57 protein-coding genes and 2 pseudogenes (2 of these 59 only partly in view) are annotated in these 55,167 nt (G+C 70.3%); 33 read left to right on the top strand and 26 right to left on the bottom strand.

Annotation, left to right across the window (positions count from 1 at the left end):
• Positions 1 to 307: the beginning of a type I pantothenate kinase gene (gene coaA, locus JSY14_RS03910; protein WP_259557451.1), read on the bottom strand. It extends 653 nt beyond the left edge of the window; only the first 307 of its 960 coding nucleotides appear in the window; it begins with the start codon at positions 305 to 307; the stop codon falls past the left edge of the window.
• Between the two features lie 215 nt (positions 308 to 522).
• Between coaA and glmS the strand changes: the two genes are divergently transcribed.
• From glmS to JSY14_RS03875, 7 genes are read left to right on the top strand one after another with little or no spacing between them, the layout of a single operon-like run.
• Positions 523 to 2,391, top strand: a complete 1,869-nt coding sequence (gene glmS, locus JSY14_RS03905; RefSeq protein ID WP_259557450.1) for a glutamine--fructose-6-phosphate transaminase (isomerizing) — start codon at positions 523 to 525, stop codon at positions 2,389 to 2,391.
• A 56-nt stretch (positions 2,392 to 2,447) separates the two neighbouring features.
• Positions 2,448 to 2,954, top strand: coding sequence for a holo-ACP synthase (locus JSY14_RS03900; RefSeq protein ID WP_349773582.1), 507 nt, complete (start codon positions 2,448 to 2,450; stop codon positions 2,952 to 2,954).
• Positions 2,951 to 4,492, top strand: coding sequence for an NAD(P)H-hydrate epimerase (locus JSY14_RS03895; RefSeq protein ID WP_259557449.1), 1,542 nt, complete (start codon positions 2,951 to 2,953; stop codon positions 4,490 to 4,492). The genes JSY14_RS03900 and JSY14_RS03895 overlap by 4 nt, the downstream gene beginning before the upstream one ends.
• Positions 4,489 to 5,682 (top strand): alanine racemase, encoded by a 1,194-nt coding sequence (gene alr / locus JSY14_RS03890; RefSeq protein ID WP_259557448.1) that lies wholly within the window; start codon positions 4,489 to 4,491, stop codon positions 5,680 to 5,682. Before JSY14_RS03895 ends, alr begins: the two co-directional genes overlap by 4 nt.
• Positions 5,679 to 6,272, top strand: a complete 594-nt coding sequence (tsaE, locus tag JSY14_RS03885) for a tRNA (adenosine(37)-N6)-threonylcarbamoyltransferase complex ATPase subunit type 1 TsaE (RefSeq protein WP_259557447.1) — start codon at positions 5,679 to 5,681, stop codon at positions 6,270 to 6,272. The genes alr and tsaE overlap by 4 nt, the downstream gene beginning before the upstream one ends.
• On the top strand, positions 6,272 to 7,012 hold the full coding sequence (gene tsaB, locus JSY14_RS03880; protein ID WP_259557446.1) for a tRNA (adenosine(37)-N6)-threonylcarbamoyltransferase complex dimerization subunit type 1 TsaB: 741 nt from the start codon (positions 6,272 to 6,274) through the stop codon (positions 7,010 to 7,012). The genes tsaE and tsaB overlap by 1 nt, the downstream gene beginning before the upstream one ends.
• 5 nt (positions 7,013 to 7,017) lie before the next feature.
• The gene (locus JSY14_RS03875; protein WP_259559543.1) at positions 7,018 to 7,485 is read left to right on the top strand and encodes a GNAT family N-acetyltransferase; all 468 of its coding nucleotides are present in this window, start codon (positions 7,018 to 7,020) and stop codon (positions 7,483 to 7,485) included.
• On the opposite strand, the gene JSY14_RS03870 is transcribed toward JSY14_RS03875, so the two are convergent.
• Together JSY14_RS03870 and JSY14_RS03865 are read right to left on the bottom strand one after the other, a co-directional pair.
• Complete coding sequence (locus JSY14_RS03870) at positions 7,478 to 9,205, bottom strand: hypothetical protein (protein WP_259557445.1); 1,728 nt, start codon at positions 9,203 to 9,205, stop codon at positions 7,478 to 7,480. The genes JSY14_RS03875 and JSY14_RS03870 overlap by 8 nt on opposite strands.
• On the bottom strand, positions 9,190 to 9,972 hold the full coding sequence (locus tag JSY14_RS03865; protein ID WP_259557444.1) for an ABC transporter ATP-binding protein: 783 nt from the start codon (positions 9,970 to 9,972) through the stop codon (positions 9,190 to 9,192). The genes JSY14_RS03870 and JSY14_RS03865 overlap by 16 nt, the downstream gene beginning before the upstream one ends.
• 204 nt (positions 9,973 to 10,176) lie before the next feature.
• On the opposite strand from JSY14_RS03865, the gene JSY14_RS03860 reads away from it, so the two are divergent.
• Entirely contained in the window at positions 10,177 to 11,379 is a 1,203-nt protein-coding gene (locus tag JSY14_RS03860; RefSeq protein ID WP_259557443.1) for an AI-2E family transporter, read from the top strand.
• 140 nt (positions 11,380 to 11,519) lie between these two features.
• Here the strand turns inward: JSY14_RS03860 and greA are convergent, their stop codons facing one another.
• Complete coding sequence (gene greA, locus JSY14_RS03855) at positions 11,520 to 12,008, bottom strand: transcription elongation factor GreA (RefSeq protein WP_259557442.1); 489 nt, start codon at positions 12,006 to 12,008, stop codon at positions 11,520 to 11,522.
• A gap of 261 nt (positions 12,009 to 12,269) precedes the next feature.
• Positions 12,270 to 12,698, bottom strand: coding sequence for a DUF4307 domain-containing protein (locus tag JSY14_RS03850; RefSeq protein WP_259557440.1), 429 nt, complete (start codon positions 12,696 to 12,698; stop codon positions 12,270 to 12,272).
• A gap of 132 nt (positions 12,699 to 12,830) precedes the next feature.
• Here JSY14_RS03850 and mca point away from each other — a divergent pair, with 132 nt between their 5' ends.
• Together mca and JSY14_RS03840 are read left to right on the top strand one after the other, a co-directional pair.
• Positions 12,831 to 13,673: a mycothiol conjugate amidase Mca gene (gene mca, locus JSY14_RS03845; RefSeq protein WP_259559541.1), complete on the top strand. Its 843-nt coding sequence runs from the start codon at positions 12,831 to 12,833 to the stop codon at positions 13,671 to 13,673.
• Between the two features lie 86 nt (positions 13,674 to 13,759).
• Positions 13,760 to 14,131 carry a hypothetical protein gene (locus tag JSY14_RS03840; protein WP_259557439.1) on the top strand — a complete coding sequence of 124 codons (372 nt, stop codon included), beginning with the start codon at positions 13,760 to 13,762 and terminating at the stop codon, positions 14,129 to 14,131.
• Here the strand turns inward: JSY14_RS03840 and trhA are convergent.
• Entirely contained in the window at positions 14,124 to 14,840 is a 717-nt protein-coding gene (gene trhA / locus JSY14_RS03835) for a PAQR family membrane homeostasis protein TrhA (protein WP_259557438.1), read from the bottom strand. The two genes, JSY14_RS03840 and trhA, sit on opposite strands and share 8 nt — an antisense overlap.
• A gap of 195 nt (positions 14,841 to 15,035) precedes the next feature.
• Between trhA and uppS the strand changes: the two genes are divergently transcribed.
• Entirely contained in the window at positions 15,036 to 15,920 is an 885-nt protein-coding gene (gene uppS, locus JSY14_RS03830) for a polyprenyl diphosphate synthase (RefSeq protein ID WP_432803599.1), read from the top strand.
• Positions 15,921 to 16,007: 87 nt separating this feature from the next.
• On the top strand, positions 16,008 to 17,366 hold the full coding sequence (phoH2, locus tag JSY14_RS03820) for an RNA 5'-3' helicase PhoH2 (protein WP_259557436.1): 1,359 nt from the start codon (positions 16,008 to 16,010) through the stop codon (positions 17,364 to 17,366).
• 154 nt (positions 17,367 to 17,520) lie between these two features.
• On the opposite strand, the gene JSY14_RS03815 is transcribed toward phoH2, so the two are convergent.
• From JSY14_RS03815 to JSY14_RS03800, 4 genes are all read right to left on the bottom strand, one after another.
• Entirely contained in the window at positions 17,521 to 18,264 is a 744-nt protein-coding gene (locus JSY14_RS03815; RefSeq protein WP_259557435.1) for an EcsC family protein, read from the bottom strand.
• Between the two features lie 142 nt (positions 18,265 to 18,406).
• Complete coding sequence (locus JSY14_RS03810; RefSeq protein ID WP_259557434.1) at positions 18,407 to 18,670, bottom strand: hypothetical protein; 264 nt, start codon at positions 18,668 to 18,670, stop codon at positions 18,407 to 18,409.
• 179 nt (positions 18,671 to 18,849) lie between these two features.
• Entirely contained in the window at positions 18,850 to 20,247 is a 1,398-nt protein-coding gene (locus tag JSY14_RS03805) for a class II fumarate hydratase (protein WP_259557433.1), read from the bottom strand.
• Positions 20,248 to 20,316: 69 nt separating this feature from the next.
• Complete coding sequence (locus JSY14_RS03800; protein WP_259557432.1) at positions 20,317 to 21,228, bottom strand: carbohydrate kinase family protein; 912 nt, start codon at positions 21,226 to 21,228, stop codon at positions 20,317 to 20,319.
• A 57-nt stretch (positions 21,229 to 21,285) separates the two neighbouring features.
• On the opposite strand from JSY14_RS03800, the gene JSY14_RS03795 reads away from it, so the two are divergent.
• Positions 21,286 to 21,858: a DUF4245 domain-containing protein gene (locus JSY14_RS03795; protein WP_259557431.1), complete on the top strand. Its 573-nt coding sequence runs from the start codon at positions 21,286 to 21,288 to the stop codon at positions 21,856 to 21,858.
• A 15-nt stretch (positions 21,859 to 21,873) separates the two neighbouring features.
• Here the strand turns inward: JSY14_RS03795 and JSY14_RS03790 are convergent, their stop codons facing one another.
• Both JSY14_RS03790 and xseA read right to left on the bottom strand, forming a co-directional pair.
• A complete protein-coding gene (locus JSY14_RS03790; protein ID WP_259557430.1) occupies positions 21,874 to 22,167 on the bottom strand; it encodes an exodeoxyribonuclease VII small subunit in 294 nt (97 codons plus the stop codon).
• Between the two features lie 61 nt (positions 22,168 to 22,228).
• Entirely contained in the window at positions 22,229 to 23,515 is a 1,287-nt protein-coding gene (xseA, locus tag JSY14_RS03785; RefSeq protein ID WP_259557429.1) for an exodeoxyribonuclease VII large subunit, read from the bottom strand.
• A gap of 173 nt (positions 23,516 to 23,688) precedes the next feature.
• On the opposite strand from xseA, the gene JSY14_RS03780 reads away from it, so the two are divergent.
• A complete protein-coding gene (locus tag JSY14_RS03780; RefSeq protein WP_259557427.1) occupies positions 23,689 to 24,732 on the top strand; it encodes a 4-hydroxy-3-methylbut-2-enyl diphosphate reductase in 1,044 nt (347 codons plus the stop codon).
• Here JSY14_RS03780 and JSY14_RS03775 read toward each other — a convergent pair.
• Together JSY14_RS03775 and JSY14_RS03770 are read right to left on the bottom strand one after the other, a co-directional pair.
• Positions 24,702 to 25,931, bottom strand: coding sequence for a DNA recombination protein RmuC (locus tag JSY14_RS03775; RefSeq protein WP_259557426.1), 1,230 nt, complete (start codon positions 25,929 to 25,931; stop codon positions 24,702 to 24,704). The genes JSY14_RS03780 and JSY14_RS03775 overlap by 31 nt on opposite strands.
• A gap of 67 nt (positions 25,932 to 25,998) precedes the next feature.
• Positions 25,999 to 26,403: a hypothetical protein gene (locus JSY14_RS03770; protein ID WP_259557425.1), complete on the bottom strand. Its 405-nt coding sequence runs from the start codon at positions 26,401 to 26,403 to the stop codon at positions 25,999 to 26,001.
• 142 nt (positions 26,404 to 26,545) lie between these two features.
• On the opposite strand from JSY14_RS03770, the gene JSY14_RS03765 reads away from it, so the two are divergent.
• The 6 genes from JSY14_RS03765 (at position 26,546) to JSY14_RS03740 (ending at position 32,451) form a co-directional block, all read left to right on the top strand.
• Positions 26,546 to 27,601: a hypothetical protein gene (locus tag JSY14_RS03765; RefSeq protein WP_259557424.1), complete on the top strand. Its 1,056-nt coding sequence runs from the start codon at positions 26,546 to 26,548 to the stop codon at positions 27,599 to 27,601.
• Positions 27,602 to 27,642: 41 nt separating this feature from the next.
• On the top strand, positions 27,643 to 28,530 hold the full coding sequence (locus JSY14_RS03760) for a hypothetical protein (protein WP_259557423.1): 888 nt from the start codon (positions 27,643 to 27,645) through the stop codon (positions 28,528 to 28,530).
• 60 nt (positions 28,531 to 28,590) lie between these two features.
• Positions 28,591 to 29,694 (top strand): redox-regulated ATPase YchF, encoded by a 1,104-nt coding sequence (gene ychF, locus JSY14_RS03755; protein WP_259557422.1) that lies wholly within the window; start codon positions 28,591 to 28,593, stop codon positions 29,692 to 29,694.
• Positions 29,691 to 30,389 carry a zinc ribbon domain-containing protein gene (locus tag JSY14_RS03750; protein ID WP_259557421.1) on the top strand — a complete coding sequence of 233 codons (699 nt, stop codon included), beginning with the start codon at positions 29,691 to 29,693 and terminating at the stop codon, positions 30,387 to 30,389. Before ychF ends, JSY14_RS03750 begins: the two co-directional genes overlap by 4 nt.
• Positions 30,390 to 30,505: 116 nt before the next feature.
• A complete protein-coding gene (locus JSY14_RS03745; RefSeq protein ID WP_259557419.1) occupies positions 30,506 to 31,333 on the top strand; it encodes a TIGR02391 family protein in 828 nt (275 codons plus the stop codon).
• On the top strand, positions 31,330 to 32,451 hold the full coding sequence (locus tag JSY14_RS03740) for a hypothetical protein (RefSeq protein WP_259557418.1): 1,122 nt from the start codon (positions 31,330 to 31,332) through the stop codon (positions 32,449 to 32,451). Before JSY14_RS03745 ends, JSY14_RS03740 begins: the two co-directional genes overlap by 4 nt.
• Positions 32,452 to 32,485: 34 nt before the next feature.
• Here JSY14_RS03740 and JSY14_RS03735 read toward each other — a convergent pair whose 3' ends face one another.
• Positions 32,486 to 32,653, bottom strand: a complete 168-nt coding sequence (locus JSY14_RS03735; RefSeq protein ID WP_259557417.1) for a hypothetical protein — start codon at positions 32,651 to 32,653, stop codon at positions 32,486 to 32,488.
• 51 nt (positions 32,654 to 32,704) lie between these two features.
• A pseudogene (locus tag JSY14_RS03730) lies at positions 32,705 to 33,808 on the bottom strand (IS1634 family transposase); the annotation flags it as partial.
• A 120-nt stretch (positions 33,809 to 33,928) separates the two neighbouring features.
• Between JSY14_RS03730 and JSY14_RS03725 the strand changes: the two are divergent.
• Positions 33,929 to 35,341: an IS1380 family transposase gene (locus JSY14_RS03725; protein ID WP_432803598.1), complete on the top strand. Its 1,413-nt coding sequence runs from the start codon at positions 33,929 to 33,931 to the stop codon at positions 35,339 to 35,341.
• 198 nt (positions 35,342 to 35,539) lie between these two features.
• On the opposite strand, the pseudogene JSY14_RS03720 reads toward JSY14_RS03725, so the two are convergent.
• The 3 genes and pseudogenes from JSY14_RS03720 to JSY14_RS03710 all read right to left on the bottom strand — a co-directional run.
• Positions 35,540 to 35,932 (bottom strand): annotated as a pseudogene (locus JSY14_RS03720) (IS1634 family transposase); the annotation flags it as partial.
• Between the two features lie 388 nt (positions 35,933 to 36,320).
• Positions 36,321 to 36,905: a hypothetical protein gene (locus JSY14_RS03715; RefSeq protein WP_259557414.1), complete on the bottom strand. Its 585-nt coding sequence runs from the start codon at positions 36,903 to 36,905 to the stop codon at positions 36,321 to 36,323.
• A 152-nt stretch (positions 36,906 to 37,057) separates the two neighbouring features.
• The gene (locus tag JSY14_RS03710; protein WP_259557413.1) at positions 37,058 to 37,981 is read right to left on the bottom strand and encodes a DUF4747 family protein; all 924 of its coding nucleotides are present in this window, start codon (positions 37,979 to 37,981) and stop codon (positions 37,058 to 37,060) included.
• A gap of 311 nt (positions 37,982 to 38,292) precedes the next feature.
• On the opposite strand from JSY14_RS03710, the gene JSY14_RS03705 reads away from it, so the two are divergent.
• On the top strand, positions 38,293 to 39,672 hold the full coding sequence (locus JSY14_RS03705; protein ID WP_259557412.1) for an IS1380 family transposase: 1,380 nt from the start codon (positions 38,293 to 38,295) through the stop codon (positions 39,670 to 39,672).
• A 217-nt stretch (positions 39,673 to 39,889) separates the two neighbouring features.
• On the opposite strand, the gene JSY14_RS03700 is transcribed toward JSY14_RS03705, so the two are convergent.
• On the bottom strand, positions 39,890 to 40,060 hold the full coding sequence (locus tag JSY14_RS03700; RefSeq protein WP_259557411.1) for a hypothetical protein: 171 nt from the start codon (positions 40,058 to 40,060) through the stop codon (positions 39,890 to 39,892).
• Between the two features lie 210 nt (positions 40,061 to 40,270).
• On the opposite strand from JSY14_RS03700, the gene JSY14_RS03695 reads away from it, so the two are divergent.
• From JSY14_RS03695 to JSY14_RS03675, 5 genes are all read left to right on the top strand, one after another.
• A complete protein-coding gene (locus JSY14_RS03695) occupies positions 40,271 to 40,504 on the top strand; it encodes a FitA-like ribbon-helix-helix domain-containing protein (protein ID WP_259557410.1) in 234 nt (77 codons plus the stop codon).
• Complete coding sequence (locus tag JSY14_RS03690) at positions 40,501 to 40,929, top strand: type II toxin-antitoxin system VapC family toxin (protein WP_259557409.1); 429 nt, start codon at positions 40,501 to 40,503, stop codon at positions 40,927 to 40,929. Before JSY14_RS03695 ends, JSY14_RS03690 begins: the two co-directional genes overlap by 4 nt.
• Positions 40,930 to 41,360: 431 nt before the next feature.
• Entirely contained in the window at positions 41,361 to 41,864 is a 504-nt protein-coding gene (locus JSY14_RS03685; RefSeq protein WP_259557408.1) for a phosphoribosyltransferase, read from the top strand.
• Between the two features lie 133 nt (positions 41,865 to 41,997).
• Complete coding sequence (locus JSY14_RS03680; protein WP_259557407.1) at positions 41,998 to 43,206, top strand: zinc-dependent alcohol dehydrogenase; 1,209 nt, start codon at positions 41,998 to 42,000, stop codon at positions 43,204 to 43,206.
• Positions 43,206 to 44,186, top strand: a complete 981-nt coding sequence (locus JSY14_RS03675; protein ID WP_259557406.1) for an SDR family NAD(P)-dependent oxidoreductase — start codon at positions 43,206 to 43,208, stop codon at positions 44,184 to 44,186. The genes JSY14_RS03680 and JSY14_RS03675 overlap by 1 nt, the downstream gene beginning before the upstream one ends.
• Positions 44,187 to 44,480: 294 nt before the next feature.
• Here the strand turns inward: JSY14_RS03675 and JSY14_RS03670 are convergent, their stop codons facing one another.
• Both JSY14_RS03670 and JSY14_RS03665 read right to left on the bottom strand, forming a co-directional pair.
• Positions 44,481 to 44,660 carry a hypothetical protein gene (locus JSY14_RS03670; protein ID WP_259557405.1) on the bottom strand — a complete coding sequence of 60 codons (180 nt, stop codon included), beginning with the start codon at positions 44,658 to 44,660 and terminating at the stop codon, positions 44,481 to 44,483.
• Positions 44,648 to 45,370, bottom strand: a complete 723-nt coding sequence (locus JSY14_RS03665) for an SDR family NAD(P)-dependent oxidoreductase (RefSeq protein WP_259557404.1) — start codon at positions 45,368 to 45,370, stop codon at positions 44,648 to 44,650. Before JSY14_RS03665 ends, JSY14_RS03670 begins: the two co-directional genes overlap by 13 nt.
• A gap of 378 nt (positions 45,371 to 45,748) precedes the next feature.
• On the opposite strand from JSY14_RS03665, the gene JSY14_RS03660 reads away from it, so the two are divergent.
• A complete protein-coding gene (locus tag JSY14_RS03660; protein WP_259557403.1) occupies positions 45,749 to 46,189 on the top strand; it encodes a hypothetical protein in 441 nt (146 codons plus the stop codon).
• Positions 46,190 to 46,360: 171 nt separating this feature from the next.
• Here JSY14_RS03660 and JSY14_RS03655 read toward each other — a convergent pair whose 3' ends face one another.
• On the bottom strand, positions 46,361 to 46,687 hold the full coding sequence (locus JSY14_RS03655) for a putative quinol monooxygenase (RefSeq protein WP_259557402.1): 327 nt from the start codon (positions 46,685 to 46,687) through the stop codon (positions 46,361 to 46,363).
• A gap of 226 nt (positions 46,688 to 46,913) precedes the next feature.
• Here JSY14_RS03655 and JSY14_RS03650 point away from each other — a divergent pair, with 226 nt between their 5' ends.
• Positions 46,914 to 47,909, top strand: coding sequence for an NADP-dependent oxidoreductase (locus JSY14_RS03650; RefSeq protein ID WP_259557401.1), 996 nt, complete (start codon positions 46,914 to 46,916; stop codon positions 47,907 to 47,909).
• A 119-nt stretch (positions 47,910 to 48,028) separates the two neighbouring features.
• On the opposite strand, the gene JSY14_RS03645 is transcribed toward JSY14_RS03650, so the two are convergent.
• Both JSY14_RS03645 and JSY14_RS03640 read right to left on the bottom strand, forming a co-directional pair.
• Complete coding sequence (locus tag JSY14_RS03645) at positions 48,029 to 49,327, bottom strand: M20 metallopeptidase family protein (RefSeq protein ID WP_259557400.1); 1,299 nt, start codon at positions 49,325 to 49,327, stop codon at positions 48,029 to 48,031.
• A gap of 98 nt (positions 49,328 to 49,425) precedes the next feature.
• Complete coding sequence (locus tag JSY14_RS03640) at positions 49,426 to 51,120, bottom strand: alpha-amylase family protein (RefSeq protein WP_259557398.1); 1,695 nt, start codon at positions 51,118 to 51,120, stop codon at positions 49,426 to 49,428.
• A gap of 181 nt (positions 51,121 to 51,301) precedes the next feature.
• On the opposite strand from JSY14_RS03640, the gene JSY14_RS03635 reads away from it, so the two are divergent.
• Entirely contained in the window at positions 51,302 to 51,943 is a 642-nt protein-coding gene (locus JSY14_RS03635) for a GNAT family N-acetyltransferase (protein WP_259557397.1), read from the top strand.
• Positions 51,940 to 52,569: a YdcF family protein gene (locus JSY14_RS03630; protein ID WP_259557396.1), complete on the top strand. Its 630-nt coding sequence runs from the start codon at positions 51,940 to 51,942 to the stop codon at positions 52,567 to 52,569. The genes JSY14_RS03635 and JSY14_RS03630 overlap by 4 nt, the downstream gene beginning before the upstream one ends.
• Here JSY14_RS03630 and JSY14_RS03625 read toward each other — a convergent pair.
• The gene (locus JSY14_RS03625) at positions 52,554 to 53,630 is read right to left on the bottom strand and encodes a DUF808 domain-containing protein (protein WP_259557395.1); all 1,077 of its coding nucleotides are present in this window, start codon (positions 53,628 to 53,630) and stop codon (positions 52,554 to 52,556) included. The two genes, JSY14_RS03630 and JSY14_RS03625, sit on opposite strands and share 16 nt — an antisense overlap.
• Before the next feature lie 209 nt (positions 53,631 to 53,839).
• On the opposite strand from JSY14_RS03625, the gene JSY14_RS03620 reads away from it, so the two are divergent.
• Positions 53,840 to 54,997 carry an MFS transporter gene (locus JSY14_RS03620; protein WP_259557394.1) on the top strand — a complete coding sequence of 386 codons (1,158 nt, stop codon included), beginning with the start codon at positions 53,840 to 53,842 and terminating at the stop codon, positions 54,995 to 54,997.
• Positions 54,994 to 55,167: the 5' portion of a GNAT family N-acetyltransferase gene (locus tag JSY14_RS03615; RefSeq protein WP_259557393.1), read on the top strand. It continues 147 nt past the right edge of the window; the window shows 174 of its 321 coding nt (coding positions 1-174); the start codon lies at positions 54,994 to 54,996; its stop codon lies beyond the right edge, outside the window. Before JSY14_RS03620 ends, JSY14_RS03615 begins: the two co-directional genes overlap by 4 nt.

The raw sequence follows: 55,167 nt of genomic DNA, 5'->3' as shown, positions 1-55,167 counted from the left end.
TCCCCACCGCCACCGACCCGGCCACGCCGATCACGTACGGGGTGCGGCGCAGGCGCTCGCCGAGGAACTCGCTGCGGGCCCGGCGCAACCGCTGGGCGGCATCGACCTGGAGCCACAGCAGCCGGGAGATCGGCCGGTACACGGCGTCGACCTCCGCGAGGTCCACGCGGTCCCCGAGCCCCTGCAGGCGCTGCACGTCCTCTTCGGACAGCGGCAGCGGGGTCTGCGTCGACAGCCGCGCCCAGTCCTCGCGGGGGATCTCGTCGAACGGGGTGGTGGCCGACGAGTACGCGGTGGGGCCTCTCATGGTCGTCCATTCTCCCAGAGCGCCGGGCGTGGCTCCGCGGGATGCGGAACCGGCCCCGACACGTCAGGAACGCGCGCGCCTGGATGATCGTTTCTGCGTGAACCGCTCAACCGCTTGCCATGACCAGGCGCGACAGCGCGGGAACGTGACGCACCTCGCCCGGCATCTGCGCGAGATCGGTGGCGCACGGGCCCGCGGTCGGTACCGTGAGCGGCATGTGTGGAATCGTCGGCTATGCAGGCCCCGCCCCCAGCTCCCCGTCCTCCCGTCCCGTGGACGTCGCCCTCCAGGGCCTCGCCCGCCTCGAGTACCGCGGCTATGACTCCGCGGGTGTCGCCGTGATCGACGGCGAGCAGGTGCAGGTGACCAAGCGCGCCGGCAAGCTGCAGAACCTCCGGGACGCCCTCGGGGAGGACACCGCCACCTCGAGCCCCGTGGCGATCGGCCACACCCGCTGGGCCACCCATGGCGGGCCCATCGACGGCAACGCCCACCCGCATCTGGGCGGCCGCCGCGACGAGCTGGCCCTGGTGCACAACGGCATCATCGAGAACTTCGCGTCCCTGCGCGCCGAGCTCGAGGAGCAGGGGTACACCTTCCGTTCCGAGACCGACACCGAGGCCGCCGCGCATCTCGTCGCACGCGAGATGGAGCAGACCGGCGACCTCACCGAGGCGATGCGCCGCGCCGTCGGCCACCTCGAGGGCGCCTTCACCCTGCTGGCGGTGCACATCGACGCCCCCGGCACCGTCGTCGCCGCCCGCCGGAACAGCCCGCTGGTGGTGGGCCTGGGCCAGGGGGAGAACTTCCTCGGCTCCGACGTCGCCGCCTTCGTCGACGAGACGAAGGAGGCCCTGGAGATCGACCAGGACCAGATCGTCGCCGTCACCGCCGAGGGCGTGCGCGTGATCGAGGCCGACGGCACCGAGGTCACCGAGCCGAAGCGGTACACCATCGAGTGGGACGCCGCCTCCGCGCAGAAGGGCGGCTACGCCTCCTTCATGGCCAAGGAGATCCACGAGCAGTCCTCCGCCGTGGCCGACACCCTGCTCGGTCGTCTCGAGGGCGGCCGGTTGGTGCTCGACGAGGGCGAGATCGACGAGTCCCTGCTGCGCAGTGTCGACAAGATCGTGGTGGTGGCCTGTGGCACCGCGGCGAACGCCGGCAATGTCGCGAAGTACGCCATCGAGCACTGGTGCCGCATCCCCACCGAGGTGGAGCTGGCCCACGAGTTCCGCTACCGCGACCCGGTGATCTCCGAGAAGACCCTCGTCGTGGCGATTTCCCAGTCCGGCGAGACCATGGACACCCTGATGGCGGTGCGCCACGCCAAGGAGCAGGGGGCGAAGGTCGTCGCGCTGTGCAACACCCGCGGCTCCACCATCCCGCGGGAGTCCGACGCCGCCCTGTACCTGCATGTGGGCCCGGAGATCGCGGTGGCCTCCACCAAGGCGTACCTGGGGCAGATCGCCGCCTGCTACCTGCTGGGCCTCTACCTGGCGCAGGTGCGAGGCAACCTGTTCCCCGACGAGATCGCCGCACTGCTGGAGGACCTCGAGCAGATCCCGCAGCACATCCAGACCGTGCTGGACGGCTCCGAGCAGGTCGAGCAGCTGGCCCGGGAGATGAAGGACGCCACCAGCGTGCTGTTCCTCGGTCGCCACGTCGGCTACCCGACGGCGATGGAGGGCGCACTGAAGCTGAAGGAGATCGCGTACATCCATGCGGAGGGCTTCGCCGCCGGCGAGCTCAAGCACGGGCCGATCGCCCTGGTGGAGGAGGGGCAGCCGGTGTTCGTCATCGTGCCGTCCCCGCGCGGCCGCGACTCGCTGCACGCGAAGGTCGTCTCCAACATCCAGGAGGTCCGCGCCCGCGGTGCGAAGACCCTGGTGATCGCGGAGGACGGCGACGACGCGGTGCTGCCGTACGCCGATGAGGTGATCCGCGTGCCCCAGACCCGCACGCTGTTCGCCCCGCTGCTGACGATCATCCCGCTGCAGATCTTCTCCTGCGAACTGGCGACCGCCAAGGGCCTGGACGTCGACCAGCCGCGCAACCTCGCCAAGTCCGTCACCGTCGAGTGACGTCCCTCGCGTGACCTCGGGTCGGCGGGCCCACCGACTGCGGGATACTGGCCCGCATGAGTGAGCCCGCCGACCCCACCCCCGGCGCCGGCCCGAGCGCCGGGGGCGGCCTCGCCTTCCCGCCGCCCGACGACACCCCGGGCATCGGCGGGCCCGGGTTCGCCGGTCCCGCCATCATCGGGGTCGGGATCGACGTGGTGGAGATCGCCGCGCTGGAGGCCCGTCTGCGTCGGGTCCCCGCCCTGCGCGACCGCCTCCTGACACCGCCCGAGCGGGCACTGTCCCCGGCCTCCCGGGCCGCGCGGGTCGCCGCGAAGGAAGCGGTGGGCAAGGCCCTCGGGCGGCCCGGGGACTTCTCCTGGCAGGACGTCACCGTGCAGCGCACCCCCGCCCGCCGCCCCTACCTGGTGCTGACCGGTGCCACCCGGACCTGCGCCGAGAAGCTCGGCGTCACCCACCTGCACCTGTCGCTCTCGCATGACGGCCCGATCGCCACCGCGATCGTCGTCGCCGAGCGCACCGGCACCTCGCCCCGGCCGGTCGACCGAGGAGGACACCCATGATCCGCGCCCATACCGGCGCCGCCGTGCGCGCGGCCGAACAGCCGCTGCTGCAGGCGGGGGAACCCCTCATGCAGCGCGCCGCCACGGCCCTCGCCGACCACGCCGCCGACGCCCTGCGCGAACGCCGCCTCCCGCTGCCGCAGGCGCGGGTGCTGGTGCTCGCCGGACCCGGATCCAACGGTGGTGATGCCCTGCTGGCGGGCGCGGACCTCGCGCGCCAGGGCGCCCACGTCACCGCCGTCGCCGCCCTCGGCTCCCTGCAGGACGGCCCCGTCCAGGCCCTGCGGGAGGCCGGAGGGCGGGTGGTGGACTCGGAGGCGACCGCCGGAGACCTGCCCACCGCCGACCTGCTGCTCGACGGTGTGCTCGGGACCGGTGCCCGCCCCGACCTCTCCGACGACCTGCGGGACCTGCTGGCTCGCGCCCGCGCCGCCCTCGATCCCCACGCCCTGGTGCTCGCCGTCGACGTCCCCACCGGGGTGGACGCCACCACCGGCGCGGTCGACGAGGGTGCCCTCACGGCGGACGCCACCATCACTTTCGGTGCCGTGAAGTCCGGCCTGCTGCTGCCCCCGGCCACGGAATCCTGCGGTCGCGTGATCCCCGTCGACATCGGCCTCGGCCCGCACCTGCCCGCGCAGCCCGCCGTGCGCCGCCTGGAGGATCCGGACGTGCGGGACCTGTGGCCGCGCGCCCGGCGCAGCGACCACAAGTACTCCCGCGGGGTCCTCACCGTGGCCGCCGGATCCATCCGCTACCCGGGTGCGGCGGTGCTGGTCAGCGAGGCCGCCTCCCGCACGGGTCTGGGGATGATCCGCTACCGCGGCCCCGTGCGGGTGCTCGACCTGGTGCTGCAGCGCCGCCCGGAGGTCGTGGGAGAGGACGGCCGCCACGACGCCCTCGTCGTCGGCCCCGGCCTGCCCGGGGATGATCCGCGCGCCGCCGCCGCCCTCCAGGAGCTGCGTGAGGGCCTGCCCGGTGTCGTCGACGCCGGGGGCCTGGACGCGATCCTGCGCGAGCAGCACTTCGGCCCGGACACCGTCCTCACCCCCCATCACGGAGAGGCCGTGCGACTGGCCCACCGGTTGGGCCTGCCGCAGTCCGTCACCGCGCGTCCCGCAGCTCTCTCCACCGCCCTCGCCCGCGCCACCGGGGCGACGGTGCTGCTGAAGGGAGCCGTCACCGTCATCGCCCCCGGGGATGCCCCCGAGGAGCTGTTCTCCCAGGACGACGCCACTGCGCAGCTCGCCGTCGCCGGCGCCGGGGATGTGCTCGCCGGGATCCTCGGCGCGCTCCTCGCCCACGGCCTGCCCGGCCCGGAGGCCGCAGCCGTGGCGGCGCTGCTGCACGGACGCGCCGCCCGCCGCGCCTCCCGCGACGGGCTGCTGCCGATCACCGCCCTCGACGTGCCCGCACACCTCGGGGAGGTCCTCGCGGCTATCCTCACCCCTGCGCCCGCCGCCGACCGGATACGCCGCTGGGGAGGGCCAGGACCACAGCCCGGATCCGACCACGGATCCGCACAAGGAGGAGCATGAGCGTCGCCATTCCGGCGGAGGACCTGCGCCAGGGCCCGAACCGCGCCGTAATCGACCGGGGCGCGATCACTCACAACGCCCGTGTCCTCGGCGGCCTCCTGCATGAGCAGACCGCCCTGATGGCGGTGGTGAAGGCCGACGGGTACGGCCACGGCATGCTCACCGCCGCCCAGGCCGCCCTCGACGGCGGAGCGACCTGGCTGGGCGCCGCCCATCCCGCCTCCGCTCTGGCGCTGGTGCGCGCCGGCCTCGACGTCCCGATCCTCACCTGGCTGTACGACCCCACCGCCGTCGGAGAGCTGATGGTCGACGTGGTCGGCGCCGGCATCGACGTGTCCGTCGGCTCCCCGGAGGCACTGCGCGTCGTCGCGGACGCCGCCCGCACCGCGGAGCGTCGTGCCCGCATCCACCTGAAGGTCGATACCGGGATGGGACGCGGCGGGGCCCTTCCGGCCGCGGCACGGGCACTCGCCGCCGCCGCCCGCGACGATGACCATGTGAACCTCGTCGGCATCTGGACCCACCTGTCGACCGCCGACGACCCCACCGATCCGTTCCTCGACCGGCAGGTGGAGGCCTTCGATGCCACCGTCGAGGCGGTGACCCATGAGGTCGGCCCCGTGCCCCTGCAGCATCTGGCGAACACCGCCGCCCTGATCGCCCGGCCCGATCTGCACCGCGACATCGTCCGCGCCGGCATCGGCCTGTACGGGTACCCGCCGCTGCCCCTGCCGGACGGTGCTCGCCTGCGGCCCGCGCTCACGCTCACCAGCAGCATCGCCCAGGTCAAGGAGGTGCCCGCCGGGACCCCTGTCGGCTACGGGCACACCGCCACCACCACGGTGCCCACCCGCCTGGGCCTGGTCCCGATCGGGTACGCGGACGGCCTGCATCGCGCGGCCTCCGGGCGCGGCCGCCTGGTGGTGCGCACCCGGACCGGGGATGACCTGGTGCCGCAGATCGGCCGCATCAGCATGGACCAGATTGTGGTGGACCTGGGGCCGGAGTCGACCGCCCGGGTCGGTGACCGCGTGATCGTCTTCGGGGAGGCCGCCGACGCGGTGCTCGGGGACGGGCAGCGGGTGCCGACCGCCGCCGACTGGGCCGAGGCCGCCGGCACCATCCCCTACGAGGTCCTCACCTCGGTCAGTGTCCGGGTGGGCCGCGAGCTGCGCGGGGAGGGCGCGTGAGCGTCGACTCCCCGATCACGGTGCCCACCCGCGGCGCCGAGGACACCCGTGCCGTCGCCCGCGCCCTCGCCGGGCAGCTGCGCGCCGGGGACCTCCTGGTGCTCGACGGCCCCCTCGGCGCCGGCAAGACCACGTTCACGCAGGGCCTCGGGGACGGGCTCGGGGTGCGCGGCCCCGTCGCCTCCCCGACCTTCGTGATCGCCCGGGTGCATCCGCCGGTGACGGGTGAGCTGGCGCTGGTGCACGTCGACGCGTATCGCCTGGCCGGGGGCTTCGACATTGAGGACCTCGACCTGGAGGCCGACATGGACGAGGCCGTGACCGTCGTGGAATGGGGCCGCGACCGGGTGGAGCACCTGACCGACTCCCACCTGCTGGTGGAGCTGCACCGGGCTGAGGAGCACGCCGGGGCCGCCCCCGAAGGCACCGATGCCGAGGATGCTGAGGTGGACCTGTCCCGGGCCGGGGACGAGCAGCGACACCTGCGCGTCACCGCCGTCGGCCCCCGCTGGGACGGCGCCGAGCGGGAGGCCCTGCGCCGCGCGCTGACCGGCGCCGTGGAGCCCGCCCCGTCACAGGAGGAGGACTGATGCTGCTGGGGATCGACACCTCGGGGGCGGTGAGCGTCGCGCTCGCCGAGGGGGAGCTCGGCCGCGGGGTGCGGGTGGTGGCCGCGCGCACCGATGAGCGGGCCCGCCACCACGATGAGGTGCTCATGGGCCTCATCGACCAGGTGCTCGCCGAAGCCGGCGCCCGCCGTGCCGACCTCACCGCCGTCGTCGTCGGACGCGGCCCCGGCCCCTTCACCGGCCTGCGGGTGGGTCTGGTGACCGCCCGCTCCATCGCCGCGGTGCTCGGCCTCCCCCTGTACGGGGTGGTGTCCCTCGATGCCCTCGCCCACGAGGTGCTGGTCGGGGGCACGGACGGCGCGACCGACATGGCTGCCGGGATCGATGCGGCCGAGGGTTCGGTGCGCCCGGGGACGACCGCTGCGGTGGCCCTGGATGCCCGCCGCCGCGAGGTGTACCACGCCCGCTATGCGCTGTGCGGCGGTCGCCTCGAGCGCACCGCGGGACCGTCGGTCGACGCTCCCGCGGAGATCGCCGAGCAGCTGCGCGCCGCCGATCACCTCGTGGGGTCGGGCACCGCCCTGTATCCGGAGCTGCTGCCCGCCACCGATGCGCCGACCGTCGTCGACGCCGGGCATCTGCTGCGGGTGGCGGACCTGTGGGCCACGCAGGGCGAGGACCTCACCTCCACCGAACCGTTGTACCTGCGGGCGCCGGACGCCGCGAAACCGACCGCCCGCAAGAGCGCCCTGGGGCGGTGAGCGTGATGGCGGCGGACGAGGCTCCCGCGTGGCATTTGCGGCCCACCCGGATGGACGACGTCGAGCAGATCGCTTTCCTGGACCTGGAACTGTTCCCCGACGAGGCGTGGACGGTGTTCCAGATCGCCGCGGAGGTGGAGCACCCTCAGCGCCGGTACGTCAGCGCCGTCACCGCTGAGGACGAGGTGATCGGATATGCCGGGGTGATGCTCCTGGGGGACATGGCCGACCTGCAGACCATCGGCACCTCCCGCCCGGGCCGAGGCATCGGACGGGCCCTGCTGGCGTGGTGCGAGGACGCCGCCCGCAACGGCGGCGCCGACCGGCTGCTGCTCGAGGTGCGCGAGGACAACACCCGCGCCCGCGCCTTCTATGACCGCGCCGGGTTCACGACGATCGGCCGCCGCACCGGGTACTACCACACGGCGCGCGGGCCGATCGATGCGATCGTCATGGAGCGGCCGCTCAGATGAACGCGCGCACCCGCTGCCACACCCGCGCGTAGTTCTGCTCCAGGTATCGGCCCGACAGGTGCACCCCGATCACCAGGCCGACGACCCCACCGAGCAGGGACGCCGCCCCGGCAGCGAGCAGCCACCCACCACCGCCGGTCACGGCCCCGACGATCAGCAGCACGATCGCGGGGATCTGCGGCACGAGGACCCCGAGCATCGCGAGCGACAGGGTGAGCATGGCGGCCCCGCTGGCGGAGGAGCGGTCCTTGAAGGGACTGGTGCCGGGGGCGGCCGTCGGGAACGGCATGAGCGTGCCCACCAGCGTGCTCACACCCCAGCCGCCACAGGCCGCCCCGATGATGCCCAGCAGCGTCGGCACCAGCAGCTCCCAGCGTCCGGTGAGGGCCGCAGCACCCACCGCCAACAGCAGAACGAACGGCAGCGTGACCACAGCGATCGCGGCGATCCGCCCCGCCAGATCGGTGCGCGGTGACGCACCGGTGGTGATCTGCACCCATCCCGCCGGGCCGTCGAAACCGAGCTCGTTGCCGAGCGAGACCCCGCACAACAGACCCACGAGGATCAGCCCGAGAAACGAGACCTCCACCCCGGGGCCGGTGGCCCCCGCCATGATCGGCATCAGCATCAGGAAGATCCCCAGCAGCGGGATCACCGCCATGGAGCCGAGATAGCGGGAGTCGCGCCGCCAGTACCGCAGAGCCCGCCCGAAGGACGCCCCGAAGGGCCCGGCCGGTACACCGCGCGGCACCAGGGCACTCACCCGGGTCCGCCCGGAGGACGCCTGCCCTGCAAGGGCCGACACCATCGCCCGGTCGAGCCCCCGAGCCCACAGTATCCACAGCAGCCACAGGCCCGCCACGGCGATGACCACACGCACGGCGGCGATCAGCCACACCCCGGCGGCGACATCCAGGGGCACCGCGACAAATGCCCCCAGCGGGGTCCACGGCAGCACCGCCGCAGCGCCCTCCATCACCGGTATGAGGGCGTCAGGGGTGATCGTCACGGCACCGCCGCCACCGGTCAGAAGCGCTCCGCCGTAGATCAGGGCGAGGAACACCAGCAGCCCGAGCAGCGGGACCAGTTCCCGGCGGCGCCGGGAGGAGGTCCGGGCCGCCGACCAGGTGATCACCACCCGCGGCAGCAGCAGGCACAGCACCAGCAGACCGAGATGGCACGGCAGCAACAGCAACCCGCCGAGGACCAGCGCGACCGGGGAGATGCCTGGCATCATCCCGGGGGAGAACACCCCCATGAACCAGAGCGCTTCGCACACGGTGAGGATCGCAAGGGCGAGCAGCGTCAGCAGGCCCGGGAGGGAGAGCAGCGCCGCGAGCAGCATGCCCGGGCGCAGATCCCGCCCGCGCAGCGACAGCGGTGCGAAACGCAGGACATCCAGGGGCTCCTCCAGACCCGTCAGCAGCAGCGGCCCCACCAGCCAGGCGACGGCGAGGCCGGTGCCGACGGTCAGCACGACGGTGCGCATCAGACCGGGATCGGTGAGGGCGGCCACCGCCGGCAGACCGATCGCCAGCAGTGTCAGCAGGAACAGACCGTATCCGCCGAGGAAGATCGTGCCGATCAGCTTGCCGATGTTCTTGCGGAAGCTGCGCCGCCACAGCAGCAGATGCAGACGCACCAGGGTGCGGGTGAGGGTGCCGGTGGCGGCCGCCGGGGTCGCGGCGATGGCGGCCGGGGCGGTCACTGATTCAGCCATGCCAGGCCTCCCTGCGCCACGTGGCCGCCACCGACCAGCTCCAGGAAGCGATCCGACAGGCTGCGTCCCTGCCGGACGGCCTCGAGCTCACCGTGCGCCAGCACCTGGCCCTCGGCGATGACCGCGACGTGTGTGCACAGCTCCTCCACCAGCGCCATCACATGACTGGAGAGGATCACGGTGCCGCCGCCCGCCACGAAGGCCAGCAGGATCTCCCGGATGGTGGAGGCGGACACCGGGTCGACGGCCTCGAAGGGCTCATCCAGCACCAACAGTCGCGGCGCATGCACCAGAGCGCACGCCAGCAGGATCTTCTTCGTCATGCCGGCGGAGTAGTCCACCACCAGCTTTCCCTCCTCGTCGGCCAGGCCGAGGGTCTCCAGCAGCGACTGGGTGCGCTCCTCCACCACGGCCGGGTCGAGGCGTCGCAGCAGACCGACATAGGTGAGCAGTTCCCGCCCGGTGAGCCGGTCGAAGGTCCGCAGACCATCGGCCAGCACCCCCATCACGGCCTTCGCCGGCGCCGGGTCGGCCCACACGTCGTGCCCGAGCACCTGGGCGGTGCCGCCGTCGGGCACCAGCAGACCCGTGGCCATCGACAGGGTGGTCGTCTTGCCGGCGCCGTTGGGGCCGACGAGTCCGTAGAAGCTGCCGCGCGGCACCTGCAGGCTCACCCCGTGGACGACCTCCCGGCCGTCGAAGGACTTCCGCAGGTCGCGCAGATCCAGGGCGGGGGCCGGATCGGAGTGAGGGAGCTCATGGTCCATGACCTCACGGTAGGGGACCGGCGCCTGGCCCGGGGGCCACCGCATGGCCAGTGCCCCCTCGACGAACGTCGAGACTCCCGAGCGGCGACGGTGCCGGGTCGAGCACCTGGACACACCGCCGATCACTGCACCGGATAGAGTGCCCCGCGGGCGTCCCCGGCACCGGGCCGGATCCGCGGCGCCCTCGCGCAGGAGGGAGAGGCCATGGTGAGGTACCGACGTCGGGAGACGCCGCCCGCGCAGGTGGTGCAACCGCAGGAGGTCGCGGAGATCCCGCTCGGGATCCGTCGTTTCGCGGCCTGGGGGTGGCGCCTGCTGGTGATCGTCGCGGCGCTCGCCGTGTTGCTGTGCCTGGTCTCGAAGATCACCGACATCGTGATCCCGGTGCTCATCGCCGTGCTGCTCACGGCCATGCTCGCGCCGCTGGTGCGGCTGCTCACCCAGCACACGTTCCTGGGCCGCGCCGCCGCGAGCGCCGTGGCCATGCTGTGCCTGGTGCTGGTGGTCTCCGGGATGTTCACCCTCGCGGGTCGTCAGCTGATCGCCCAGTTCGCCGACATCCAGGAGAAAGCCGTCGCAGGTGTCCAGCAGCTCACCGACTGGGCCAACACCACCCTGGGCATCGACGACCCGATGATCGACTCCGCGATCGCCGAGCTCCAGACCAGGCTGGAGGCGAATGCGGATGCGTTGCTGTCCGGTGCCCTCAGTACCGCCGCCACGGTGGGCAACATCCTCACCGGCATGCTGATCGCCCTGTTCACGCTGTTCTTCCTCCTGAGCGGGGGTCTCGGGGTGTGGCGGTGGGTCGTCGGACTGCTGCCGCCGGAGGCACGCGTCCCCACCCATGAGGCCTTCCGTCGGGGCTGGAAGGCGCTGTCGGCGTATGTGCGCACGCAGATCCTGGTGGCTGCGGTCGACGCCGTGGGCATCGCGATCGGCATGGTGGCCCTGGGGCTCGGTTCGTATGCGGTGCCGATCTGGCTTCTGGTGTTCCTGTTCTCCTTCATCCCGCTGGTCGGCGCCATCGTCTCCGGTGCCGTGGCGGTGCTGCTGATGCTGGTGCTGAAGTCGTGGGTGCTGGCGCTGGTGATGCTCGGCATCGTGCTGGCGGTGCAGCAGATCGAGGGCAATGTGCTGCAGCCGATCCTCATGGGCAAGGCCGTGGAGCTGCATCCGTTGGCGGTGTTCCTCGGGGTGACCCTCGGTGCCATGGTGGCCGGCATCCCCGGTGCGCTGTTCGCGATCCCGCTGGCGGCCTTCGTCAACGCCACCCAGCTGTACCTCGTGGGGCGCGACCCGAGCCCGGAACTGGGGCAGGACGAGGCCTCCCACGAGGCCTTCGCCCCGGTGAGGAACGCCCGGTCCACCCGCTCCGGCTCCCGGCGCGTCGAGCACGTGCGCTGACCATCCGGAGCACCCCTCACGGATACGGGACGGCCCCCGAGCGGATGCTCGGGGGCCGTTCGTCGTCGAGGGGTCGGACCCGGGGCTCGTGCCGGGGGCTCGGACCACGGGTGGGACCTGCGGCGCCGGGCCGCGGACGATCAGATCTTGTAGGGCGTGGCCTTGACGATCTCGATCGGCAGGGACTTGCCGTTGGGGGCGGTGTAGTCGATGGTGTCGCTCACCGAGGAGCCGAGGATCGCGGCGCCCAGCGGGGACTCGGGCGAGAACACCTCGAGCTTCTCGTCCCCATCTGCGATCTCGCGGTTGCCCAGCAGGAAGGTGCGCTCCTGACCGGCCATGGAGATGGTCACGACCATGCCGGGCTCGACGACGCCGTCGTCCTTCGGGGTCTCGCCGACCACGGCGTTCTTCAGCAGGCGCTTCAGCTCCGCGATGCGGGCCTCCATCTTGCCCTGCTCCTCGCGTGCGGCGTGGTAGCCGCCGTTCTCCTTGAGGTCACCCTCGTCGCGGGCCGCGGCGATGCGCTCGGCGATCTCCGTGCGGCCGGGGCCCTCGAGCTGCTCCAGCTCCTGGGTGAGTCGGTCGTAGGCGTCCTGGGTGAGCCAGGTGCCCTGAGAGTCGTTCATGCGTGTTGTGCTCCTTGTCGATCGCGCCCGGGTCGTTCCGACCCTGACACGGGGCACGGGGCACATGATCCGCATGCGCCCCGTGAGGTTCGTGGGGTGTCCCGGCGCGGACCCACCGTCCGACGTGCCGGGATCGCGCAAGCATACACCGGGGCCCCTGGGACCTCACGGAGGCCCGCCCGCTCCTGAACGGCGCGCCACCGGCGGGGCGGGGCTGCGGACGGGGCACAGGCCGGGCTCGGGAGAGACTCAGACTCGGGGTCAGACGGCGCGGCAGTCCTTCACCGCGGCAGCGACCGCATCACCCTGCGTCGTGATCTCCACCCGGTGCACGCTCACGGCGGAGGACTGCGCCGGGATCTCCACCTCGGTGAAACCGACCTGCGCGCGGCGGTCGTCGAAGGCCTCGACCGTGCAGCGGGCGGTGCGACCCGTCGGCATGGTGACGCTGAAGGTGAGCTGGATCGAGGTGGGGGAGCGGTGTTCGTAGGCGACCGTCTCGTACCGCACCCCCGGGTCGGCGAACCGCACACCGATCGCGATCACCAGCGCCACCAGCGCCAGCGCGCCCAGACCCATGAGCAGTCGGGACAGGCGGGGCGTGACCAGCGGGCGACCGTACCGATCGGACAGATCCTCGGCCTCAGGGGAGGGCTGGTCGGTCGGACGGTCCACGGACGGGCGGTGCATACCCCCAGTATCCCGCCTCGCGTGCGATCCGCCTCGAGGTGCATCCCGGCGGCGCGCACGTCCACGGCCCACGGCACTAGAGTCGTGCGGGTGAGCCACAGCGTCCGCGACCCCCACGAGCCCCTGCGCCTGATGGCCGTGCATGCCCATCCGGACGACGAGTCGTCCAAGGGCGCCGCGACCACGGCGAAGTACGCCCATGAGGGGGTGGAGGTCACCGTCATCACCTGCACCGGGGGCGAGCGCGGCTCGATCCTCAACCCGCGCCTGCAGGGCGACGAGTCGATCCTGGCGGATCTGCCCGCGGTGCGCCGGGCCGAGATGGCCGAGGCACAGCGCATCCTCGGGGTCGATCACGAATGGCTCGGGTTCGTCGACTCCGGCCTGCCCGAGGGTGACCCGCTGCCGGCGTTGCCCGAGGGATGCTTCGCGCTGCTGCCGATCGAAGAGGCCGCACGGCCGCTGGTCGCCGCGATCCGCCGGCTGCGGCCGCACGTGATGACCACGTACGACGAGAACGGCGGTTACCCGCATCCCGACCACATCCAGACCCACCGCATCAGCGTCTTCGCCTTCGACCGCGCCGCGGACCCGGACTATCTGCCGGAGCTCGGGGAACCGTGGAGCGTGGCGAAGCTGTACTACGACAATGCCTTCTCCCGGCAGAAGTACGCCGCGGTCGTCGCCTACCTCGAGGAGCAGGGGCAGGACACGACCGATCTGCGGCAGTGGTTGGAGCGGTTCGATGAGCGCAAGGACCGCCTGCTGACCACGCGGGTCGATGTGCGTGACTGGCTGGAGGTGCGTGACGCCGCGCTGCGCGCCCACGCCACCCAGGTGGACCCGGAGGGGCTGTTCTTCATGATCGCGAACGACGTGCTCACCGCCGCCTGGCCCACTGATGATTTCGAGCTGAGGTTCTCCCGCATCGGGGTGACCCTGCCGGAGACCGACCTGTTCGCGGGGCTGCGATGAGCCCCCGGACGACCACCCTGCCGATCACCGGAGACACCGGAGGGTTCCCGGCAGAACCCGCGGCCAGCCCCACCGAAGGAGCGAACATGCCGATGCAGACCGTCGCCGCCGTGGTGGTGGCCGGGCCGTCCGAGGGGGAGGGCTTCACGACGACCTCGGTCACACCGGGGGTGGCGGGGGCGATCACCGCTCTGATCCTCGCCGCGGCCGTGCTGCTGCTGGCCATGGACATGACCCGTCGGATCCGCCGACTGCAGGCCCGACAGCGCATCGAGGCGAAGCTCGATGCCGAGGAAGCGGCGGAGCGGGAGGCGGCGGAGCGGGAGGCGGCGGAGCGGGAGTCCGCCGCACGCGGGGACGACGGGGCGGTGGATCCGTCCCGCGGTGCCGACCCGCGCGGCGAGGCGGGGCCCGCCGAGCGCGGCGACGACGACGGGTCGAGCGATCGGCTCAGCTGATCGCCAGCGCCACCGCGGTGAAGTGGCAGGCGAAGCCGGCGATCGTGCCGGTGTGGAAGATCTCGTGGAACCCGAACCACAGGGGGCTCGGGTCGGGGCGGCGCAGGGCATACACCAGAGCGCCGAGGGTGTAGGCGATACCCCCGGCGATGATGAGTCCCACCACCCAGGGGCCGCCCCCGGCCAGCAGCTGCGGCATGTAGAACACGGCCACCCAGCCGAGCGCCACGTACGCGGGCACGTACAGCCATCGCGGAGCGCCGGTCCAGAACAGGCGGAAGGCCACGCCCACCGCGGCGCCACCCCAGCAGATCGCCAGCAGGGTGGAGGCGTCGTCCGGCGGGAGCAGCGCCACGGCGATGGGGGTGTAGGTCCCCGCGATGATCAGGAAGATGTTCGCGTGGTCGAAACGTCGCAGCAGCAGGGCGTGGCGGGGCTGCCAGGTGCCGCGGTGATACGTGGCGCTGATCCCGAAGAGCATCCCCGCGGTCATCACGAACACGGCGCAGGCCAGACGCGTGGCGAGATCGGACCCGAGGGCCACCAGCAGCAGGCCCGCCACCAGGGCGGTGGGGAAGGCGATCAGGTGCAGCATGCCGCGCAGGCGGGGCTTCGGCAGGCGGGCGGCGAGCAGACGGGCCCGCTCCCGCGCGTCGGCCTGGAGGGCGCGGGCGTCGTCCCGGAGGGAGGGCATGTTCGTGCTCGACATGCCGTCACCGTAACCTACGCTTCCGTAGCTTTCTAGGGGGTGCTCTGGGGGCCGTCTGGGAGGGGCCGGGCGGGTCCTGTGCGGATCCGGTGAAGCCCTGTCGGTGGGCCGGGGGAGGGCCGGACCGGCGGCGATAATGGCGGGGATCGAGAACCAGCGAGGACGAGCAGGTACCGAGGGACAGGAGGATCGGGCGTGCAGCAGCTCCGGAACGTCGAGCTCCCGGACGTCCAGGCGACCCGGGTTCCCTCCGACCATTCGGCCGACGCCTCAACCGACTCCCCGGCCGACGCCTCGGCGGTCCTGCCGCACCACCTCGGGATCATCGTCGACGGGAACCGCCGCTGGGCCCGGACCGTCGGGGCGAGCACGGCGGAGGGGCACCGCCGCGGCGCCGAGAGGGTCGGGGAGGTGCTCGGCTGGTGCCGGGAACTGGGGATCCCGCTGGTGACCGTGTGGCTGCTGTCCACCGACAACCTGCGCCGCCCCCCGTCCGAGCTGGAGGCGCTGATGGGCATCATCGCGGGTGTGGCGGAGGATTGCGCCGCGGCCGGCCATCGGGTGCGGGTGATCGGGGACCTGTCGCTCGTGCCTCCTGAGCCGCGGCAGCGGATCCTCGCGGCGGCGCAGGGGTCTGGTGTGGCCGGCGGGTCAGCGGCGGCTCACCGCACGGGCACCGCTGATGACGCCCTCACGGTGAACCTCGCCATCGGCTACGGCGGCCGGGAGGATGTCGCCGGGGCCGTGCGCACCCTGGTGGCGGAGCTCGCAGCCCAGGGAGTGCCCGCCGACGCCATCGCCGAGCGGATCGATGCGGGTGCCATCGGCGGGCACCTCGCCACCGCCGGGCAGCCCGACCCGGATCTCATCATCCGCACCTCGGGGAGCAGCGCATGTCCGGTTTCCTGCTGTGGCAGTCGGTCCACTCCGAACTGTGGTTCAGCGACACCCATTGGCCGGACTTCCGCCGCGAGGACCTCACCGCCGCGCTGGAGGATTTCGCCCGGCGCGAGCGACGCTTCGGCAGCTGACGGGGACGGGGCGGCACCGTCGGCCGAACGGCCTATGACGCTTTCGTGAACGCCCGGGGCTGGAGCGCGGGGCGCGCCGGATGTGCCCTGTGAGCCGCGTTACGGTCGAGCCACACCGAGTGACGGGAGGCTCTCCATGGACGCGACCACCACCCTCGAGACCCTGGAGGACGCGGTGCAGACCCCGCTCCCCGGCGTCGAGACCGGCACCCTCACCTATGTGCTGGACACCTCGGTGCTCCTGGCCGACCCGCAGTCCCTCACCCGTTTCGCCGAGCACGATGTGGTGCTGCCGATCGTCGTGGTCACCGAGCTCGAGGCCAAGCGCCACCACCCCGATCTCGGGTATTTCGCCCGTCAGGCCCTGCGGTTGCTCGACGACCTGCGCGAGCGCCACGGCAACCTCTCCCAGCCGCTGCCGATCGGCACCGCCGGCGGGCACGTGCACGTCGAGCTGAACCACCAGAACGTCTCCTCCCTGCCCGACGGCTTCCGCCTCGGTGACAACGACACGCGGATCCTCGCGGTCGCGAAGAACCTGCAGCTCGAGGGCCGCGACGTGGTGCTGGTGTCGAAGGACCTGCCGATGCGCATCAAGGCCTCGGCCTCCGGCATCCCCGCCGAGGAGTACCGCGCCGAGCTCGCGCGGGACCGCGGGTACACAGGCCTCGTCTCCGCCGAGATCGACGATGACGCCATGACCGCCCTGTACGGCGGGGAGACCATCGAGGTGCCGTCGATCGCGCATCACCCGCAGCACACCGGCGTCACGCTCACCAGTGCTCGCGGCTCGGCGCTGGGGCGGCTCACCGCCGACAAGCGGGTGCGGCTGGTGCCCGGTGACCAGACGGTGTTCGGCATCGCCGGCCGCAGTGCCGAGCAGCGCATCGCCATCGACCTGCTGCTGGACGAGTCGATCGGCATCGTGTCCCTCGGCGGCCGCGCCGGCACCGGCAAGAGTGCTCTCGCGCTGTGCACGGCCCTGGAAGCGGTGCTGGAACGGCGCAGCCAGCGCAAGATCATGGTGTTCCGCCCCCTGTACGCGGTGGGTGGGCAGGAGCTCGGGTACCTGCCCGGTGACCAGCACGAGAAGATGGGGCCGTGGGGTCAGGCGGTGTTCGACACCCTCAGCTCGATGGTCTCGCAGAACGTCATCGACGAGGTGCTCTCCCGCGGGATGCTGGAGGTGCTGCCGCTGACCCACATCCGCGGCCGTTCCCTGCACGACGCCTTCGTGATCGTCGATGAGGCGCAGTCGCTGGAGCGCAATGTGCTGCTGACGATGCTCTCGCGCATCGGCCAGAACTCGCGGGTGGTGCTCACACACGACGTCGCCCAGCGGGACAACCTGCGCATCGGACGGTACGACGGCATCGCGAGCGTGGTGGAGGCGCTGAAGGAGCATGAGCTGTTCGCCCACATCACGCTGAAGCGCTCCGAGCGGTCGAAGGTGGCCGAGCTCGTGACGCACGTGCTGGACGAACCGGTGCTGTGACGGGCCGGGGGCGGGGCGGCCACGGTGGCCCCCGCCCCGGTGCCCGGGGGGAGACATGGACGGAGGCGACACGACGTCCTGATATGGCGGGCATCGTGTCGCCTCCGTCCCGTGGGCGGTGCGGACGTGGTCGCCCGCAAGACCGCGCACCGGGTCAGCCGCGGGCGGGGAAGGCCTCGGTGGCGGCCCCGACGACCTGCTTGAGCTGACGGCGGTCGCTCCACGCCCCGAGCACGGCGCCCAGCAGCGGGATGGCCTTGCCGAACACCCGCACCGAGTGGAGGCTGAAGCGCTTGAGCAGCCGGGTCGCGATCGCCCCGGATGCCGGCGAGAGGTTCATACCCGGCAGGCGGCGGAGGGCGGCGCGGCCCGCGAGCCCCTTCAGGCCGCTGACGCCGGCGGCGCGCATCACGTCGAAGGCCTCGTCTCCGAGCAGCGTCGCCAGGACGGCGTCGCGCATCTGCGGCGAGTCGGCGTCGTGGCCGCGCACGATGGCGATCGCGGCGGCGAGGCGACTGGCCTGCACGGTGTACTCCACGAGGTTTGCCGGGAGCATCACCGGCAGCGTGACGATGCCCCCGAGGCCGGTGACGAAACCACCGAGGGTCACGGTGCGCCGGTGCGCGCGCACCAGGTGGCGGATGGCCTTGTCCTGCTGCTGCGCGGTGGCGGCGCGGCCGGGCGCGGACCCGGTCAGGGCGGACTTGCCGACCCCGGCCTTGCGCAGGGCCTTGCGCGCCACGGCATCGGCGGAGGCGTACCCGGCGGTGCCGTCGATGCCCTTGTCGCGCAGATCCGTGATGAAGCGGTCGAGTCGGCCCTCGCGGCCGTCACCGGAGGTCGAGGTGAGGGCCGTGTTCTGGGCGCCGCGGGCGGCGGCGTCGGACTTCCTGGTCATGGGCGAGCTCCTCTCGCTGGGATGGCGGGCGGCGCGTCGGGCGGCGCCCCGGGCCATGATGCTGGGCGCTCCTGAGCGTGTCACCGGAGTCTCTGGACGCGGTGGTCGCTGTCGGTGGACCGGGTTCGTCGGCGCCTGCGTGTCACGCGTCCGGAGGGTCCACCCACCAGCATTCGAGCGCGGTCGCCTGGACGCTCAGCCGGATCTCGGCCCCACCCAGCAGGCCGCTGCGGTCCCGGGGTCCCGCGTCGCCGCGCACCGGGCGGGCCGGGCCGATCGAGAGCATCCCGTCACGCAGCAACGCGGTCACCTGCCCCGGCTGCACCGCGTGGATCCGCACGTCGAGCGTGACCAGGTGGTCCGGTGTCCACGGGGCGCCGTCGAGCTCGTCGAGGGGCTCCACCATGCCCGCGTCGGCCCAGGTACGGCACCCGACCGGTTCACCGGGAGGGGTGCCCGACCCAGCCGGACCGGGCACCCCACCGGTCATGTCGCCGCTGGGAGCGCCACCGCTCGGGGCTTCGCTGCTCGGGGCTCCGCTGCCGGTGACGCGGTCACTGGGCCCGCCGCGCACGCCGGTGCGGATCAGGCCTTCGGCGCGGTCATCGACAGCACATCGAGCGCCTCATCGAGCTGCTGCTCGGTGAGCTCGCCGCGCTCGACGAACCCGAGGGCGATGGTCGCCTCACGCACGGAGATGCGCTCCGCGACCGCGTGCTTGGCGATCTTCGCGGCGTTCTCGTAGCCGATGAGCTTGTTCAACGGCGTGACGATCGACGGCGACGCCTCCGCGTAGAAGCGGGCCTTCTCCTCGTTGGCGACGAGCCCGTCGACGGTCTTGTCGGCCAGCACCGTGCAGGCGTTCGCCAGCAGCCGCACCGACTCCAGAAGGCTGGTGCCCATCAGCGGGATCTGCACGTTCAGCTCGAAGGACCCCTGGGCGCCACCCCAGGCGATCGCCGCATCGTTGCCGACCACCCGCGCGCACACCATCAGCACGGCCTCGGGGATCACCGGGTTCACCTTGCCCGGCATGATCGACGAACCGGGCTGCAGGTCGGGGATGGCGATCTCACCCAGGCCGGTGTTGGGGCCCGACCCCATCCAGCGCAGGTCATTGCAGATCTTCGTGAGGGACACAGCGATCGTGCGCAGCGCCCCGGACATCTCCACCAGTCCGTCGCGGCTGGACTGGGCCTCGAAGTGGTTGCGGGCCTCGGTGATCGGCAGGCCGGTCTGCTCGGCGAGGTTCGCGATGACCTTCTGCGGGAACCCGGTGGGGGTGTTGATGCCGGTGCCGACGGCGGTGCCGCCCTGCGGGACCTCCGCGGTGCGCGGAAGCGCCGCCTGCACCCGTTCGATGCCGTAGCGGACCGCGGCGGCGTACCCGCCGAACTCCTGGCCGAGCGTCACCGGGGTGGCGTCCATGAGGTGGGTGCGCCCGGATTTCACGACGCTCTTCCACGCCTCCGCCTTCGCCTCCAGAGCGGTGGCGAGGTGGTCGAGCGCCGGCAGCAGGGAGGTGACGACCGCGCCGGTCACCGCCACATGCACGGAGGTGGGGAACACATCGTTGCTGGACTGCGAGGCGTTGACGTGGTCGTTCGGGTGGATCTCCTGCCCGGAGGCCCGGGTGGCGAGGGTCGCGAGGACCTCGTTCATGTTCATGTTCGAGGAGGTGCCCGACCCGGTCTGGTAGGTGTCCACCGGGAACTGGTCGTCGTGGTCCCCGGCGATGACCTCGTCGGCGGCGGCGATGATCGCCTGAGCGATCTGCTCCGAGATGACACCGAGCTCCTGGTTCGCGCGGGCGGCGGCCTTCTTCACCTCGGCGAGGGCGTGGATGTGCGCCGGCTCGAGGCCCTGCCCGGAGATCGGGAAGTTCTCCACGGCGCGCTGGGTCTGCGCGCGGTACAGGGCGGCGGCGGGGACGCGCACCTCGCCCATCGTGTCGTGCTCGATGCGGTACTCGGTCTCGCTCATGGTGACTCCTTCGACGGGGCGGACGTGATGTGCGGGGCGGTCGGGACGGACGGGTGGGGAGGACGGGGGTCAGTCGACCTCACTGGCCCAGGGCGGATCGGCGCCCGGCCGGGACACGGTGACCGCGGCCAGGGCGGCGGCGCGGGTCAGGACCTGGTCGAGGTCGGCGGCGGTGAGGGCGGCGAGGGCGTCGCGGCGGGCGGCTCCGAGCAGCCCCAGGGTCTCGAGGGCGTGCAGGATCCCGGCGGAGAACGTGTCTCCCGCGCCGACGGTGTCGGCGACCTCCACGGGCACGCCCGGCACCTCGACGCGGTGCTCCCCGACGAATCCGACGGCGCCTCCCGCCCCGCGGGTCATGACGGTCAGGGCGGGTCCACGCTGTCGCCATGAGGAGACGACGTCCTCGAGGTCGTCGGTGCCGTAGAACCAGGCGACGTCCTCATCGCTGGCCTTCACCACGTCGGCCCGTTCCACCATCTGCTCCATGCGGGCGCGGGCGGCGGCGGCATCCCCCATCAGTGACGGGCGGGCGTTCGGGTCGTAGCTGATGGTGGCGACCGCGCGGTACTGGTCCAGCACCCGGGCGACGGTGGTGGCCCCCGGCTCCAGCACGGCGGCGATGGAGGAGGTGTGCACGGCGTCGACCTGCTCCGGCAGACCCGCCGGGTCGGGGTCCCAGTCCAGGTCGAACACGTAGGTGGCGGCGCCGGAGGCGTCGAGGGTGGCCTCAGCTGTGGAGGTGGGGCGGTGGTCGATGCTGCCCGGGGTGAGTTCCACGGCGGAGCGCTGCAGATGCGCGGCGATGGCATGTCCCCGCTCGTCGTCGCCGATGCGCGTGAGCAGGTGGGAGGTGTGGCCGAGTCGGCCGAGCGCCACGGCGACGTTCAGGGGGGAGCCACCGGGGTGCTCGCGGCGGGGGCCCTGGGCGGGGACGACGATGTCGGTGAGGGCCTCGCCGACGGTGAGGAATCTCGCGGTCACGCAGGCGATCATCCCAGGTTTCGCGGGGCGGGGCGAACGCCGGGGACAATGGCGGGCATGTCCGGTTCCCCGTCCCGCCCGAAGTCCCGGTACGCCCTCACCCCGGGAGACATGACGCTGCGCAACATCATCTGGGCGCTGGCGCTCACCCTGGGGGTGGTGGCGGTCGTGGCGATGCTGTTCTTCGGGGTGGGCCGGGAGGTGGATCGTGAGGTCCCGCCGGAGCAGCGGGTGGATGTGGCCTCGTCCGCGCAGCGTGCCCAGGATCTCGCCCCGTTCCCGGTGGCGGTGCCGCAGGCCGGCGACGGGTGGACGGAGCGATCCGCCCGGTACACCGACGGCGAGGACCCCCGCTGGGAGGTGCGGTACACCTCCCCGGACCGTCAGGCGGTGACGCTGCTGCAGATGATCCAGGCGGGCCCCGCCGTCGTGGCCGAGGCCCTGCCCGGCCTGCGCCAGACCGGCACGGAGCAGGTCGCCGGCCGCACCTGCGAGGTGATGGCCGGGGACGCGCAGACCACCGGCTACCTGTGCCACGGCGACGGCTACGACGTGCTGGTGACCGGCCGGGGACAGCAGTCCACGCTGCGGGCACTCACCGAGGCGGCGCTCACCTCCACCGATGGCTGACGGCCCGCACCGGCGTCAGGCGTCGTCCTGGCCGCGCCGCGCGACAACCTCATCGAGCCGGCTGCGGGCACCGTCCAACCACTGCTGACAGCGGGTGGCGAGCATCTCGCCGCGCTCCCACAGGGCGATGGACTCCTCGAGCCCGCTCTGCCCGGACTCCAGACGCCGCACCACATCGATCAGCTGGTCGCGAGCGTCCTCGTAACTGAGCTGCGCGATGTCCTGGGGCAGGTCCGTCGGGGCGGAGGCGGCCTCGAGGTCGTCGGTGTCGGTGGCGTCGGCGTCGGGGGTGGTGGATCGCGGGGTCATGGTTCTCCTCGGGCGATGGGGCGAAGGGGTCGTGGGAACGGCGGGGGAGTCGGCGGGCCGGTCAGGCGGCGGGGTCGATGTCCTCCGCGGTGGGTGGTCGATACGGGTCGTGGGCGGTGCGGACGGCGCCGAAACGGCCCCCGGCCACCCGCACGGACAGCTCCGTATCCTCGGGAGCCTGCTCGGGGTCGTGCACGGGAGTGCCGTCGGCGGTCTGCACAACCGCGTAGCCACGCTCCAGCGTCGCCAGCGGGGACAGGGCCCGCACCTGCCGGGCCAGGTGGGTGATCTCGTCATGGCCGCGCTGCAGCCGCGAGCCGATGATCGTCCGCGCCAGCACCAGGTGCGAGGAGATCTCCTGCGTCCTGCCGGTGAGCATGCTCCCGGGGCTGTCCAACACCGGCCGGGAGCGGATCGCATCGAGCCCGGACTGCTCCCGATCCAGTCGCTGCCGCACAGCGGTGCGCAGCCGCGCCCGCGCGAGCGAGACCTGATCGAGTTCGGAGCGGATGTCCGGCACCACGCGCTTGGCGGCATCGGTGGGGGTGGAGGCGCGGACGTCCGCGACCAGGTCGATGAGGGGGACGTCGACCTCATGGCCGATGGCCGAGACGATCGGTGTGCGGCAGGCGGCCACCAGCCGCACCAGCTGCTCGTCGGAGAACGGCAGCAGATCCTCCAGCGACCCGCCGCCGCGGGAGACGATGATGACGTCGACGTCCTCGAGGTCGTCGAGCTCCCGCAGCGCCGCGGAGACCTCCCGGACCGCCTTCTCGCCCTGCACGGCGACCTCGCGGATCGCGAACTCGACGGCGGGCCAGCGGCGCCGGGCGTTGACCACCACGTCCCGCTCGGCCGCGGATTCGCGCCCGCAGATCAGACCGACGGTGCGCGGCAGGAACGGCAGCGGCTGCTTGCGAGACTCGGCGAACAGGCCCTCCGCCGCCAGGGTGCGTTTGAGCTGTTCCAGCCGGGCCAGCAGCTCCCCGAGCCCGACGGGGCGGATGTCGTCGGCCTCCAGCTGCAAAGACCCGCGCTTGGACCAGAAGGTGGGCTTCGCATGCACCACCACTCGGGCCCCCGGCACCGGCTCGACGCTGAGGGACCGCAGCACGTGCTCCCGCACGGGCACGGAGAAGGAGCAGTCGACCTCCACATCCCGCAGGGTCATGAACGCGAGCCCGCTGCCGGGCCGGCGGTTCAGCTGCACGATCTCACCCTCCACCCAGAGGGGGGACATCCGGGAGATGTACTCGCCGATCTTCACCGACAGGTGACGCAGCGGCCACGGATTCTCCGGGGTGGTCTGCGCGGCCGTCGCGGCGAGTGCGGGTGCGGGATCGGTCATGCGCACCACTGTCGCAGAGACCCCCGACGAACGACGCACACCGGCACGCTCGGGGATGATCGGCCCCTGGGGAGGAACGGCGGGTGAGCACCCCGGCGCCCCGGGTGTGGAGGTTCCGTGAGCTGCGCCGCCGACGGGCTGTGCCGCCTCGACCCAGCTCCTACGATGGCCGGGTGAGCACCGACACCACCGTTTCGCCCGCGCGCACCGGACGCGTCCTGCTGGCCGAGCCGCGCGGTTACTGCGCCGGCGTGGACCGCGCCGTCGTCGCCGTGGAGCGCGCCCTGGAGCACTACGACGAGACCGTGTACGTGCGCCACGAGATCGTCCACAACAAGTTCGTGGTCGACCGGCTGCGCGCCAAGGGCGCCGTGTTCGTCTCCGAGGTCGATGAGGTGCCAGAGGGATCGCTCGTCATCTTCTCCGCCCATGGCGTCTCCCCGGCCGTCCGCGAGAAGGCCGCAGCCCGCAACCTCCGCACCATCGACGCCACCTGCCCTCTGGTGACGAAGGTGCACAAGGAGGCGGTGCGTTTCGCCCGCGAGGACTACGACATCCTGCTGGTCGGCCACGCCGGTCACGAGGAGGTCGAGGGCACGGCGGGGGAGGCCCCCGATCACGTGACCATCGTCAACTCCCCGGAGGAGGCCGACACCGTCGAGGTGCGCGACCCGGAGAAGGTGGTGTGGCTGAGCCAGACCACCCTCAGCGTCGACGAGACGATGGAGACGGTGGAACGTCTGCGCCGGCGGCTGCCGCTGCTGCAGTCCCCGCCCAGCGACGACATCTGCTACGCCACCCAGAACCGCCAGGTCGCGGTGAAGAAGATCGCCCCCGAGTGCGACCTGGTGCTGGTGGTCGGCTCGCCGAACTCCTCGAACTCCGTGCGTCTGATGGAGGTGGCGAAGGACGCCGGTGCCCAGGCCGCCCACCGCATCGACACCGTCGCCGAACTGCGCGACGAGTGGTTCGACGGCGTGAGCACCGTCGGGGTGACCTCCGGCGCGTCGGTGCCGGAGGTGCTGGTGCAGGACCTGCTGGCAGAGCTGGAGCGCCGCGGCTACGGCGACGTGGAGACCGTCCGCACCGCCACCGAGGACCTCATGTTCTCCCTGCCGCGGGAGCTGCGCCAGGAGATGCGCTCCCAGGGGGCGGAGGATCGTCGGCAGCGCGGGGGCCGCGGCACTCAGGCCGACTGCTCCGACGGCCTCGCCTGATCATGACCTGAGCGGTCCGACACGGCGCGGCGCCCCGCGGCGAGGTCCGCGACCTCGGCGTCGTCGAGGGTGCGGGAGCGGCGCGTGAGCTGGTCGACCTCCGGCACCGGGGTGCCGACCAGGCCCATGTCCTCGAAACGCCGGGCTGTGACCATCACCCGCGCCTGCAGCGAACCGACCGCGTCGTTGTACGCCCCGACCGCTGCATCCAGGGAGCGGCCGACCTTCCCCAGATGCCCCGCGAAGGTCCCGAGCCGGTGGTGCAGTTCCCGGCCGGCGTCGAGCACCGCCCGGGCGTCCCGGTTCAGTGCCTCCGTGCGCCAGGTGTGGGCGACGGTCCGCAACAGCGCCATCAACGTCGCGGGGGAGGCGATCACCACGTCCTGCCCGAAGGCGTCCTCCAGCAGCGCCGGATCGGCATCGAGCGCCGCGGCGAGCACCCCGTCGCTCGGCACGAACACCACCGTGAACTCCGGGGTGTCGCCGAGGGCCTTCCAGTAGGCCTTCGAGGAGATCACGCCCACGTGGTGGCGCAGCGCCTTGGCATGCGCAGCCCGGCGGGACGCGGCCCGCGCCGGGTCGGTCTCCTCCACGGCATCGAGGTAGGCCTCCATCGGGGCCTTCGCATCGACCACCAGAGTGCGGCCACCCGACAGGTGCACCACCAGGTCGGGGCGCTGCGCGCGCTCGCCGTCGGCCCGGACACCGGCGTGCTGCTCGTCGAAGTCGACATGATCGAGCATCCCGGCGGCCTCCACGATCCGGCGCAGTTGCACCTCACCCCAGCGTCCCCGCGCGGTGGGGGCCCGCAGCGCGGCGGTGAGGGAGGCGGTACCGGATTCCAGGGACCGGGCCCGCTCCGCGAGCTGCCCGAGGTGCTCCCTCAGTGCGCCCTCGGCGTCGATCCGGGCCGCCTCCGACCGGGCGAGGGAGCGTTCCAGATGTGTGAGGGAGGCGGTGATCGGGGCGAGGGTGCGCTGCAGGTGCGCCTGCCGTTCCTCCTCCACCGCATCGCGGCGGGCGGCATCCCGGGCGAAGCGTTCGTCGGCGAGCAGCAGCAGCTGATCGAAGGCGCCGGTGTGCGCGTCGCGGGCCTGCTCCCGCCGGTGCAGGACCTCGCGCATCGCCAGCCAGGTGATCACGGCTCCGATCAGGGCGCCGAGCACCAGCCCCAGCAGCAGCATCTGTGTCGCGTTCATGCCGCCCAGCACATCACGGGGCCCCGACAGACGAGGCGAGGCGCGACGCGGTCGAGTTCCGTGGGCGTCAGGACGGGAGGGTGCCTGTGCGCAGCAGATGGTCGAACTCGGCGGTGAAGCGCTCCGCGTCCGCGCGGCGGTGCGGCAGCATCCTCCAGGTTCCGCGGGTGGTGGTCACCGCCACGCGGCTGAGCAGGCCGGGGGAATAGGACACCCCGGTCACCTCCCCGGCCGGGGACTCCTTCTTGATGCGTGCGCGGCGCAGGGGGCCCGCGACGGCTGCGAGGAGTGTGCGCCGGACCGTCACGATCAGGACGTCGGGGAAGTCACCTGCGACCCCGGGCAGGGCCAGCATGACCTCCTCCTCGGGATCGAGCAGCGCGGGGATGTCGCGGCGCAGCCCCGGGGAGCTGAACAGCTCGTTGCGGTTGAGTGCGGTGGCGTAGCTCCGCTGCGCCCGGGTGGTCTCCATGCCCGCCATGCTAGATAGCCCGGGCTGGCCTTGAGCATGGGGACTTGTCCCCATGTCCCCGACGGGGATCCTCTCCTACGGCGGACGACGAACGGTTCCGCACCCACGGGACCGAGGCCGAGCTCGTGACGGGGAGATGATCGTGAACCAGTTCCTGGGTGCCGACACCGAGCAGCTGCGGGCCCACGCGTGCCTGCTCACCCGCAGCGCCCACACCGTCCTGGAGATGCAGCGGCGCCTCGAGCCCCTCGTGATGGACGAGGCGATGTGGCGCGGACCGGACGCCGAATCGTTCCGCGGCCAGTGGCGGAGTGCAGCGTGGAAGCGTCTGGATCGGGGCGCGGGCGACCTGCGGGGGAGGGCCACGCTGCTCGATCGCCAGGCCGAGGAGCAGGATGAGGTCTCCGGAACCCTGGACGGACCCATCCCCACCGCGCCGGGGCCGGGAGGCGGGTCGGGCGACCACGCTCCCGGCAGCCCGGCCGGGCCCGGGCAGCAGCCCGGGGCTCCGTTCCATCCCGTGCAGTTCCTCATGGAGCAGGCGGCGAAGGCCCAGTCCGGTTACTCCAAGCTCAAGAAGATGATCGACTTCCTGGGCCGCATCCCCAGTGCAGCTGACGAGTATGCGGCCCTGCTGCAGAAGGGCGTGCAGGGGCTGTGGCGCCACACCTACCTGCAGGAGGTGTTCGAAGACGGCAAGGAATGGCAGAAGGGTGCCGAGAAGCTTCTCGGCAAGCTCGGGATTCCGTATGCCGCAGGCAACTGGGAGCCGCTCAAGGTGCTCAACAAGCTCGACGAGGTCGCTCCGTGGCTCTCGACCGCAGGGAAGGGCATCGGCCGGGCGCTCCCCTGGGTCGACATCGTGGACGGGGGACGCCGGTTGTTCACGGAGGACACCTCCTACGGTCGTGTCAGCGGCGGCTTGCAGACGGCAGGGGGTGCCCTGCTCCTTGCCGCCCCGTTTCTCGGCCCAGCGGCTCCCCTCGTCGGGGCGGTCGGGGCTGGACTCAGCCTGGTGTCCATCGGCATGGACGTCACCAAGGCCGTCCAGGACAACTGGGATTCCATCGAGCAGACCGGGCAGGATATCGCCGAGGGTGTGTGGACCGGTGTCGGAAATGTTGCCGAGGGCGTGCGCGGTGTGGGCGATGCCGTCGCCTCGGGCATCGGCGGTTTGGGCGACGCGCTCGGCCTATGACCGCTCGGATCGAACGCCCCACCGGAATCTAGGATGAGCGCATGAGCACCCCGTCTCTGGTCACTGAACGCGACCTCGCCGGCGCCCTGGAGATTCTCGCCCGGGCGTCCGACACGCCCCCCGTGCTCGCGACGCTCACGGACGAGGAGCTGCTGGGGCTTGCCGGTCGCGACGGAGTGGGCCTGGTGGGGTCGCCGTATCTGGACTCGTCGGACCTTCCCCCGGAGGCGATGGCGACGATCGCCGTGCGATCCCTCGTCGCCCGTGGCCTCGCAGTCATCGGCCCCACCCAGAGGGAACCGGAGGGCCGGACCCTCGGTGAGGCCCTGGATGACGTGCCCGGTGGTGGGGGAGACGGCAGTGGCACGGCGGGCCGGGACGGCGCTCCCGACACGTCTGAGCGCGCTGTGCAGCTTGATCGCACCCTGGCGGGTCTGCTCACGCTGCGCGAGACGCCCGTGGCGCTGATGAACCTCACCTGGAAGGTGTCAGAACAGACCACCTCCCTGACCGTCTACGTGTTTCCCGAGGGCGGCCTGCTGGAGGAGCTCGTCACGGCAGACGGTTTCCACCACTTCTCGGTGCCGACGCGGGCGGCCGCCCCGGCGCGCTGGGCCCGGTACGTGGATCAGTCCGGTGCGGCCGGAGACGAGGACCGCGCAGCGTACGTCGGGCCGTTGGAACGGCTCGACGACCCGGGCAGCGGCATCAGTGACCGCCTGGCGGACACGCGCGCGCTGACGGTCCTCTCCACGGCCGGCGACGCCGGTGGGGACAGCTTGCAGGTGACCCTGATGGCGACCTCCGATGCGGTCTTCGCGATGGACACCCCGGAGAGCACGGAGGGGGATACCGAGATCCGGGAACTGAGTGCGCAGTCCCTCATCCGCCTGATCGATGCGGCGATCCCCGAGGTGTCGGCCACCTGATCGGTCCGATGCGGCCGGACCGACCTCAGCCCGGGCCCGCCCGCCCCTAGGATGGCCTGCGTGGCTCTCACCATCGGAATCGTCGGACTGCCCAACGTCGGCAAGTCCACCCTGTTCAATGCCCTGACCCGCGCCGAAGTGCTCGCGGCGAACTACCCGTTCGCCACGATCGACCCGAACGTCGGCGTGGTCCCGCTGCCCGACCCGCGCCTGGGGACGCTCGCCGAGATCTTCGGCTCGGAGCGCCAGGTGCCCGCGACGGTGTCGTTCGTGGACATCGCCGGCATCGTCAAGGGCGCCAGCGAGGGCGAGGGCCTGGGCAACAAGTTCCTCGCGAACATTCGTGAGGCCGATGCGATCTGCCAGGTCACCCGCGCGTTCTCCGACCCGGACGTCACTCGCGTCGAGGGCTCCACCGACCCCGCCGGGGACATGGAGACCATCACCACCGAGCTGATCCTCGCCGACCTGCAGACCATCGAGAACGCCCTGCCGCGTCTGGAGAAGGAGACCAAGCGCAAGACGATCGAGCCGACCGTGCTCGAGAACGTCCACAAGGCACAGGCTCTGCTGGAGCAGGGCCGCACCCTGTTCCAGGGCGCCGCCGACGCCGGCATCGATGTGGCCGAGCTGCGTGAGCTGCAGCTGATGACCGCCAAGCCCTTCATCTACGTGTTCAACACCGACGAGGAGGGCCTGGCCGACACCGCCATGCAGGAACGGCTCCGGGCGCTCGTCGCACCTGCCGAGGCGATCTTCCTCGACGCGAAGTTCGAAGCGGAACTGATCGAGCTCGACCCCGCCGAGGCACAGGAGATGCTCGAATCCACCGGACAGGACGAGCCCGGCCTGGACAAGCTCGCCCGCGTCGGTTTCGACACCCTCGGCCTGCAGACGTACCTCACGGCCGGGCCCAAGGAGGCCCGCGCCTGGACGATCCGCAAGGGCTGGACAGCCCCGCAGGCCGCCGGCGTGATCCACACCGACTTCGAGCGCGGTTTCATCAAGGCCGAGGTCGTCTCCTTCGACCACCTGGTGGAGGCCGGTTCCATGGCCGAGGCCAAGGCCCACGGGTGGGTGCGCATGGAGGGCAAGGAGTACGTCATGCGTGACGGGGACGTGGTGGAGTTCCGTAGCGGACTAACCTCTGGCGGGAAGAAGTGATCTGCCCCAACACGGCTTGCGGGGCGACAGTCCCCCAAAGTGCGCGGTTCTGCCCGGAGTGTGGCAAGCGGCTAGGCGATAGCGATAACGGAGCCAATCAAAACGTCGACACCGGTGGTGGCGATATCTCGGGTGGTGTGTTTCAGGCTGGTGGTGACATTCACCTGGGAGGTGAGCCCCAGGAAGCCCGCGCCACATATGAGCCGAAATGGTCTTGGCGAAGTCCTCTGACGCTTGCTGTTCTCACCTGGATCAGCGTGATCTCTGGACTCCTGAGTCTTGGGTCGGTCTACAAGGTCGTCGAACCTTTAGTCAGCACGATTCTCGGCATGGATGGTGCCGGAAATCTGAAGCCGGTCCAGCCTGTCTGGGCGTTTGTTTTCCTGGGACTCGTAGTCGTCTTTGCCCTAGCCATGTTTCTGCGTCGCGTTGCAAGGAACGAGACTCAGCATTTCCCGTCACTGTCTTGGCTCCCGGCGCTTACCGGCTGGGGTAGAAGGATCGGGCTTGCTCGCATGCAAGGAACCTGCCCGTTCGACGGTGGCCGGCTGCGATTCTACGACAAGCCTGTTCAGTGGGTAGATGATCTGAACACGGGGAAGCGCAAAGTCACGCAACGGCGAATGGCTGCGGAATGTGTCAAGAATGATGAGCATTGGTGGCCTGTAGACAAGACAGACGGAGGCGACCAATGAAACGGGGACGTGGTGGAATTCCGGCGCGGAGGAACGTCTGGAAGTGGCAAGAAGTAGGCGGTCAGTGTATGCCCGGTTGGCGCCTGCTCGTCATTGCACAGCGTCGGTGATCTGACGTGGTCGCACCCCAGTCGTCCTGGAAGTATCCAGTCCTGAAGGCGATCGCCGACGTTCTCGCGGACACGTCCGACGGGTTGACGGGTCGCGAGATTGGCGACCTGCTCCTTCGCTTGCGCATGGACGACCCGATCCCGACGGCGACCAAGCGCGACCGGCTCGCCGAGGCCTTCGTCGCTTGTCAGAACAAGGACCAGAGCTCGAAGCGCATCGTCACATTCATCGTCACGGCGATGGACCCGGTACGGTATCGCAGCCAACCGGAGCTCTTCGCCCTTCGTCAGGATCGTCTCAACGAGCACCTCGCCTTCGTCGGGCTGCGGGTCAATGACGAGGGCAAGGTCGCACGCGGTGCCCAGGCACAAACGCTCGATGAGGCCACACGCATCGCGACATCGATCCGCGACGAGCTGCAGCGCCGGAAGGCGCATCCCGAGGTGCTCCGGTACTGCTCCATGGAGGTACTGAAGAAGGCGCACTTCCATGCCTGTCTGGAGGCGACCAAGAGCATCTTCGATCGGCTTCGAAGCCTGACCGGCATATCGGGCGACGGGGCTGCACTCGTCGACGCAACTCTGGCGCTCGGCAAGTCAGGCGTCCCGCTGCTGGCGATCAACTCTCTGCGGACACAGACCGAGAAGGACGAGCAGACCGGGCTCGCGAATCTCGTGAAGGGTTTGAATGGTCTCTACCGGAACCCGACAGCGCACGACCCGAGACTGAACCGGACGATCAACGACGATGAACTGCTCGAAGTGCTGACGATGGTCTCCATGGTCCATAGGAGACTCGACGGCGTGCCAGCTCCGAACGGAGGTTCATCATGAACGAGGACGATGACCACGACATCGAGCCGGACAACGAGGACGCTTCCTGGGCCGAAGGAGAAAGACCGGAGTCGGAAGAGTCGAGCGAGGGCGACGACAAGGAGCAAGGCGGCGGCTTCCGCATGCCAGCGGGGTTCTCCCGATCGTTGCTGCCGAATCTGGACGACTTCCTGGCGAGCGTCGTCGCGCCCCTGCAGGAGCGGATGCGCTCGTTGATGCCCGACTACAGTGCCATCGCCCGCGAGGCACTCGCGCCGATGAACGAGCGAATCGGGGAGCAGGTGGCGTCGATCGTCGCCAGCATTCCTACATTCTCGACGCCAGCGTTTGACCTGCCTGCCCTGGATGCCCCGGTCCTCAACCCTGCGACCCAGGAGATGCTCAAGACGATCTCCGAGCAGCACGCTAGAACCATGGCGGGCCTGCGGAAGTCGCTGGGGCCGCTCTTCGACCCGGAGGCGCTCCGAGGCCTCAACCGCGCGCTGCTACCGCCCAACCTCAAGGAGCACGCCGACGAGATCAGGGCCAGCCAGGTCCACGAGTTCGTCGAGCAGGAGGGCATCCCACTCTACCTCGTGCCACGGGGTCGGACTGCCTTGCGCCTGCTGCGAGCAAAGGATCGCGTGGGGCGGCGACGGGTGCTCGGGGACTGCTACGAATTGCTCATGGAGGACTGCGCCGCCGTGCTGGAACGGGCCGACCATGAAGCGGTCAGCGATGAGCTGGGCTTCGCCCTCGACGGCCTCGGCGCGATGCGCGCCGGCCACGCCCGTTCGGCCCAGGCCATGTTCACTGTCACGCTGGACACGCTGATCTACCGCTTCTACCCCGACCGGAAGGACCATGGGGTCATCACGAACCACAAGAGGGGCGCTGACGTCCCGGATGAGATCGACGAGATGGGCGTTCGGGAAGCTTTCGTGTGGCTACCGATCTGGAACGCGCACGAGCAGTTCTGGAAGGAGAAGGGCGACAAGGTGCCGCACTACTACTCGCGCCACGCCAGCGTCCACGGCGTCTCCTCGCGTCAGTTCAGCAAGCGCAATTGCATCCAGGTGCTCATGCTGGTCACGAGCCTCATCGGCTACGCCGACCAGGTGGCCCGCGAAGCCGGTTAGTGCTGCTCCGGTGCTGCAGCGATGACGGCGCTGCTCAGCCGTCGTCGCCCTTGAGGTAGTCCCCGTCTCTGAATTCCTGCGACGCAGCAGCCCAGTCCTCGGGGTGCGAGATAGGCAGGAGCCTGTGCTGCTGTTCGTGTGTGCTGTCGTAGGGCGTAGTGGCCTCGTGCTTCATCCGGCTGTGGTCCTTGATGAGCAGCATCTCGACGACCTGCGCCGCCGTCTGGAGGTCCGCGTCCCGAGTTTTATCAATTTAGTGAGCACTGCGTGACGGTGGCCGGTGGATGCGGTCGAGCGCGTCGCGGAGCTCGTCGGGGATAGGGTCGGCGGCGGTGATGTTGTGGTCGCCGGCGCGGATCGTGACGGTCTTGTAGCGCCGGGCGGTGGTGACGAACTTCTTCAGTGACCAGCCGGTGAGGTGCTCGTGGCGGCGGGCGACGGCGAGGGCGGCGAAGACGATGGTCAGGTGGGCCTCGATGGAGTCCTGCAGGCGGTGGTAGATCGGCCGGGCGGCGAGGTCGTGCTTGGACATCCGGAAGGACTTCTCGATCTGTCAGAGGCGGTGGTAGGCGCCGATGACGAACTCCGCCGACGCCTGCTCGGGCAACAGGTTGGTCAGGTAGCCCTTGATCCCGGCCAGGGCCCGGGCCTTGGCCTCTAACTCACGGTTGACGGCCCGTTCCTCGCCGGTGACGGTCAGGAACCGGTTGTGCTTGACCGGGGCCTTGCCGGCGGCGGCCTGTTCGGCCTTGGCGACCTGCTGATCGATCCCCCGCAACGTCCGCCGCGCCCGGGCGGCCCGGTACTGGTAGTGGATTCGCCCCTCACGGTGGTTGCCGGCCGGGCCGGTGAAGGTCTTGGCGGTGAAGATCTGCCCGTCCTCCGGCCCCTGCCCGGGGTGCTCGGCCAGCCACTTCTCGATCACGTACGGGACCTCGGCGATCCGCGCGCCGAGGATGTAGGACAACCCGGCGGCCTCGATCGCGTCCCGGTTGTCGTGGCTGAGCATCCCGGCATCGGCCACCACGGTGACGTCGGTGAGGTTGTAGGTGGCCTTGAACGCCTCGATCACCGGCAGCATCGTCTTCGTCTCGGCCTTGTTGCCCTCACAGGCGTTGACCATCAACGGAAACCCGGCGGCATCGGTCAGCAACCCGATGGTGATCTGCGGATCGATCCGCCGCTCCTTGGAGTACCCCGGCTCCCGGAAACCGTCACCCTCGTCGGCCTCGAAATACAACGTCGAGACGTCGTAGAACACCAACGCCGCTGGCCCCAGCTCTGCCGTCGCGGCCAGGGCGGCCGCCAACGCCTGACGGAAGGCCGGCTTGGCGTAGCGCGGCAGGCGCCGGTTAACCTCGAGTTTTCATAGCGGTGTGGTCTCGATGGGTGAGAGGCATAGAGAAAGGTGCTCCTGGCCTGGGATGATACGGGGTGTTGAGTCTCGTAGCCATCCGCTGGAAGGAGCACCTTTCAGGTGTCCCACCCTACCTTGTTCTTCTACCCCCGTCCGCGCGTGGACATCGCTGAGGTCCCGGCCCTCTCGCATGCGGGCGCGGTGCTGCTGACCGACACGATCCACGCCACCGGCCTCGCCTCTTCGCTGCGTGAAGCTCTGGATCCTTGGACGAAACCGCTGGCCGAGCACCACGCGGCGAAGGTCCTGCTGGACCTCGCACTCACTCTCGCAATCGGCGGGGAGCATGCTTCGGATACTGATCTGCTGCGTTGCGAGCCGGACCTGTTCGGTGATGTCGCCTCGACCCCGACGATCTCCCGCATGCTCACCACCCTCGCCCAGGACGCGCCCACCGTGATCGAGGCGATCTCGAAAGCCCGCCGCATCGCGCGGGAAAGAGCCTGGACCCTCGCCGGAGCGCATTCCCCGGCTGCGGGGGTCAGTGCGAAGAACCCGCTGGTCATCGACCTCGATGCCACCCTGATCAACGTCCACAGTGAGAAGGAGCAGGCCGCACCGACGTTCAAACGCGGGTTCGGCTATCACCCGCTGTGTGCGTTCCTTGACCACGGCAGCGAAGGGACCGGGGAACCGCTGGCGATCCAGCTGCGCCCCGGCAACGCCGGCTCGAACACCGCCGCTGATCACATCACCGTCACCCGGCAGGCTCTCGCGCAGCTGCCTGCGGGCCTGCTGGCCCGGGGCGGGCGGGGGTCGAAGAAGATCCTGATCCGCACCGACGGGGCCGGCGGCACCAAGGACTTCCTGGCCTGGCTCCAGCGGCAGCGTCTGGCCTACTCAGTCGGGTTCACCCTCCCCGCGAACACTCCCGACCTGCTGAAACGCCTCGACGAGGCGGAGGCGTGGACTCCCGCCTACGACACCGAGGACGAGGGGATCCGCGACGGGGCGTGGGTGGCGGAGCTGACCGGGCTGCTGGACCTGTCCGGGTGGCCTGCCGGGATGCGGGTGATCGTGCGGAAGGAACGTCCTCATCCTGGGGCGCAGCTGCGGATCACCGATCACGAGGGGATGCGCATCACCGCGTTCGCCACCAACTCCCCGCGCGGCCAGCTCCCGGTCTTGGAGCTGCGGCACCGTCGCCGTGCACGCTGCGAAGACCGGATCCGTAACGCCAAGGACATGGGCCTTGAGAAGTTCCCGTTGCAGGGCTTCGCGCAGAATCAGCTCTGGTGCCAGATCGTCCAGATCGCCAGCGAGCTCGTCGCCTGGATGCAGACCATCGCGCTGACCGGCCATGATGCACGGAAGTGGGAGCCCAAACGGCTCCGCGCGCGGTTGTTCGAGATCCCCGCGACCCTCGTGCGCCGCGCCCGGCACAAGGTCCTCCACCTCGCCGAACATGCACCCGAAGCCGTGAGGGTCCTGACCGGCGTCAACCGGCTCCGCACCACCGTCGCACAGACCTAACCCGGCGAGACCACCCGCCCCTACGACCAGCAGCTCCTCTTCTCGGGAGTGGAACCCGACCGCCCGCAACGGACACTGCGACGATCTGTCATACCCGAATGCCAGAATCAGCAGCTCAACACTGGCAACGACGCCGACCCACCCCGCTCACCAGCCCCATGAAACATCGAGGTTAACGGTCGGGTAGGACACCGGGGCCAGGCCGGTCTCCTCGATCACCCGCAGCGAGTCCAGCTTGCTCGTCGGCTCCACCAGGCGGGCCAGCACCAGGTGAAAGAAGACCTCATCTCCCTGCGCCGCGGCCTGAAGGCCCAGATCGACGTAGACACGCTCGATCGCACCGATCAGGTGCTCCATCCGGGTGGCGGTAATCGGCAACGGCCCACCCGAGCCAGGCCTGCCGAGCCCGAGATCGAGCTCGTCTTGCCCCGCTGCCAGCCGCTGCCGCGCCGCGGCCTTGAGGGCTTCGACCTCGGCATCGAAGTGCGCTGAGCCGATGTGCTCGATGTCCTTCGACCCGCGCCGCGTAGAGTGAACGATCTGCACCGCCCGCGCCCCAGAGGCGGTCTTCACCGTGCGGATGTAGGCCACCGCCGCACTCTACGACCCCCGGTTAGTGCACAAATCCAGCCCCCGAACCAGACATCACCCCAGGTCACCGACCCGCCGATCCAGAATCTCGCGCCGACTGATAAAAGTCAGGTGTCATACCCGAATGCCAGAATCAGCAGCTGAACACCGGCAACGACGCCGACCGCGACCGCTCACCAGCCCGATGAAAGATCGAGGCTAGCCTCGTCAGCCTCGGCCTCTTCTTTCAAGAACGCGGTCTGCGCGGCGGCCCGGGCATCCGGCGGGAGGTATATGTAGGGGCCAATTGAATCGTCCACGAACGCGGGCCTGAGCTACTAGACACTTGCGGCCGTGTTGTCATTGAGTGAATCGGGTCAACAGGTTTCGCACGGGACGTACCGCAGAGTCAGCCCGAACGCTGTTCTTCAGCAATAATAAGAGTTCCAACTTGCATCAGCGTCTGGAATACCACCAAGAGCTGGAGGAGTGCGTATGCGAATATTGTAAATGAAGACACGAGGGCAACCCAGTGAGTCCAACGAAGAGGATGCGGCGATCCTATCGAAAGATCTGCACCGAAAAAGAGTGCAGAGATAGAGACTAGAACCGCAAGGATCTGACTACAACCTGCCCAGAAGAAAGTGAACACCAGGTCACTCAAAACCGAGAAGCCGTCAGTCGGCCCGGGCATCTTTGCCCAATTTTCAATCCTCTCAGAGCCAGGGAGTGCAATGGATAGTGCGAGACCCGTTAAGCATGCCGACACAGAAATAGAGGAAACCGTGAGGCCGTGGCCCGCAAACTCATTAATCGCCACATCCCTCGACGGCAAGAGCTGCACTCCCACAGCTGCGACAACCCCGAGAGCCAATGCAGCATATGGCTGCCAGTTGTACGCAATAATTCTCCATCGTGGGACAACTTGCCCGCGCAGAACGTGAAGGTGGGCGCGATCACGCTCCACATCGCCATTCAAATGGTCTTCCGCCATACGTACCTCCTTACCGGTTATCCAAGCTACGCCACAGCCCAGACATCCCGCCCCGCCAATGAATGATGTGAAGCTTGTACGTGGAAATAGACACTTGAGCGAAATGTTGACCAATCCAATGCCGCCAAGACCGCCGGCTCGCATGGCCTGCGCTATTCGTCTAACGTATCCTTTCCGGCATCTCCGCCTCCCGAAGTGCCCCCGTCGCGCTCCGTAGCGACATCGATCAGGTCCTCCGCTTCTTCATAGATAGCGCCCAGCTGCTTTTCGGGCGAGAGACCTCGAGTGAGACGGACGGTTCCCTTAAGCACATGCTTGAGAAGTGAAATACTTCGCTCCCCGTCGAACCCCGGCCTTTCACCCTTAATGCGAGCGTCTTCAATTGGCGAAAGCGTGCTCTTTGCGAACGAGAGAATATCCGCTACCAGCCCATCGTCCTTACGGAGAGACTGTCCTCTTTCAGCATTCGCTTGCACGGTTACTCGCCCTGCATTGGAGTCAGCCGCGATCCTGCCCATTGCCTCTTGAGCCGTCTTGGAAAAACTACTATTTGGGCGCCGAATGACCACAGATGCTTCACGTATACGACTGAAGGACTCTACTTCAGCCACGAAGGACGGCGACGGCACGGGATTAAGCGCGATGGACACATCCCCATTCCCACTCTGCTTTGCAAAACGGTTCAGGAATCGCTCAACCTCAAACACGGGCACCCCAGGCCGCTTGCGCTCCGCCACCAGTAAACGCTTGGTGGGTGAAACTATTACCCACGCGCCGTTCACCAAAAAACGCTCTTGAGGAAGTTCTATGAGCTCCGCTGTTTTGGTGGCGGGATTGAACACCTCCGTAATAGCTTCTCCGCTGCCCGAAATGAAACGGAAGGCATACCTATCGGCGCGCTTTTGGACGCTTGCGATCGCAACGGTCTGGGTTCCGATAATTATAGGGACCCCTTGCGCCTGCTCGTAAACCTGTTTGAAGAACTCTTCGTAGTCAAGGTTCTCTTCATCACTTGACCCCGGCTTGATATGTCCATGCAAAGCGTAGATATTCAGCGTTCGCGTATACGTGGCCATGGAATCCTTACGTCTAGGCTTCGCCGCATAGTACGAGACGTACCGTCTGGCGCCGCGGACTGAGTTGCTAGCTCTGAGGGTACGCGATCACCGCGCGACAACGGGCGAGTCGCCCCACGTCTGTTGAAGGCAGTCATCCAACGGGAGCATGGAGAGCATGACAGCACCGAGGAAGCAGCTGGACGCGCTTAGCCTGGATCCGCCGGCCGGGTGAGTGCGGGAGGTGAGTCGTAACAGCCGGGTGCTCCTGTGACCAGTGAGAATGGGACTGGCGAAGGTTCCAAACCCGTTGAGCAACAGGAGCACCGGTAGTGCGAGTCTCCCACAATTTCTCTGCCGAGTTCGATGACGACAACCTGATCGCGGCCGCGGGGTTGGTGCCGGTGATGTTGCTGGCCGAGTCCGCCGGCCTGTCGGGTCTCGTCGAGGAGTTCGTCACGGTGGCTGGTAGTGCCGGGGCGAACGCGGCGGTGAAGGTGCCGGCGCTGGTCGCGGGGATGGTCGCCGGGGCGGACAGCATCAGCGACATGGACCTGCTGCGCCACGGCGGGATGGGCCGGGCGTTCACCGCCCGCCGGGCGCCGACGACGTTGGGCACCCACCTTCGCGGTTACACGTTCGGGCACGTGCGCCAGCTGGATGCGATCAACTCCCGGCTGCTGATCGCGCTGACCGCGCGGGTGCCGGGACTGGTGCGCGGCGCTGAGGGGATGGCCTACCTGGATATCGACGACACCATCCGGCAGACCCACGGGTACGCCAAGCAGGGCGCGGGGTATGGCTACAACAAGGTCAAAGGGCTCAACGCGCTGGTGGCCACGGTGTCCACGCCACTGGCGGCGCCAGTGATCGCCGCCATCCGGCTGCGCAAGGGGTCGGTGAAGTCACCGCGCGGGGCTCACCGGATGATCGCCGAGGCCATGGCCACCGCCCGCAAGGCCGGGGCCGGCGGGCAGATCACCGGGCGGGCCGACTCCGCGTTCTACCAGCACGACGTCATCGCCGCATTGCGCCGGACCGGGGCCTACTTCTCCATCACCGCCAGGATGGACGCGGGCGTGGTCGCCGCCATCTCCCAGATCCCGGAGGAGGCCTGGGTGGGGATCAAGTACCCGGAGTCGATCTGGGACGAAGCCGAGCAGCGGTGGATCTCCGATGCGGAAGTCGCCGAGATCCCCTACACCGCCTTCACCTCCCGGAAGAAGGCCGACCACGTCACCGCCCGGCTGATCGTGCGCCGGGTCAAGCGGCTCAACCCCGCCACCGCCACCGGCGAGCAGGACGGGCTGTTCACCGCCTACCGCTACCACGCGGTCTTCACCGACTCACCGCTGTCGATGCTCGAGGCAGAGGCCGCCCACCGCGACCACGCCATCATCGAACAGGTCATCGCGGACCTGAAGAACGGGCCGCTGGCACACTGCCCCTCCGGGGTCTTCACCGCCAACAGCGCCTGGGCCGTGCTCGCGGCGATCGCGTTCAACCTCACCCGGGCCGCCGGCGTGCTCGCCTCGAAGTTCCACGCCCGAGCCAGGACCGCCACGATCCGCGCTCACCTCATCGCCGTGCCGGCCAGGATCGCCAACCGCGCCCGTTCCTGGCTGCTCCACCTTCCACGCAACTGGCCCTGGCAACCCGACTGGGAAACGCTATTCGACGCCGCCAGCAGTCCACGACCAAGAGCGGCTTGACCGCCAGCCCCTGTCCCGACGAGAAGGAACCCGAAGTGGAAAAGCCGGGCAGACCGGCAGACCTTTCACACCCTTCTCCGAAGCGCCTACTCAGCCCGCGCCCGAAACGCCTTCACGACGCCACGAAAACCGGCTCGGCGGATCCAGGCTCAGACAACGTCGAGGGCTTCCGGACAGGGTGCTTGGTCGCTCCCGATCTTGGAGGCCTCGACCCCTCTCACCCGGGCATCACGACACCGGCGCGCCGCTCACCCCCACCGGAACTCGGAAGAGCCGCTTTGATGAGCGCCTCGGCGTCCTCCCCGTGGCGGTCCACACCCAGGCGACGGTTCTTGCGATCCTGAGAGATCCGCAGGTAGACGGCGGCTCGCCGAGGCTCAGCACTCATGGAGTCAATCTACGTCAAAGGTTATTCGGCTACCGAACGTGGTGGGGTTCGGGCTCAACGTGTGATTCCGGCTCAACGTGTGACCTGGGCAGATCGTTCTGTGCGCACCACACCGATCGTCGTGATCAGCGGTGCGTCGTCGTCTGGTCCGGGTCTTCCGCATCGTGACGAGAGGGCTATCATCGGTGATATCAGAAGGAGGTGGTCCTGATGTCGTCTCTTATCGTGCGCGGTCTCGATGACCGCGTGAAGCAGCAGCTCGCGTCGCAGGCGAAGGAGAACGGACGGTCCATGGAGGCCGAGGTTCGGGACATCCTGACGAAGGCCGCGCGACGGCCGCACATCGGCCTGGCTCTGCTGTCTGCGGCTCGGGATGCCGGTGGGGTCGAAGATCTGCCGATTCCGCCCCGCGATGACGCCGCGCGGGTTGTGGACTTCGAATGATCGTTCTTGACACGACCGTCATCTCGGAGATCTTTCGGCCCTCGCCGGAGCCACGTGTCGTCGAGTGGCTCGTGTCCCTGACGGGTGACGTCGCGATCACCTCCATCACGTTGGCGGAGCTGCTTGCCGGTGTGCGCAGGCTTCCGGACGGCCGCCGCCGACTCGAACTGGTGCAGAGGGTCGAGGAAGCGATCGCGCCGTATCGGGGGAGCCGCGCGGTGCTCGCCTTCGATGACGTTGCTGCTGAGAGGTACGCGGATGTGCTTGCGATTCGCGAAGAAGCTGGTGCGCCGATCAGTACGGCCGACGCACAGATCGCGGCGATCTGTCTCGCGCATGATGCCGTCTGCGCCACGAGGAACGTGAAGGACTTCGCGCACGTCGGCCTGGAGCTCATCGATCCGTGGGCGGAGCCGCGTACGTGAGTCTGGTGATCGGCGCCCGTGAAGCCCGCGGAGGGCAGGTGGGAGCCGAGATCATGAGGTGCGCCGTGACCACGATGACCACTCGTGGCGGTATTGACGTCGGCGACCTCGGGTGTCGCGAGGAGGTGTTTCCCTTCGACGCCTCGCGCGGATGGACTCGGATCGTTGCTCGTGAGACATGGGTCGGATGCAACGGTGAGCGTGTCGTGGACGAACCTGGATCGCCGATCATGGTTCGACCATGGAGCGCATCGATCGGCACGTGGCCAGGTGGCACCCCGGAGGATCACCCCGCCTGGTGGGCTCGACGGTCGCGCGCCGCACCCCGAGGGCAACTGTCCCTGCTCACTGGGCATCCGGCCGTCCCCGTCCCTCGATAGCATCGACACCCCCACCCCCGCGGCTCCGCCGCCCGATCCGCAGGAGCCTCCGTGGCCTATCACGTCGATTCCCGTGACCTCGACTCCAAGGAGATCCTCACCTGGGATCTGTTCGGTACCGCCTCCCGGGAGCTCGCCCAGAGCATCGTCGACAGCGACTTCCAGCCGGAGATCGTCATCGCCGTGGCGCGAGGTGGCCTGCTCCCGGCCGGGGCACTGTCGTACGCGCTGGGCCTGAAGCTGGCCGATGCGATCAACGTCGAGTTCTACACCGACGTCCACGAGACCCTGCCCGATCCGGTGCTGCTGGCCCCGATGCTGGATGTGGACGCGATCCGGGGCCGGCGCCTGCTGGTCGTCGACGACGTCGCCGACTCCGGCCGCACCCTCGCCCTGGTGCTGAAACTGCTGCGCGACATGGGCGCCGAGGCCCGCAGCGCCGTGCTCTACGCCAAGCCCGCCAGCGAGGTGGACCCGGACTACGTGTGGCGCCGCACCGCCGAGTGGATCGTGTTCCCGTGGTCGGCGGAACCGCCGGTCACGCCCGCTGGCTGACCTGCCGGTCGCCCCGTCCCTCCGAGCGCCCAGGTGCGGCACCTACGGTGAGCGCGACGGCCCGCGGCATGCGGGTCGCGCCCGGCCCACCGGCCGGGACCCCCACCGTCCCCCGGACGTAAGGAGCAGTCCCATGCGTGCACTGACCTGGCAGGGCCCCGGCAAGGTCTCCGTCGAGACCGTCGAGGACCCGCGTATCCAGGAGCCGACCGACGCGATCGTGCGCGTCACCTCCACTGCCATCTGCGGCTCCGACCTGCACCTGTACACGGTGCTCTCGCCGTTCCTGCACCGCGGTGACGTTCTCGGCCACGAGTTCATGGGCATCGTGGAGGCTGTCGGCTCCTCCGTCACCGACCTGCGCGTCGGCGACCGCGTGGTGGTGCCGTTCAACATCTCCTGCGGCCGCTGCTGGATGTGCCAGCGGGGTCTGTTCGCCCAGTGCGAGACCACCCAGAACACCGAGCAGGACGCAGGCGCCAGCCTCTTCGGCTACACCGATCTCTATGGCGCCGTCCCCGGCGGCCAGGCTGAGTACGTCCGCGTGCCGCACGCCGACTTCGGTCCGATCCGTCTGCCGGAGGACGGCGCCGATGAGCACTTCCTCTACCTCTCCGACATCCTCCCCACCGCCTGGCAGGGCGTGCAGTGGGCGAACGTGCGCCCCGGTGACACCCTGGTCGTGATGGGCGCCGGGCCCGTCGGCCAGCTCGCCGTCGCCTCGGCCCAGCACCTCGGTATTGAGGACGTCATCGTCGTCGACCGCGTCCCGGAGCGTCTGGAGCGGATGCGCCAGCGCGGCGCCCGCACCATCGACCTGCGTGACCTGTCGGGCTCGTCCGCCCGGGCCGTCGGTGATGCCGTGCGGGACCTCACCCACGGTCGCGGCGCCGACGGCGCCCTCGACGCGGTCGGCATGGAGGCCCACGGAAACCCGATCGCCCACGCGGGCATCGCCGCCGTCAGCCGCCTGCCCTCCGCTGTCTCCGCCCCGCTGGCGAAGAAGGCCGGCGTCGACCGGCTCAGTGCCGTGCATGCCGCGATCGACGCGGTGCGGCGCGGCGGCACCGTGTCGATCTCCGGTGTGTACGGCGGCAACGCCGACCCGATGCCGATGATGCAGATGTTCGACAAGGGCATCACGGTGCGCATGGGCCAGTGCCATGTGAAGCAGTGGACCGGGGAGCTGCTGCAGCTGCTCCAGGCCGGGGACCCCTTCGGCGTCGACCAGCTCGCCACCCATCGCGTGGACCTGGAGGAGGCCCCGCAGATGTACGAGATCTTCCAGAAGAAGCAGGACGGCTGCCAGAAGGTGGTCCTGCGCCCGGGGAAGGCCGCCTGATGCGCCCGCTCACCAGGACCGACCGCAAGCCCCTCGCTCTGGTCCTCGGCGCCTCCCGCGGTCTCGGTCTGCGGGTTGCCGCCGAGCTCCTCGAGCGCGACCACCGTGTGGTTCTCTCCGCCCGCCACCAGGACACCCTGGAGGAGGCCGCCCGACAGTTGGTCGCCGAGGGTGCCGACGCCGCTGACGTCCACACCCAGCCGATCGATGCCACCGATGCTGACGCCGTCATGCGCGGCATCGCCGCGATCGAATCCGCCCATGGCCCGATCGATGTGGCGATCCACGTGGCCGGGATCATCGAGGTGGGGCCGGCCGAGTCCACGCAGCTGGACCACCTGCGCCGCGCCCTCGACGTCATGGCCTGGGGGCCGATCCACCTGGCCGATGCCCTCATCCCGCGGATGCGTGAGCGTGGCCGCGGGCGCTTCGGGGTGGTCACCTCCATCGGGGGGCTGCTGAGTCCGCCGCACCTGCTGGCCTACTCCACTGCGAAGTTCGCGGCCGTCGGGTTCACGGAGGGTCTCGCTGCGTCGCTCGCCGGCAGCGGTGTCACCGCCACCGTGATCGTGCCGGGCCTGATGCGCACCGGGTCGCATCGCGCCGCCCGCTTCTACGGCGACCGGCGCGCCGAGTACAGCTGGTTCGCTCCGGCGGCGTCGCTGCCGCTGCTGACCGCGAGCGCCGAGCATGCGGCACGTCGGATGGTCTCCGGGGTGCTCGCCGGCCGCCCGTACGTGATGATCACGCCGGCGGCAGAGATCGGCGCCCGCGTGCATGGCCTCGCCCCCGGTCTCACCACCCGGATGATGGGCGTGGTCGGAAGGGTTCTTCCGGGGCCGGTTCCCGGGGAGCATGAGCCGCGACCGGGGGAGGAGATCGCACCGACCGCGCCGCGCCTGGTGCGGGTGCTGACGACACTGGGGGAGCGGGCAGCCCGCCGCAACCGCGAGCCCGGCCTCGTCTCCCGCCGCTCCTGACGACGCATCGTCCTGGCCCGCCCGTCCCGTCGCCCCGACGGCGCGGGCGGGCCGGTGCATGACGGCGGGCCAGGGCGGGCGCGCCGATGCTCCGAGTCGGCCTTCTCAGCGCTGGAATCGCGGGCCGACCGCGTACCTCCGAGGGGCAGATCGTGCGCGCCTGACCGTCGCGGGTGCGCGCATGGAGCAGGTCACGGATCGCCCGGGCCAGGGCCTCGCGCAGCGGGGGATCCTCGCCCCCGTCCGACGACGCGGCGGGGTGGGCGCCGCGCGGCCCCGAGGTCATATCCGAGGTCATGCCCGGTGATGCGGGACGGCACCGGTGGGCAAGTCGGTGTCCGTCAGCCGTGCGAGCTCGTCCCACAGGCGCCGGGCCAGCTGCGGATCGGAGGTCTCAGCGCTGCGTCCGTCGAGCGTCGGCGTGCCGCGCAGCGACTGGAAACCGGAGGGCCCCACGTAGCTCAGCGGCGGCACCTCACCGGCGGCGGCGTGCAGGATCGGCTGGGCGCCATCGGCCGCCGACTGCGCCCACAGCGACGACACCGCCGTGATCGCGGCATTCGCCCGCGGCCGAAACGGTTCTGGATGTTCGTGAGCGCCCACCCTGGATGCGCCAGCATCACCGACACTCCGGTCATCTCGAGGCGCCGCCCCAGCTCCAGCGCCCACAGCATGTCGGCGAGTTTCGAGCGGCCGTAGGCCTTCATCGGGTTCCACCCGCGGCGCAGCTGGAGGTCCTCCAGGTCCAGATGCACCTGGCGGTGGGAATTGGAGCCGACGATCACCACGCGGCCGCGCAGTCGATCCGCCACCAGGTTCGTCAGGGCGAACGGCCCCAGCACGTTCATCGCCAGGACGCTCTCGTGGCCGTCGACGGTCTCGCTGCGGGAGGTCGTTAGGCCCCCGGCGCAGTTGACCAGCACGTCGATCGGCTCGTCCACCGTGGCGGAACCGGCCCGGACGGAGGCGAGGTCGGTGAAGTCGAGGGCGATCACGCGGGCGTCGCCCAACGCGGCGGCGACCTGCTGACCCCGGTCCTTATCGCGGGAGGTCAGAAGGATGCGGGCGCCGGCGCGGGCGGCGGCACGGGCGGTCTCCCGGCCCAAGCCGTTGGTGGCGCCGGTGATCAACCAGGTGCGGCCATGCTGGTCGGGCAGGGGGAGGTCGGGAAGGCGGTTCCTCATGGTGCCGATCGTGTCATCCCGGCCTGACGGGTCTCTGCCCAGGGGCCTTCCGGGATCCCGGAGGTGTAGCGCCCGGGGCATCCGGGAGAGCGGTCACAGCCGCCCATAGTGCCCTACTATGTCCGAGTGGCCCTTATTGTCAGGGCTGTGCTCGCGGGCACCCGGTTCGCCCCAGCAGCCCCGCACTCCGAGGAGAGACTGACTGATGTCGACCCCCACTCGTCGCGCCGTGGTCCGCGGTGCCGCCTGGACCGCCCCGGCCGCGGCCCTCACCGCCACCGCTCCTGCGCTCGCCAGCAGCGGCCAGTACCCCTACCCGATCACGCCGATCTACCGCAACTGGTTCGTGGCCATGCGGGAGGTCGCCAGCGGCACCGGGTGCTACATCCAGCTGGATGCGACCAACGAGAACGACACCACCCTGGGTGCGAACGCCAAGGGGTTCTGGCTCGACGCCGACACCCCGGTTACGGCGATCTCGCCGACCTCACCTTCACCACCACGTCCACTCTGCAGGGCCTCAGCTGGACGGTCACTCGGTCCGACGGGATCGGCAGCTGGAGCTACAAGGGGGAGACCCGCAACCCCGACGGCACCTCCACCTACACCTTCGTGTACTCCGGACCGTCGAAGATGCAGGTGCACGTGCCGCCGTGTCTGGGATGCGACTACCCGGTGCTGCGCTCCCGCTACACCGGCTTCGATGCGCAGTCCTCGTACATCGGCTCGTGCGGTGGCATCCGCACGTGGACGAACACCACGAAGTCCTCACTGTGGGGTCGCGCCTCGTACTCCGGCACGCAGAAGGCGTCCATGTGATCGACCCCGAGCGGTGAGGGATGGGGCCCAAGCCCCTCCCTCTTGCTCTCGGGGTGTCTGTTCCCCGACCGCCCCGCTCTGGCGCCGGATCGTCGGAGCGGGGCGGCACGCATCCGGGCACGGACGCCGGCCCCTGCGACCGGGTGCCGCGTGGCACCGCCGCGGGGAGCGTCAATCCTCGACAGACAGCTCGCCCATCGGCCCCCAGCCCTCCTCGCCCTCGACCTGGCGGGAGACGATCTGCGGCGTCGCGGCGAGGTACTGCGGGAACTCCCGCTGCATGACCCGGAAGTGCTCGGAGGTCACGTGCGGCTCGGCGCCGTCGTCGGTGAAGGCCTCCAGCAGGACAAAGGTGTTCGGATCCTCCAGGCTGCGGGACCACTCGAACCACAGGTTGCCGGGCTCCTCGCGGGTGGCACGGGTGAAGTCCTCGATGATCCGCGGCCACTCGTCGACGTACTCGGGCTTCACCGGGAACTTCACGTTGATGAGGATCATGGGTGCTCCTTCAGGGCGGTGGCGGGGGCGGGGCGAGGGGCCGGCCGATGCTGGCCCGGGCGCCCCACCCCAGGACGGCCCCAGCATGCCCGCTTCACCTGAACCCGACACAGAGGGACAACCCCGCGGTCGCCGTTCCAGGCCGACCTCCCGCCGTCGCTCTCCCTCAAGGGCAGGACAGGACTACCGTGGCAGAGGCCGATCGACCCCACCGAAGGGAGCGCCCATGACCGCCGTCCAGTTCCACCTCGCCTCCCGCCCCCACGGGGAGCCCACTGCCGAGAACTTCCGCCGCGTCGAGGTGCCGATGCCGCAGGCCACCCCGGGCGCCGTGGTGGTGCGCAACGCGTTCGTCTCCGTCGACCCGTACATGCGCTCCCGCATGAACGACGCCGAGGGGTACGCCGCGAAGTACGAGCTCGACGAGCCGCTGTACGGCGGCGCCGTCGGCGAGGTCATCGATTCGCAGGACGATGCCCTGCCGGTCGGGACCTGGGTCAGCCACGGCCTCGGCTGGCGCACCCACGCCCTGGTGCCGGTGGAGCGGGCGCAGACCATCGACGTCGAGGCCGCCCCGGCGCCGTCCTACCTCGGCACCCTCGGCATGACCGGGATGACCGGCTGGGTCGGCCTCACCCAGGTGGCACAGATGCGTGAGGGCGATGTGGTGTTCGTCAGTGGTGCGGCTGGCGCCGTCGGCTCCCTCGTCGGGCAGCTGGCGCGGGAACTCGGCGCCTCCCGGGTGATCGGTTCCGCCGGCAGTCCCGAGAAGGTGGCGCGCCTGCGGGAGCTCGGCTTCGACGCCGCCTTCGACTACCACGACGGCCCGGTCGCCGATCAGCTGCGCGAGGCCGCCCCCGACGGCATCGACGTGTACTTCGACAACGTCGGCGGGGACCACCTGGAGGCGGCGCTGGAGAACATGCGGCTGTTCGGACGCATCGCGATGTGCGGGGCCATCTCCCAGTACAACCGCACCGGCGCGCCGCAGGGACCGGCGAACCTCACCACCGCCATCGGCCGCTGCGTGCGTCTGGAGGGCTTCGTGGTCGGTCAGTACTCCCATCTGCGCGACGACTTCGTGGCACAGGTGGTGCCGCTGGTGCGGCAGGGCCGCATCCACTCGGACGAGACGATCCGCGATGGCATCGACGCCACGCCGCAGGCATTCATCGACCTGCTGCGCGGCGCGAACACCGGCAAGATGCTCGTCAGGCTGTGACGCCCTCGCCCTGAGACCCGGGCTGGGCCCCGACGCGCACCGCGGGCGCCCGCCTCACGGCGGACACCCGCGGCGTCATCCGGGGCCGGATCGGGACGCGCCCGGCCCGACCCGCGTGGTCAGACCGTCGCGCGGCCCCACAGATGGTCGACGGCGACATGCGCGTGCAACAGCACGCCCTTCACCAGGGTCTCGTTATCGGCGTAGAACGCGGGATGGTGGTTCGGGACCATGCCGCGGCCCCCGGGTTCGTTCTCCAGGTCGTCACCGGCCTCGTTCAGCTGCGTGTCCTGCACTCCGAGACCGACGTAGAGCCCGCCGTAGCGGTTGACGAACTCCGAGACGTCGTCGTAGCCGAGCGTCGGGGGTGACGGCAGCACCTTCTCCGCGCCCACGACGTCGGCGAAGGTGGGGGAGAGGGCCTCCACCCACTCGGTGCGGTTGTGGACCGGCGGCACATCCTGCAGGAACTCCACCTCGGCGGTGCACCCCATCGCCTCGGTGCTGCCGACGGCCAGGCGCTCCACCCGCTCCTGCAGCTCCTGCATCCGCTCCTGACGGGTGGCGCGGATCGTGCCCCACAGCGTGACCGTGCGACCGATGACGTTGAACCGGCCGACGTCCTGCACGTGCCCGATCGACACGGTGAACGCGTCGAAGGCATTGAGCTGCCGGTAGATCTGCCCGATCCCACTGAGGATCGACCCGGCGGCGGGCATCGGGTCCTTGCCCTTCCACGGGGTGGAACCGTGCACCTGCTCCCCGGTGACGGTGATCTTCACCATGCACGAAGCCCCGAACTGGTTGCCGGCCCGCGCCGCCACCATGCCCTTGGGGAAGGGCTGGACGTGCATGCCGAAGGCCATCGTCGGCTCGAGACCGTCCAGGGCGCCCTCGTCGAGTATGTGGCGGGCACCGCCGAGCTCATCCGGCGGGGCGCCCTCCTCGGCCGGCTGGAACACCGCGACGATCGTGCCGGGGTTCTGATCGCGCTGTTCGGCGAGGATCCGCATCGCCCCGAGCAGCATGGCGGTGTGGCAGTCGTGCCCGCAGGCGTGGGAGACGGGGAACGGCCCGCCCGGGTACCCGGTGTCTATCACCTCGGAGGCGAAATCCACGGCCGACTCATCCGGCACCGGCAGGGCGTCGATGTCGGCCCGCAGCAGCACGGTGCCGGCCGTGTCCCCGTCGGGCTCGGCTCCGCCGCGCAGCACCGCCACCACCCCGTGGCCGGCCACGTCGGTGCGGACCTCGTCAAGGTCGAACTCGGCCAGCCGCTCGGCGATGAACGCCGCGGTCTGCTCCTCCCGGTTCGACAGCTCCGGATGCTGATGCAGGTGGTGGCGCCACTCGATCATGTCCCCGGCGGTCTCCTCGGCCCTGCGGTCGAGTGCGTCGAGGACGGAGGCGGGTGTCATCGCTGGACATGGCTGACTCTCCTGTCGACGGGAATGTGCCCCGCATGGCGATCATCCCGCCGCTGCCCGGCGTGGGGCTGGGACCGTTCCCAACCCCGTCAGCGCAGGCGCCGGTCGTCGGGCGTGAGCAGCCGCAGCCAGTGATGCCCATAGGCGTCCAGCTCCAGGCGCACCAGGCCGTCGCGACCCACCTCATGCCGCTCGTGGCTGAACAGGTCCAACAGCTCCGTCCCCTCCGTCTGCTGCGGCAGGTGCATCTCCACGGTGGTGGCCTCATGGGAGAGGTTGTGCACCAGCAGGGAGCGGGACGAGCCCCCGCCATACGGGGTCCAGGTGCAGCAGTGCGCGAGCACGGCGGGGCGGTCGGTCTCCAGCACCGCCGTCGAGCCCATCCCCACCTCGGGGCACTCCCGGTACCGGTGCGCCAGCGCGGTGAGGAACGCCAACAGCGAGTCCGGGTCGCGCCGCTGGTCCTCGGCGTTGACGTGCTCCGGCCCGTAGGCGCCGGTGGTGAGCGGTGCGACCAGGCGTGACGGCGGCACCACGGAGAACCCGCCGTTCTTCCCGGCCGTCCACTGCATCGGGGTGCGCACCGCCATCCGGCCGGGCCGCTCCAGGTTCTCGCCCATGCCGATCTCCTCCCCATAGAACAGCACGGGGGTGCCGGGCAGGGAGAACAGCAGCGAGTACGCCATCCGCAGGCGGCGCGGATCACCCTCCAGCATCGGGGGGAGGCGGCGCCGCAGTCCGCGGCCGAACAGCTGCATGTCCTCCTCGGGGCCGAAGGCGTCGAACACCTCCTGCCGTTCGGAGTCGGTGAGCTTGTCGAGGGTGAGCTCGTCGTGGTTGCGCAGGAAGGTGGCGAACTGGCTGCGCCGTGACAGCGCCGGGCGTCGTCGCAGAGTCTCCGCGATCGGGGTGGCGTCCTGCCGGGCGAACGCCAGGTGGGTGCGCTGCATGAGTTCGAAGTCGAACATCATCGTCAGCTCGTCGCCGTCCTCCCCACCGAAGTAGTCCACCTGCTCCTCGTAGTCGAGGTTCACCTCACCCAGCAGGATCGCGTCCCCCTGCCGGCGGCGCACCAGGAACGACAGGTCCCGCAGGTAACCGTGGGGATCGGAGAACCGCTCGCGCCACTGCGGGGTGAGGCCGCGGTCGTCGAGGAAGAACGGCACCGCATCCACGCGGAAACCGTCCATGCCCATCTGCATCCAGAAACCGATGATCTTCGCGATCTCCGCCTGCACCGCCGGGTTGGCGACGTTCAGGTCGGGCTGCTCCCGGTAGAAGTTGTGCAGGTAGTACTGCCCGGCCTTCTCGTCGTACTGCCACACGGAGTCCTCGGCGTCGGGGAAGACCACCAGGTCGGAGGTGTCCCCCGGGGGTTCGTCGGCCCACACGTAGTAGTCCCGGAAACGGTTGTCGGGGGAGCGGCGGGCCTGACGGAACCACGGGTGCTTGTCGGAGGTGTGGTTCACGACCAGGTCCATGATCACGCGCATGCCGCGGCTCTTCGCGGTGCGCACCAGATCCACCATGTCGCCGACGTCGCCCAGCCGCGGATCGACCGCCAGGTGGTCGGTGATGTCATACCCGTCATCGCGACCGCCGCTGGGGCTGAACGGCATCAGCCACAGACACGTCACCCCCAGCTCCGCCAGGTAGTCGATGCGCTGCACCAGGCCGGAGATGTCACCCACCCCGTCGTCGTCGGCATCGAAGAACGTCTCGATGTCCAGGCAGTAGACGACGGCGCTCTTCCACCACAGATCGGCGGTCTGCGAGATCAGCACGGGCAACTCCCTCCACGACGGGCGTCGACGGGTGTCGACGGGTCCACTGTGCGCCGAGCCCGCCCGGTCCACAAGCCACGGACGCACGCGGGGACCGGCTGCGGGTGCGGCCGGGGCTGCGAGGGGAGGTGGTGAGTGGTCATCGTGCACACGGGAGCGGCGCGGCCCTACCCTCGTGACCATGCCCCCCACCGACGGTGTCGAGCCGACCGATCCCACCCGCGCCTCCGGCGACGTGCCCGCCGATGCCGCCACCGACTGGCCGCTGCGCACCGACCGCCTGCTGCTGCGCGGCATCAGCCCCGCCGACGCCCCGGCGCTGCAGCGGTACTACGCCCGGGCGGATGTCGCCCGGTACCTGCTCGATGACCCCTGGGATGCGGACAGGGCCCGGGCCGAGGCCGAGCGCCGCACCGGCCGGCTGCGCCTGGACGGCCCGCCCCGCGCTGTGAACCTCGCCGTCGAGCATGAGGGCACGGTGATCGGTGACATCGCCGTGTGGATGACCGGGCGCCAGCGCGGCGAGGCGGAGATCAGCTGGGTGTTCGACCCCGACAGCGGCGGTCGGGGCCTCGCCACCGACGCGGTCGCGGCCGTGGTCACCCAGGTCATGGACCACGGGCCGGTGCGTCGCCTGGTCGCGCGGATGGACGCCCGGAACACCAGGTCCGCCCGCCTGGCCGCACGGCTCGGCATGGTGCGCGAGGGACGGCACCGGGCCGACTGGTGGATCAAGGGGGAGTGGACCGACACCCTCGTCTTCGCGCTGCTGCCCACCGATCCGCGGCCCCGTCGATCCGAGACCGAGCGGAGCACCGGGTGAGGTCGCTCGTGACGCGCGGCTCTGCTCCCCGGGTCCTCGCCGCGGCGACGCTCGGCACCCTCATCGCCGCGCAGGTGGCCGCAGAGGTCGTCGCCCACCGCGCCACCCGGGCGCTGGTCGGGCCGCGCCGCGAGGGCAGCCTGGTGGTGATGGTCCTCGGCTACGGCAACGTGTCGGCCACGCGGGCGAACGTCATCAACCGCTGGCGGGTGCGGGCGGGACTGCGGTCACTGGACTCGGCCGCGCCCCGCTCTGTCCTGCTGCTGACCGGCGGCTGCGAGCGCGGACCAGTCCCGGAGGCCGAGCTCATGGCCCGCTACGCCCGCACCGAACGCGGCTTCACCGGGGAGATCCTGCAGGAGAGCGCCTCCCGCAGCACCGTGGAGAACGTGCACCTCAGTGCGCCGCAGCTCGAGGAGTTCGACCGGATCCGAATCGTCTCCCAACCCCTGCACGCCCAGCTGGCCCGCGCCTACCTGCACACCTGGTACCCGCACCTCGCGCGGTGCCTGGAGCGCGGCGAGGAGCACCGCTGGTGGGAGGGTATCGGCGTACGGTTCGGGGAACTGCGGCTGGGCGTGCCGGCGCTGCGACGCGCCCGCCGCGAGGGTCACCGGCTGCGCTGAGCCCCGCCGGTCGAGTCGTCCACGGCGACACTGCCGCAGGGCGCGCCCTCGGAGTGTGCGGCAGCGGAGTCCGAGCCCGCCCCCTGCGCGGTAGCACCGTGGCCGTGGGTGGCATCACCGTGGCCGTCCGCGCCGTGCTTCTTCCCGAACGGCAGCAGGTGCAGCAGCGCGACGATCACCGCACCCCAGGCCAGGCCCAGCAGGAACGAGAAGAAGGTGTTCACCAGCCATGCCAGGGCAGCACCGACCCCGGGGACCCCGTGCACGGCCTCCTCCAGGTGATGCACCGCGGCGTACGGGGCGTGCCACCCCAGCTCGTCCAGGCCCACCAGGATGATGTGGCCGCCCACCCAGAGCATGGCGATCATGCCGATCCAACTGATCGCCGTCATCACCTTCGGCATGGCGGCGACCAGCATCCGTCCGGTGCGCTGCGAGGCCTCGGACTCCTTCTCCATCATGCCCAGGCCGATGTCGTCGATCTTCACCAGCAGCGCCACCGCCCCGTACACCAGCAGTGTGATCGCCACACCGACGACGATGAGAATCATCGCCCGGTTCAGCAGCGGCTGGTCGGCCACCTCGTTCAGGGCGATGACCATGATCTCCGCGGAGAGGATTAGGTCGGTGCGCACAGCACTGGAGACGATCTTCTTCTCCGCCTCAGGGCCCTGCTCCACCGCGGCCTGGTCGGCGGCGTGGTGACCGCGCAGGTGCTCCCACAGCTTCTCTGCGCCCTCGAAGCACAGGTAGGTGCCGCCGAGCATCAGCAGCGGCGTCAGCAACCATGGCAGGAACTGCGACAGCAGCAGCGCGACCGGCAGGATCACGAGCAGTTTGTTGATCAGGGAGCCGCGCGCGATCTTCGCGATGATCGGCACTTCACGCATGGGCTCGATGCCGCGCACATACTGCGGGGTGACGGCGGCGTCATCCACCACCACGCCAGCGGCCTTCGCACTCGCGCGGGCACTGGCGGCGGCGACGTCGTCGGCGCTGGCGGCCGCCAGGCGCGCGAGCGCGGCGACGTCGTCGAGAAGGGCGGCGAGGCCACCGGCCATGGGAACACTCCTGGGTGATGGGTCACGACGGGGTCGAGTCGGTGCCGGTGCAGGCACGACACGGACCTGCTCAGGGTAGCGTCGGAGAGCACCGCGACCAGCAGGAGGACATCATCGAACGCGTCACGTCACCGACATCCCGGTCGGCTGCACCCATTCCCGGGGGGATCACCTCGAGGAGTGGACGACGTGGCTCCCTGTCGGCCCTGGTGGCCCTGGCCGCCGGCATCTTCGTGCTCATCACCATCGAGGAGCTGCCCATCGGGGTGCTGACGCTCATGGCGCAGGACCTCGGGGTGAGCACCGGCACGGCGGGCCTCACCGTCACCGTCCCCGGTCTGTTCGCCGCGCTGGTATCGCTGGTGGTGCCGGTGGTCGCCGGGCGTCTCGACCGACGCCTGCTCATCATCGCCTCCCTGGTGGCGGTGATCCTCTCCTGCCTGCTGACGGTGCTCGCTCCCGACTTCCGCACCGTTCTCGCCGCGCGCCTGCTCACCGGCCTCGCCATCGGCCTGAACTGGTCGGTGCTGCCCGTGGTCGCGATCCGCCAGGGTGGTGACGCCCCTGCGGAGCGCTCACTGGCACTGGCCTTCTCCGGCATCGGGGCCGCCGTCGTCCTCGGGGTGCCGTTGGCGTCGTGGCTCGGGGCGATGCTCGGCTGGCGCGCGGCCTTCGGTCTCGTCGGCGCTCTCGCCGCGGTGGTGCTCATCGTGGTCCTGTTCCGGGTGCGGCCGGTGCCCGTGGCGGAAGCGGTGGGTGTGACGGGCATGCGGCGCGCCGCGGCCGTCCCCGGGGTGCGGGCCGTGGCGGCGGTGACACTGCTGGCGGTCACGGGGCAGTTCGCCGTGTACAGCTACGTGAGCCCGCTGCTGCAGCAGCGCGGAGGCGTCGGTGTCGACCTCATCGGGCCGCTGCTTCTCGGCTTCGGCGTGGCGGGGCTCCTCGGCAACTTCGCGATCGGGCCGGTGCTGGAGCGGGGCGCCCGCGGCGGCCTGTTGCTGGTGGTGCTCGGCATCGCCGGCGGTGTCACCGCGTTCGCGCTGCTGGGGCGGACCCCCCTGAGCGCGACCGCCCTTCTGCTGCTGTGGGGTCTGTGCGCCGGGGCGCTGTCCGTGGCGGTGCAGGCCGCGGTGGTGAGGGTCTCCACCGGGGTGGAGGATGCCGCCACCGCCATCAACGGCGCCGCCTTCAACGCCTCCATCGCCTGCGGCGCCCTCGTCGGGGGTCTGCTGGTGGACCGTCTGGGACTGCTGTCCTCGGCCGGGGGAGCGGTGGCGCTGCTGCTCGCGGCCGCCGTGCTCATCGCGCTCGCCGTGCCGGGCGGTACCGTGAGCGGCGCAGCACGCACCGAAGGAGCAGCGCCATGACCGCCACCGTCCGCGACGACGAAAACACCCACCGTTACGTGATCGAGGACGGCGGTGAGATCGTCGGGTTCGCCCGCTACACCCTCACGGGCGACCGCATCGCCGTGGTCCACACCGAGGTGCCCGAGGAGCACCAGGGCAAGGGCTACGCCGGGGTGCTTGTGCGGGAG

This window comes from Brachybacterium sillae (assembly GCF_025028335.1).
In the GTDB taxonomy this organism is placed as follows: domain Bacteria; phylum Actinomycetota; class Actinomycetes; order Actinomycetales; family Dermabacteraceae; genus Brachybacterium; species Brachybacterium sillae.
Note: the sequence above shows the minus strand (reverse complement) of the source record. Positions and strands in the feature narration are given on the sequence as shown.

Excerpts from the sequence above, each read along its gene's own strand:
- JSY14_RS03645 (WP_259557400.1), bottom strand. The coding sequence starts at position 49,327 with ATGACACCCGCCTCCGTCCTCGACGCACTCGACCGCAGGGCCGAGGAG.
- JSY14_RS03760 (WP_259557423.1), top strand. The coding sequence starts at position 27,643 with ATGAGCACCCCGTCTCTGGTCACTGAACGCGACCTCGCCGGCGCCCTG.
- JSY14_RS03795 (WP_259557431.1), top strand. The coding sequence starts at position 21,286 with ATGTCCGGTTCCCCGTCCCGCCCGAAGTCCCGGTACGCCCTCACCCCG.
- JSY14_RS03665 (WP_259557404.1), bottom strand. The coding sequence starts at position 45,370 with ATGAGGAACCGCCTTCCCGACCTCCCCCTGCCCGACCAGCATGGCCGC.
- JSY14_RS03695 (WP_259557410.1), top strand. The coding sequence starts at position 40,271 with ATGTCGTCTCTTATCGTGCGCGGTCTCGATGACCGCGTGAAGCAGCAG.
- JSY14_RS03790 (WP_259557430.1), bottom strand. The coding sequence starts at position 22,167 with ATGACCCCGCGATCCACCACCCCCGACGCCGACGCCACCGACACCGAC.
- JSY14_RS03715 (WP_259557414.1), bottom strand. The coding sequence starts at position 36,905 with ATGGCGGAAGACCATTTGAATGGCGATGTGGAGCGTGATCGCGCCCAC.
- trhA (WP_259557438.1), bottom strand. The coding sequence starts at position 14,840 with ATGTCGAGCACGAACATGCCCTCCCTCCGGGACGACGCCCGCGCCCTC.
- JSY14_RS03700 (WP_259557411.1), bottom strand. The coding sequence starts at position 40,060 with ATGAGTGCTGAGCCTCGGCGAGCCGCCGTCTACCTGCGGATCTCTCAG.
- xseA (WP_259557429.1), bottom strand. The coding sequence starts at position 23,515 with ATGACCGATCCCGCACCCGCACTCGCCGCGACGGCCGCGCAGACCACC.
- mca (WP_259559541.1), top strand. The coding sequence starts at position 12,831 with ATGGCCGTGCATGCCCATCCGGACGACGAGTCGTCCAAGGGCGCCGCG.
- JSY14_RS03900 (WP_349773582.1), top strand. The coding sequence starts at position 2,448 with ATGAGTGAGCCCGCCGACCCCACCCCCGGCGCCGGCCCGAGCGCCGGG.
- JSY14_RS03815 (WP_259557435.1), bottom strand. The coding sequence starts at position 18,264 with ATGACCAGGAAGTCCGACGCCGCCGCCCGCGGCGCCCAGAACACGGCC.
- JSY14_RS03875 (WP_259559543.1), top strand. The coding sequence starts at position 7,018 with ATGGCGGCGGACGAGGCTCCCGCGTGGCATTTGCGGCCCACCCGGATG.
- JSY14_RS03680 (WP_259557407.1), top strand. The coding sequence starts at position 41,998 with ATGCGTGCACTGACCTGGCAGGGCCCCGGCAAGGTCTCCGTCGAGACC.
- greA (WP_259557442.1), bottom strand. The coding sequence starts at position 12,008 with ATGAACGACTCTCAGGGCACCTGGCTCACCCAGGACGCCTACGACCGA.
- JSY14_RS03735 (WP_259557417.1), bottom strand. The coding sequence starts at position 32,653 with ATGCTGCTCATCAAGGACCACAGCCGGATGAAGCACGAGGCCACTACG.
- JSY14_RS03675 (WP_259557406.1), top strand. The coding sequence starts at position 43,206 with ATGCGCCCGCTCACCAGGACCGACCGCAAGCCCCTCGCTCTGGTCCTC.
- JSY14_RS03650 (WP_259557401.1), top strand. The coding sequence starts at position 46,914 with ATGACCGCCGTCCAGTTCCACCTCGCCTCCCGCCCCCACGGGGAGCCC.
- JSY14_RS03850 (WP_259557440.1), bottom strand. The coding sequence starts at position 12,698 with ATGCACCGCCCGTCCGTGGACCGTCCGACCGACCAGCCCTCCCCTGAG.
- phoH2 (WP_259557436.1), top strand. The coding sequence starts at position 16,008 with ATGGACGCGACCACCACCCTCGAGACCCTGGAGGACGCGGTGCAGACC.
- JSY14_RS03770 (WP_259557425.1), bottom strand. The coding sequence starts at position 26,403 with ATGGAGACCACCCGGGCGCAGCGGAGCTACGCCACCGCACTCAACCGC.
- tsaB (WP_259557446.1), top strand. The coding sequence starts at position 6,272 with ATGCTGCTGGGGATCGACACCTCGGGGGCGGTGAGCGTCGCGCTCGCC.
- JSY14_RS03690 (WP_259557409.1), top strand. The coding sequence starts at position 40,501 with ATGATCGTTCTTGACACGACCGTCATCTCGGAGATCTTTCGGCCCTCG.
- JSY14_RS03635 (WP_259557397.1), top strand. The coding sequence starts at position 51,302 with ATGCCCCCCACCGACGGTGTCGAGCCGACCGATCCCACCCGCGCCTCC.
- glmS (WP_259557450.1), top strand. The coding sequence starts at position 523 with ATGTGTGGAATCGTCGGCTATGCAGGCCCCGCCCCCAGCTCCCCGTCC.
- JSY14_RS03805 (WP_259557433.1), bottom strand. The coding sequence starts at position 20,247 with ATGAGCGAGACCGAGTACCGCATCGAGCACGACACGATGGGCGAGGTG.
- JSY14_RS03710 (WP_259557413.1), bottom strand. The coding sequence starts at position 37,981 with ATGGCCACGTATACGCGAACGCTGAATATCTACGCTTTGCATGGACAT.
- JSY14_RS03840 (WP_259557439.1), top strand. The coding sequence starts at position 13,760 with ATGCCGATGCAGACCGTCGCCGCCGTGGTGGTGGCCGGGCCGTCCGAG.
- JSY14_RS03860 (WP_259557443.1), top strand. The coding sequence starts at position 10,177 with ATGGTGAGGTACCGACGTCGGGAGACGCCGCCCGCGCAGGTGGTGCAA.
- JSY14_RS03870 (WP_259557445.1), bottom strand. The coding sequence starts at position 9,205 with ATGGCTGAATCAGTGACCGCCCCGGCCGCCATCGCCGCGACCCCGGCG.
- alr (WP_259557448.1), top strand. The coding sequence starts at position 4,489 with ATGAGCGTCGCCATTCCGGCGGAGGACCTGCGCCAGGGCCCGAACCGC.
- JSY14_RS03625 (WP_259557395.1), bottom strand. The coding sequence starts at position 53,630 with ATGGCCGGTGGCCTCGCCGCCCTTCTCGACGACGTCGCCGCGCTCGCG.
- JSY14_RS03740 (WP_259557418.1), top strand. The coding sequence starts at position 31,330 with ATGAACGAGGACGATGACCACGACATCGAGCCGGACAACGAGGACGCT.
- JSY14_RS03655 (WP_259557402.1), bottom strand. The coding sequence starts at position 46,687 with ATGATCCTCATCAACGTGAAGTTCCCGGTGAAGCCCGAGTACGTCGAC.
- JSY14_RS03810 (WP_259557434.1), bottom strand. The coding sequence starts at position 18,670 with ATGGTGGAGCCCCTCGACGAGCTCGACGGCGCCCCGTGGACACCGGAC.
- JSY14_RS03865 (WP_259557444.1), bottom strand. The coding sequence starts at position 9,972 with ATGGACCATGAGCTCCCTCACTCCGATCCGGCCCCCGCCCTGGATCTG.
- JSY14_RS03775 (WP_259557426.1), bottom strand. The coding sequence starts at position 25,931 with ATGAACGCGACACAGATGCTGCTGCTGGGGCTGGTGCTCGGCGCCCTG.
- JSY14_RS03895 (WP_259557449.1), top strand. The coding sequence starts at position 2,951 with ATGATCCGCGCCCATACCGGCGCCGCCGTGCGCGCGGCCGAACAGCCG.